Source organism: Lentzea sp. HUAS TT2 (assembly GCF_051853195.1).
In the GTDB taxonomy this organism is placed as follows: Bacteria; Actinomycetota; Actinomycetes; order Mycobacteriales; family Pseudonocardiaceae; genus Lentzea.
In genome coordinates this window covers 8,367,715-8,425,385 of the sequence record NZ_CP196667.1, presented here as the reverse complement: position 1 = coordinate 8,425,385, position 57,671 = coordinate 8,367,715, and the positions used below count along the sequence as shown (strand labels likewise).

Below are 57,671 nucleotides of genomic sequence, written 5' to 3'. Positions count from 1 at the left end.
CGGCGGCGGCTTCGGGTGAAGCCTGCGTCGTCAGGCAGCCCAGGACAGCGGAAGCCGCCAGTGCCGTGATGGCACCGTGGGTCTTCATCTTCGTCTTCATGGGGTGTTGCTTTCCATTCGCTCAAAGCCCGGCCTCGGTCCAGCGCCGGGAATCGTGTGCGTGCGCTTGTCGTGTCGGGACAAGGCTCGGGCATGGCGCTGACAAAGCTCTGACACGGCGCTACAGCCCTGTCCGGCCTAGCGTGCCGCTCAGTCGGGACGCTTCCTCGCCGCTGAGCTCCCATCCGTCCGCGTAGGCTGCGGAGAACTCCTTCTCGCCCAGCACGTCCCGGCCCCGACGGGTGAGTTCGAGGATCTGCGGGTCTGTGCGGTCGTGCGTGCCCCGCAGCCGTGTAGCGGCACCGAGCAGTGCGGCGGCTTCGTGGTGTTGCCCGAGTGCCTGCGCACGCGCCGCAGCGGTGATCGTCACGAGTGAGACGATCGGTAGTTCGCGAGTGGACAGTGCTGCTTCGTGCGCCGCCGACAGCCACGCTTCCGCGCCGGGTACGTCGCCCGCCGCCAGACACCATGTGGCGCGTGCGTTGCTGACCAGCGTCCGGGTGTGGGGATTGGCGTTGTGCAGATCGCGTTCGGCGTCGACGAGCAACTCCTCCGCCTTGTCCAGCTCGCCGAGTCTCACCCGGAGTTCGGCCTCCCTCGCGTTGACGACGACCAGCATCTCCGCCGAGGCCGCCTTGGTCGCTCGCTGCCGGGCCGAGTCGATCAACTCCACCGCCAGGTCGATTTCACCTCGCCGGTGGTGCAGGTCGGTCCAGCGCAGATCGCGGTAGAGCCGGTCGGCCAGGCTCAGCGACCCGAACTCGTCGGCCAGCGTCTCGGCCTCGCGCAGGTCGGCGAGGGCACCGCCGAGGTCGTCGTAGCGGCGCAGCCGGGCGCGCTGGGAGAGCACGGCTGCCCGCCCCCAGCTGTCGCCTGCCCGCCCGAAGCTGCCCAGGGCCGCGTCCACGTGGCAGCGAGTCCGTTCGAGGTCGCCGGAGTTCTCGGCGATCTCGGCCTGGAACAGGTGGGCGAGCCCGGCCAGCCACACGTCGTCCCCGTCGGCCAGGCGCCGGAAGTGGTCGAGCGCGGCCTCCTGGTCGTGCAGGAAGAGCAGGACGGGACCGAACACCCGGTACTGGCCGGGCAGCTCCCGGTGCGAAAGGAGCCGGTGGGCGAGCCCCAGGGCGTCCTCGCTGCCGGCGACGTCGCTGGAGGCGATCCCTGACAGGGAGTCCGCCCGATTGATCAGGTGGACGGCCAGGGCGCAGTCCCGTTCCGGCGTGGACTCCGCACCCGGCAGTGCCAGCACCTCGCTGAGCCAGTCGGAGCCGTCGGCGTGCCGGCCGGACATCTCCCAGAACCAGACCAGGGACAGGGCGAGGGTGATCGCCCCCGCGGAGTCGTGAGTGACGCACAGGTGGCGCAGCGCGGCGAGTGCGTTGTGGTGTTCGGCGTTGATGTCCCGCAGGGCCGCCAGCTGGTCGGGGCCGCGCAGCCGGGCGTCGTGGTGGGCCATCACCGCGATGGAGTGCGCGGAGGCCGAATCGCGGGTCGTGTCCAGCTCTCCGCTCTCGGTGAGCCTGCTGACGCCGTACTCGCGGATGGTCTCGAGCATCCGATGGCGGCCGGCACCGGCGGCGAGCTGCAGCAGGGACCTGTCGACGAGAGCGGCGAGCAGGCCGGGGACCTCTGCCGCGGGCACGGCGGTGTCCGCGCACACCGCCGCTGCCGATGCGGTCGTGATGCCGCCGGGCAGCACGGAGATCCTTTCCGCGACCGTGCGCTCGTGCTCGCCGAGCAGGTTCCAGCTCCAGGCGACGACCGCGTGGAGTGTGCGGTGGCGGGGAACCGCTGTGCGGCTTCCCGTGGCGAGCAACCGGAACCGGTCGGACAGCCCGTCCGCCAGTTCTGTCAGCGACAACGTGCGCAGCCGGGCGGCAGCCAGTTCCAGGGCCAACGGCATCCCGTCCAGGCCGCGGACGATCCTCACGACGTCGGACAGCGTGGTCTCGTCCACCTCGAAGCCGGGCCGCACGGCACCGGCGCGGTCGGTGAACAGGCGCACGGAGGCCGCCGTCCTGGCTCGGTCGAGGCTGTCGTGCGGTTCCGGCAGCGCGAGGGGACCGAGTGGCACCAGGACCTCCCCGTCGACGGCGAGGGGTTCGCGGCTGGTCGCGAGCACGCGCAGACCGGGGCAGCGGGTCAGCAGCCTCACGACGAGATGCGCCACGACGTCGATGACGTGCTCGCAGTTGTCGACCAGCAGGAGGCATTCCCGCCCGCTGAGCTCGCCGATGAGCAGATCCAGTTCGTCACCCTCGCGGGGCCTGCGGGAGTCGAGCATCGTGCCGCCGCGCAGCCCTATCCCGGCGAGCACGGCCCCGGCGGTCTTCGCGGGATCGGCCACCGACGCGAGGTCGATCATCCACGTGCCGTCGCGGCGTTCGTGGCGGCGGGCGGCCTCCACGGCCAAGCGCGTCTTGCCCGCGCCGCCGGTGCCCAGCACGGTGACCAGCCGGCTGGAGGTGAGCAGTGCGGCGATCCGAGCCAGGTCCTCGTCACGCCCGATGAAGCTGGTCAGCGGCTCGGGAAGGGTGCTGTGGCCGGCAGGTGCGGTGGCGTGCGGGGCAGAACGCAGCAAACGCAGATGGCGTTCCTTCAACGCGCTTCCGGGGTCCGCACCGAGGAGGCCGGCGAGGTTCTCGCGCACCCGTTCGTACAGCGCCAGCGCTTCGGCCTGACGGCCCTGGAGGGTCAGCGCGTCCATCAGCAGAGCGGCCGCCCGCTCGTGGATCTGCTGTTCGTGCACCACGCCGGTGAGCCGCGCCTCGGCCGCTTCGGCCTGCCCCAGAGCGAGTTCCGCGTCGGCGAGGTCGATGGTCGCGTCGATCGACGCACGGGCCAATCGGACCGCGGTCGCCGGCGCCACCGCGGCGACGACAGCGGGTTCGGAGCCGGGGCGGTCACCCCACAACGCCAGGGCCTCGGCGAGCGTGGCACCCGCGGATGCCGGGTCTCCCGCGGACAGCCTCCGCCGGCCGGAGGCGACGAGCAGTTCGAAGCGCGGTACGTCGACCTCCGCGGCGTCCACGGCCAGCCGGTACCCGTCCGCTGCCCGGACGACCACCTCACCCGGACCGAGCGCGCGCCGCAGCCGGGAGACCAGCATCTGCAAGGCGGAGGAGGGGCTCGACGGTGGCTCGTCGCCCCAGACCGCGTCGACCAGGACAGCGGGCTCGACCGCGCGCCCGCCCGCCAGCGCCAGCCGCACGAGCAGGCTCCGCAGGCGGGTGCCGGGAACGTGCAGGGGCACGTCGCCGCGGGAGACCGCCAACTCGCCGAGCAGGGTGACGCGGAGCCGTGCGCGGCTGTCCATTGGGGGATCTTCGCGCGTCCGGCCGCGGTGACCCAAACCAGGACGTCCCGTGTCAGCGCGATGTTGGTCCCGTGTTAGCGGCCCGCCCCATCCTTCGCAGGTCGTATGACCATCGATCAGCAGGGGGAGAACCTTGGCCGACAACGTGCTCGGAACCGTTGCCCACCCAAAGCCTCAGTCACCTTCCGCGCCGCGGAACCGCAGGGCGGGAACGGTGCTCATAGCCAGCGCGGGCGTCTACTTCGCCGCCGAGTTCATCGCCGCGGCGGCGTGGACGGACCCGCCCTACAGCTACACCCACCACTTCATCAGCAACTTGGGGGTCCACGGCCCGACGGTCGCGTTCGGTCAGTTCATGTACTCACCGCTCGCATGGGTCATGAACACGGGGTTCGTCCTCTTCGGACTCATCGCGCTGACGGGTGTCGTGCTGCTGCGAGGCCTGCCCGGCAAGCGCCGCCGGCTGTCCGTCCTCCTGGCGGTCCTGCTGGCGGCGGGCGGTGTCACCCTGGGGTTCTTCCCGGGATCCGGTGAGACGGCCGGCAGCGGGACCGACTACCACGGCTTGGGTGCCTTCGCGGCGTTCTTCAGCGGCAACCTGCTCTCGATCCTCATCGGAGGGGCGTACCGGGCCCTGGGCTTCTCCCGACGGCTGGGGATCGGTCTGAAGGTGGCCGGCGTCTGCGGCCTGCTGTCGATCCCGGCCTACATGGCCGTACTCGCCTCGGAGGCCGGGATCCTCATCGGTCTCGTGGAACGGGGCATCGTCGACCCGTTCCTGGTCGGGTTCCTCGTCGTGGGAGCGGCACTGCGCAGAACCTGATCAGGAAGAGGTCGTGCAGGTCGCGCCGTTGAGGGTGAACGACGACGGCGCGGCCGCGTTACCGGTGTGGCCGGCCTGGAACCCGATGTCGACGGACCTGCCGGGCGGGATCGTGCCGTTGTACCCGGCGTTGCGCGCGGTGACCTGTCCGCTGGACGGCGAGTAGGTCGCGTTCCAGCCGGAGGTGATGCTCTGCCCGCTCGCCAAGGTGAAGACGAGCGACCACCCGTTGATCGCGGCGGTGCCGTTGTTGGTGATGGCGAGGCTCGCGGTCAGGCCGTTGTTCCAGGCGTTGACGGTCGTCTTCACGCCGCACGTGCCCGGCACCGGAGGGTCGGGGTCGGGATCGGGGGTGCCGGTGATGCCGAAGAACTCGAGCGCGGCGGCGGCCATCCCGGACGACGGCAGGCTGTGCCCGGCGCCCTGGATGCTGTAGGCCTCGACCTTGTCGCTGTAGCGGCTGCGGTTCCAGCCGGCTCGCGGGGTGTCGGTGGACGTCGGTGTCTGGCTCAGGCCGAACACGTTGGTCCACTGCTCGACTTCCTCCTGCAGCAACGAGTACGGGACGAGCGTGTCCGCGGTGCCGTGCCACAGCTGCATCCGCGGACGGGTGCCGGTGTAGCCGGGGTAGGCCTGCCGGACGAGGTCGCCCCACTGCTGCGGGGTGCGGTTCGCGCCGCCGTTGCCGGTGCACCTGCTGCTGCCCGGCGGGTAGTCGGCGGCGTTGGCGAAGCAGGAGAAGGGCACGCCCATGAACGCCGCACCCGCCTTGAAGACGTCCGGGTAGAGGGCGAGCATCTCGTTGGTCATCATGCCGCCGGAGGACGACCCGGTGGCGAAGACGCGGCCGGGGTCGCCGCCGTAGCGCTGCTGGACGTAGGTCACCATCGAGACGATCGACACCGGGTCGCTGCCGCCACCGCGCCGCTTGGCGGCGTCGGACCAGGTGTCGAAGCACTTGCCGAACCCGGCTTCCTGTTGCGCGCTCGGGTAGATGACGACGAACCCGTACCGGTCGGCGAGCGAGGCGAACTCGCTGCCGGAGTAGAAGCCGGGGCCGGAGCCGCCGCAGCCGTGCATGGCGACCACGATCGCGGGACTCGCGGGGCGGGTGTCCGGCACGTAGACGTGCATGCGCATCCCGCCGGGGTTGTCGCCGAAGCCGGTCACCTCCACCAGCGAGGCGGCGGAAGCCGTTGGTGTCACCAGGATTCCGGCGACGGTGAGCAGGGCGACGACGAGGGTCGCGAGAGTTGATCTGCGTGTGGTCAAGGCCGACCTCCGGTCAGGGATTCCGGAACCGGGGGCCGAAAGTATTCAGATCGGTGACGGTCGTCAACTTTTTGCCGAACGAAGTCGATGAGGCCTTCGACGAACGTGCCGTGTGAGATGGGCGAACGTCCACGGCCCGTGTCGAATCCGTTGTGCGCGATCTTGACCAGCGGTGACGTGCACGGCAATGTGCAGTGCGGACAGCGTTTTCCAGGGGGTGGGCGTGGCACAGCCGAAGGCACTGGTGGTCCGCGGTGGATGGGTGGGTCACCAGCCGGTGAAGGCCACCGAGTTGTTCATCCCGTTCCTGGAACAGGGCGGCTATGCCGTGCGGGTCGAGGAGTCGACCGAGGTGTACGCCGACGCCGCCGAGATGGCGCGCACCGACCTGATCGTGCAGTGCGTGACGATGTCGCAGATCACCGCCGGGCAACTGGCAGGGCTGCGCGCGGCGGTCGAGGCCGGTACCGGGTTCACCGGCTGGCACGGTGGCATCGCGGACTCGTTCCGCGCGTCGTCGGACTACCTGCACCTGGTGGGCGGCCAGTTCGTCACGCACCCCGGCAAGGAGCCGTGCGAGCGCCAGGGCGAGCAGGAGGACAACTTCCTGCCGCACGAGGTGAACATCACCGCCCTCGGCCGGGAGCATCCGATCACCGCCGGCATCGAGGACTTCGAACTGGTCACCGAGCAGTACTGGGTGCTGCACGACGACCTGGTCGACGTGCTGGCCACCACGACCCACCCGACCCGGCCGTGGCATCCGTGGCACCGGCCGGTCACCTGCCCGGCGATCTGGACCCGCCGGTGGGGTGCCGGGAGGATCGTGGTGACGACGCCGGGGCACAGCCTCGACGTGCTGGAGCACCCCAGCGTCCGAGCCGTCATCACGAGGGGGATGTCGTGGGCGACCCGCACCGCGTCGGAATCGTAGGTCTCGGCTTCATCTCCCAGGCGTACCTGGACACGCTGCGCAGCCACCCCGCGGTGCGCATCACCGCGGTCGCCGACCTCGACCCGACCCGCTCGGCAGCGGTCGCGGCCGAGCTCCCGGGCGCCGAGGCGGTCAGCGTCGAGCACCTGCTCGGTGGGGACGTCGACACGGTGCTCAACCTGACCATCCCCGCGGCGCACGCCGAGATCGCGCTCCGTGCGATCGACGCCGGCAAGAACGTCTTCGTGGAGAAACCACTGGCCGTCACGTTCCCGGACGGCAGAGAGATCATCGACCGGGCCGCCGCAGCCGGTGTCCAGGTCGGGTGCGCACCGGACACCGTTCTCGGCACTGGTACGCAGACCGCGCGGGCGGCGATCGACAGAGGGCTGATCGGACGCCCGCTCTCCGCCTCGGCCGTGATGGTCACGCCGGGGCACGAACTCTGGCACCCCAACCCCGACTTCTACTACACCGCAGGCGGCGGCCCGTTGCTGGACATGGGGCCGTACTACATCACCGCGCTGGTCCACCTGCTCGGCCCGGTGCGCGCGGTGGTCGGCGCGGCCAGTCGCCTGCGCACCGAGCGCGTCATCGGTTCCGGCGCGCGGACGGGCCAGCGCATCCCGGTCGAGGTCGACAGCCACGTCTCCGGCGTGCTCGAACACGTCAACGGCGCGCTCTCCACCATCACGACCAGTTTCGACGGCGTGGCCACCACCGCCGCGCCGATCGAGGTGCACGGCGAGCTCGGCACGCTCGCGGTCCCGGACCCGAACCACTTCGACGGCGAGTCCCGGTTCTTCCCGCTCGGCGGCACAGAATGGCGATCCCTTCCCTCCAACGCGGGCTACACGGGCGCAGGGCGGGGAATCGGCCTCCTCGACCTCGTCACGGCCGCTGGGCAGCGGGCACCGCGCGCCGGCGGTGAGCTCGCGCTGCACGTGCTCGAGACGATGACCGCGCTGCTCCGGGCGGCGGACGAGGGGCGGCGGATCGAGCTGACGACCACGGCGGAGCGGCCGTCGCCGGTGCCGCTCACCTCCGTGGCCGAACTGGGCGGGTGACTCAGAACGCGATCGTGCAGTTCACGACGCTGTACTTGCCCGGGACCACGTCGCGCCACTCGCGATTCCACGTGCCGCCCGCCTTGCCGCAGATCTGCGGAGCCTTCTCCCGCGCGTCGTCCTCGCCCGAGATAACGCCACCGGCGTCGATGTCCAGCACGCGTTTGGTGGTCGGCTCGAACACGAACGAGCAGGTCACCATGCTGTACTCGCCCTCGGTCTGGCCGGGGGTGAACCACGCGACGTTGAACTTGCCGCCCACCTGCTCGCAGATCGCCGGCCCCTTGGCCTGTGCCTCGTCGTTGCCGAACAGCGGGCCACCGGCGGGAATGGTCAGCAGACGCGTCGTGGTCTGGACGCTGGGCGACGGCGGGCTGGACGACGGCGGCCTGGACGACGGCGGGCTGGAGGACGGCGTGGAGACGGGCGTCGAGGAGGTGGACGGGGTGGAGGCGGAGGACGTCCAGGACCGGAACTGCGGGTACAGGGCGACTATCACCGCGGCCACGGCGAGCAGGGCGACCATCGCGATGCCCGCACCGCGCCACCCGCCGAGCCCGCGACGCGTGGCCGCCGGAGGCTGAGCGTGCTCCGGCAGCAACCGGGTGTGCTGCGGTGCTGGGACATGGGGACCCATCGGTCTCGCCATCGCGTTCGCGGCAGGCGGCGGGACGTGCTGTCGCGGGGTGGTCAAGGCCATGCGTGCTGCTGTCGCCAGTGCTCCGGCGCTGGGGTGGCGGTGCCGGGGGTCCTTGGCCAGCGCACGGGTGACGACGTCGTCGAGTCCGAGCGGCAGGCCGGGGCGGATGGCGCTGGGACGGGGCGGCGGTGTGTTGAGGTGGGCGAACATCATCGCCAGGTTGTTCTCGCACGGGAACGGTTGTTGCCCGGTGAGGAGTTCGTGCAGCACGCAGCCCAGGGCGTAGACGTCGACGGCCTTCTGGAAGGCGTCCGCGGCCAGGACCGGCTGCAACCGTTCGGGTGCCGTGTAGGCGGGGCTGCCGAGCGCGGCGTCGCCGGTGGCGGTGGTGTCGAGCGAGCTGTGGACGATGCCGAAGTCGATGAGATAGGCGAACTCGTCCGCGCCGACCCCGGCGACGATCACGTTGGAGGGCTTGACGTCGCGGTGGATCAGGTTCTCGGCGTGCGCGGCGTCGAGCGCCGCGCCGATCTGCGCGACGATGTGCACCGCGCGGGCCGGGGCCAGCGGACCTTCCCGGCGCAGGAGCGAGCCCAGGTCGAGGCCGTCGACCATGCGCATGTCGATGAACAGCTGGCCGTTGATCTCGCCGAAGTCGTGGATCGGGATGATGTGCGGCTCGCGCAGGCGGGCAGCGACCTGGGACTCACGCCGGAACCGGGCCTGGTAACCCGTGTCGGAGGCCAACGCGACCGGCAGGAGCTTCACGGCGACGGTGCGCTCTTTGACGGTGTCGTAGGCGCGATAGACCTCGCCCATGCCACCGCGGCCGAGCAACGACTCCAACCGGTACGGACCGAACATTCCCGTCGCCGAAGAAGAACTGCCGGGATCGATCACTGCGCAGAGCCTCCGGGGGAGTCACCATTCAGGCGAACGGATCCGGCCACAAGGTACCAGTCGAGTGAATGACCCGTGCTCGGAGCGTCACGTCCGCGGCAGCGTGAACACGACGGTGGTGCCCCCTCCCGGGGTGGTGCGCAGACGGATCTCTCCGCCGTGGCGTTCGACGATGCGGTGCACGATCGCCAGGCCCGCGCCGTGACCGCCTCCGTGCGCGTCCCGCTTGTGGAGCCTGCGGAACAGCCGCAGCACCTCGGTGCGGTGCTCGGGCGCGATGCCGATCCCGTTGTCGCGCACGTGCACCTCGTCCTCGGCGCCGAGCGAGATCTCCACCGTCCGCGGGTGTTCCTCGCGGGCGTACTTGCCGGCGTTCACCAGCAGGTTCACCAGCACCTCCGCCAACCGGTCGGCGTCGGCCCACACCCGCTGGCCGGCAGCCGGCAGCACGACCTCGACCTGCCGTTCCGCCAGCCTCGGGCCGGCGATCTCCAGTGCGGCCAGCACGGCGTCTCGCAGCTCGATCTCCTGGCGTCGCAACGAACCGTGGCCGAGCTGGGCGAAGTGCAGGAGCGAGTTGATCAGCTCGTCCATCCGCTGGGCCAGGCGCTGCACGGTGTCGAGCCGGCGAACCGTCGTCTCGTCGAGATCCTCCGCGTCCTCGCGGATGAACGCCGTCGAGTTGAAGATGCCGCGCAACGGTTCCTTGAGCTCGTGCGCGGCGACGTGGGCATAGGTGTCGAGGTCGCGGTTCGCGCGGCTGAGCTCGTCGTTCAACGACGCCAGGCGCGCGTGGTGCCGCAGCACCATCGTGGTGATCGCGCGGCCGAACTCGCTCGCGACCGCTTCGTCCGACGCCGTCCACGGCATGCAGTGACCGCGTGTCACGGCTTGGTAGACAGCGGACGAACCGCGGGGAGTGAGCCGTTCGCCGCGCTCACCGAGCCGGACCGGGGCGCTCGGGTCCGCCGCCCAGGTCCTGCTCGCCCTGCGTTCCGGCCGGACCCACGCGATGAGGTCCTCGGTGCCGCCGGAGAGGGCGAGCAGCAGCACGCCGCTGAGGTGCTCGGCGTGCGGTGCCATCGTGACGTCGTGCTCGGAGAGGTTGTCCGTGCTCCACACCTCTCCGGCGTTCAGGTCCGGCACGACCTCCCACAACGCGCTCAGGCCTGGCAGGAGGGCGTCTCCGGCGCTGCCGCTCACGATCGTCGTCTCGCCTTCGAGCCGCAGCACCACCGCCTCGGCGTCGATCAGCTCGTGCAGCAGGTCGACACTGGTCGAGACGGACTGCGTGATGTCGGTGCTCAGCTCCGTGACCAGCCGCGACAGCGCGGTGCGGGTGTCGTGGCGGGCCCGGGAGGTCTGCGCCTCCTCCAGCGCGGCGAGCTGGAGCGAGAGGGCGACCCCGAAGAACTCGCAGGCCGAACGCACCTCGGGGTCGAGACGCCTGGGCGTGATGCCGTGGCACGCGATGAGGCCCCACAACGAACCGGAGTGCAGCAGCGACACCGACATCGACGACGCGACCCCGATGTTGCGCAGGTACTCCAGGTGGAACGACGAGACCGTGCGCAACGCCGAGTCGGACAGGTCGAGCGGGGCGGCGGTGTCCGGCAGCACCTGGGGCAGCAGCGTGGCGGTCGCGTCGTCCACGTCGTGGATCACGCGGATCCAGTTGCGCTCGTAGAGCCGCCGCGCCTGGGGCGGGATGTCGGTCGCCGGGAACCACAGGCCCAGCCACGGCTCCAGGCCGTCGGCCACCGACTCGGCGATGACCTCGCCGGGACCGGCCTGCCCCTCGAACCGGTAGGCCACCACCCGGTCGTACCCGGTCAGCGCGCGGATCTCCGTCACCGCCGACGCGCACACGTCGACGACGGTGCGTTCGTGCTGGAGCTTGTTCAGCGACGCACGCAGGCGGGGGAAGAACTGGGAGAACCGGAACGAGTCCTGCTCCGGGCGGGGTTCGAACTCCAGCACCGTCCGGCCGTCCGCGTGGTAGACGGTGACGTCGAAGCCCTCGCCGGACGAGGGCAGGACGAGCGCGAACAGCCCGCGATCACCGGTGGGCGCGTCCAGCGTCGCGTGCACCGCCGCGACACCCTCGGCGCCGATCAGGGCCTCCACCGGGGTGCCGATCAGGGACTCCGGTGTGCTGCCGAGCACGGCGGCGGTGTTCTCGCTGGCGACCTCGACCACACCCGCGGCGTCGACCGCCAGCAACGCCCCGTAGGACTGGATGCCGCCCAGCAGGTGGATCGGCTCGGTCAGGCAGACCGTCATGTCGAACGACGTCGTGCCGGCCTCCGCCTCCGCCGCGGCGGCGCGGGCCCACTCGGGACCCAGCAGGTCCTGATCGAGACCGGGACGTTCCTGATCGTCGTGCATACTCGTTCCTGCTTCCGGCGAGCGCGTGGAGAGGGGTGCAGGACCAGATGATCGAACAAGAGTCGCCGTCCTGGCCCGACCTCCTGCACGCGTTGTGGCGTACCGCGTTCGCGGCGGGCAGCACCAAGGTCTTCGCCAAGGAACTCTACTTGGGGCTGCTGGAGCTGCCGCACGTTCGCGGCGTGCTCGGAGCCCGCATCAGCCCAGGAGGCGACGTTACCGTCGTGCGCTGGGCCGATCACGACCACGGCGTGGTGAGCGGTCCGGCGGGCCTCGCGGAGGACGTCCTCCCGTGGGTCGCGCATTCACCTGGTCTGGTGACACGCGAGTTCGGCCAGGCCAAGGTCGCGACCCTCGGCGTGGACGCGCTCTCGGCGTTCGCCCCGGAACTGGGCGCACGGGTGCGCGACGTCGGGGGGAGCGCGGTCGTCGCCGCGTCGTTCCGCGCCGCCGCGGGAGATCGGGCGCTGCTGCTCGTGTCCCTGGACCGGGAACCCGAGGAGGAGACGGTCGCGACGGCGCTCGGGCAGATCGCCGACGTCGTGATCGCGGCGGACGACCGGATCGCCGACCAGGCGCTGCTCGACAACCGGCTGGCCGCGGACGCCGTGCTGGCCGAGGTCTCGCTGCGGCTCGCCGGGTCGCTCGACGTCGAGGAGACGCTGCGGGCGATCGTGCGGATGGTGGTCCCCGGGCTCGCCGACGGCGCCGCCGTGCACGTCCGGCGCGACGACGCCCTGGTCCAGATCGCCGCCGCGCACGTCGACGTGCGCAGGGAACGCCTGCTCAACGATCACCTGCGCGACGGCAGATGGGCCGGCGTGGCGGCGCACGACGACGAGACCGACCCGATTCCCTCGCTGCTGCCGGGGGACGTGGGTCTCGACCTGATGACCAGCGCCGTCCTGCAGGCGCGGGGCCGTGTCCTCGGTGTGCTGACGTTCTTCCACCGGGACGGTTCGCGCCGGGTGCCCACCAGGGACTTCGTGCGCGACATCGCGGGACGCGCCGCGCTCGCCATCGACAACGCCACCCTCTACAGCCGGCGCCGCGCCGAGGTCGAGGAACTGCAGCGGCACCTGCTGCCCTCGGTGCTGCCTGACCCGGACGGCGTCGAGATCGCCACCGGCTACAACGTGGCAGGTCACCTGCTGGACGTCGGGGGCGACTTCTACGGGGTCGTCCAGCAGCCGGGAGACCGGTTCACCGCGCTCATCGGCGACGTGTGCGGCCGGGGTGCCGCCGCCGCTGCCCTGACGGGGCTGGCACGGCACACGGTCGAGACGATCCTGGAGGAAGGCGGCCGCCCGGAGGACGCGGTGCGCCTGCTCAACGCCAAGATGCTGCGCAACCAGGTCGGCAAGTTCCTCACGCTCGCGACGGTCACGTTCGGCACGCCGGGCGCCGGCGGCCTGCCGATTCGATCGCTGACGGCGGGCCATCCGCCACCGGTGATCATCCGCAGGGACGGAGGGGTCGAGGAGACCTCGTGCCGCGGCCAGCTGGTCGGCGTGCTCGACGAGCTGTCGTTCACCCCGGCCGACGACGTGCTCCGGCCGGGTGACTGCGTGATCCTCTTCACCGACGGTCTGGTCGAGGCGCGCGACGCGTCCGGGGCGTTCTTCGGGGACACCGACCTGGAGACGACGCTCGGGGCACTGCACGACCTGCCCCTGCCCGAGATGGCCGCCACTCTGGTCGCCGGCGACGGCCGCTACGCCGTGGACGACGACGCGGCCGTGCTGCTGATCCGCTACCGAGGCCGGCGGGTGCTCGACACGACGCTGCCGGCGGACGAGGCACGGGCGGCGGCCGTCACCGCGGTGCGGTCGCTGGGCGGTCAGGACCGGCCGGTCCGGCTCGCCGGGGCGCCGACCGGGGGAGAGGTGGCCGTCACCGTGGACGGGGACGCCGAGTGGGCGCGGATCGAGCTGCGCGGCGACGGGCAGACGTGGTGGGAGGTCCTGTGACCGCGGGCGGTGAACAGGTCGTGCTGGTGGTCGAGGACAGCGACGAGGACCGTGAGGCGATCCTGCGGGCCTTGTCGCGCTCGCACCCGGAGCTCGTGCTGGAGTTCCTCCCCGACGGCCACCTCGTCGCGGATCGGTTGCGGGACGCGACGTTGCCGCGTCCGGCACTGGTGCTGCTCGACCTGAACATGCCGGGGGTGGACGGGTACCGGGTGCTCTCCGACCTCCGCGCCGACGTGGACCCGCGACTGAACGACGTGATCGTCGTCGTGTTCACCTCGTCGACGACCTCGGCCGACATAGACCGGTGTTACGAAGCGGGAGCGGACAGCTACGTCTACAAGCCGGTGAACTTCACGTTGTTCCGCACAGTGCTGCAGGGCGCGGTCGACTACTGGAACACCAACGGTTTCGCGCGTCCTGACATGGCGTGAGAAGCGCTCCGTCCGCCGAACTAGGCTGCCGGCGTGACTCTCCTGGCCCGACTGCGCACCACCACCAGTGATGCTCACCGTGCTCTGGAGCGCGACCTGGGCTTCCTGCCGGGATCGATCTCGCTGTCGCGCTACGAGGCGGTGCTCTCCGCGTTCCTCGGGTTCCACGAGCCTTTGGAGAAAGCCCTGACGGCCTCCATCGCAGCGCACGCGGTGCCGTGGGACGTGTCGCCAGGCGCAGAACAACTGACAGCGGACCTGAGCGCGCTCGGCTGGGACTCGCCCCGCATCGCGGTGCTGCCGCGGTCTTCACCACCGGACGTCGAGGCGCTCCCGGCCCTCGTCGGCTCCCTCTACGTCGTCGAGGGGGCGAAGCTCGGCGGCCAGGTGATCAGCCGATGGGTCGGCGACGCACTCGGCTCGGCGCCGGTGTCGTTCTTCGGCGCGGACGGGAACGCCCGGCGCAGGTTCCGGCGGTTCGGAGCGATGGCGGAGGCCGTCTTACCCGCGGAGGACGTCGGATCGGCGTGCGAGGCGGCGAACCTCCACTTCTCGATGTTCCGGGACTGGCTGGCCGTGTCAGCGCTACAGCCACTTGTTGCGCTTGAGCAGCCAATACAGCACGAGGCACGCGACGAGCAGCACCCCTAGCACCAGCGGGCGCCCGTAGGTCCACCGCAGCTCGGGCATGTGGTCGAAGTTCATGCCGTACACGCCGACGCCCATGGTCGGCACCGCGACGATCGCCACCCAGGAGGAGATCTTCCGCATGTCGCTGTTGAGCTGGAGCGTCACCTTGGCGACGGTGGCGCTGAGCAGTGAGGTCAGCAGCTCGTCGAACCGGGCGATCCGTTCGGAGACCGTGGTGAGGTGGTCCTCGACGTCGCGGAGGTAGGACCGCACCTGGTCGGGCACCAACGGCGTCGAGCCCTCCACCAGCCGGTGCAACGGCGTCGAAAGAGGGGTCACCGCGCGGCGGAGTTCGAGGATCTCCCGTCGCATCAAGTACATCTGCTCGGCGCCCACGGAACTGCGAGGCGCGAACACGAGCGACTCCATCAGGTCGATGTCGGCCTCGCACGCGTCGGTGACGGCCAGGTACTCGTCCACGACGCGGTCGGCGATCGCGTGCAGCACGGCGGCGGGGCCGGTCTGCAGGCGTTCGGGTTCGGCTTCGAGTTCGGTGCGCAGGCCGTGCAGGCTGGAGTGCCGGCCGTGCCGGACGGTGAGGATGAAGTCCTTGCCGAGGAACGCCATGATCTCGCCCGTCAGCACGATCTCGTTCGCGGTCTCGGGCGACTCGTTCTCGACGTGGCAGACGGTCTTCATCGCCATGAACAGCGTGTCGTCGCGGTGGTCCAGCGTCGGGCGCCGGTGCCTGCGGACCGCGTCGTCGGCCGCTTGGTCGCGTAGGCCGCACGTCCGGGCCAGGCCGTGGAACTGGTGCTTCCGCGGCTCGAACAGGCCGATCCAGACGAACCCCTCGCCGCGGGCGCGGACCTCGGCGAGCGCGTCGGCGTGCGTCCACTCGCCGGGAAGCCGCTTGCCGGCGACGTAAACGCCGCAGTCCACGACGGTCGCCGGCTCGATCACGCCGCCAGCCTCACCCAGTGCGGGACAGCGGGGAAGGGGTCACTCGAATGCGCAGACGATTTTTACGCGATCTTGACGCCGGAGGCCTCTTCCCTTTACGTCGGCAGGACTTCACAGGAAGTTGACTCGCTCCCAAATGACTGCACACCACCACGGGGGCAAGGGCATGACCGACACGTCGCAGCAGCATGCGATACCTGAACGCGTGGACAGCCCGGTGCGCCCGGCTGCTCCCGCGACGGGGTTGGGGCGGTGGTTGCTGAAGCACCGGGTGCAGCCGGTCGTCGGGCCGGAGAGCGGTGAGGCGCACGCCGTGCCGCAGTCCTGGTGGAAGGTGATGTGCCTGACCGGCGTGGACTACTTCTCCACGCTGTCCTACCTGCCGGCCATCGCGGCGCTCGCGGCCGGCGCGGTGTCGCCGTTGGCGACGTTGCTGATCGTGGCGCTGACGTTGCTCGGGATGCTGCCGATGTACCGGCGCGTCGCGAAGGAGAGCCCGCACGGGCAGGGCTCGGTGGCGATGCTGGAGAACCTGCTGCCGTTCTGGCGCGGCAAGATCTTCGTGTTGGTGCTGCTGGGTTTCGTGGCCACGTCGTGGATCATCACGATCACGCTGTCCTCCGCGGACGCGACGGTGCACCTGCTGGAGAACCCGCTGGCGCCGGACTTCCTGCACGGGCACGCGGTCGTCGTGACCGTGGTGTTGTTGCTGGTGCTGGGCGGGGTGTTCCTGCTCGGGTTCAGCGAGGCCGTCGGCGTGGCGATTCCGCTGGTGGCGGTGTTCCTGGTGCTGAACGCCGTCGTCGTGGTCGCGGGCGTCGCGCAGGTGCTGTCCGAACCCGTCGTGCTCGACCGCTGGATGGACGCGCTGACCTCGGGCGGCGGCGGTCTCAGCGGCGTGGTCGGGCCGGCGGTCCTGGCGTTCCCCTTGCTGGTGCTCGGGCTGTCCGGCTTCGAGACCGGCGTGAGCATGATGCCGTTGGTGGCGTCGAAGGGGAAGACCGAGGAAGAGCGGCTGGAAGACCGCGTGCGCAACACCCGCAAGCTGCTCACGGTCGCCGCGCTGATCATGTCGGTGTACCTGATCGCCACCAGCTTCGTCACGACCGTGCTGATCCCGGCCGAGAAGTTCCAGGCGGGCGGCGAGGCCAACGGACGTGCGCTGGCCTACCTCGCGCACGAACTGCTCGGCGAGGGCGTCGGGACCGCCTACGACATCAGCAGCATCCTGATCCTGTGGTTCGCGGGCGCGTCGGCGATGGCGGGTCTGATCAACATCGTGCCGCGCTACCTGCCCTCGTACGGCATGGCGCCGGAGTGGTCGCGTGCGGTGCGGCCGGTGGTGATCGTCTACACGGTGATCTGCATCCTCGTCACGATCGTCTTCAACGCCGACGTCAACGCCCAGGCCGGTGCCTACGCGACGGGAATCCTGGCGATGATGGTCTCCGCGTCCGTCGCGGTCGCGATCTCCGCGATGCGCCGCCGCCGGCGGGTCGCCGCCGTCGCGTTCACCGTGCTCACGCTGATCCTGCTCTACGCGCTGGTCGAGAACGTGATCGAGAAGCCCGACGGCCTGACGATCTCGTTGTTCTTCATCCTCGGCATCATCGCGATCTCGCTGGTCTCCCGCGTCACCCGCACCACCGAGCTGCGGGTGGAGCACATCGAGTTCGACGAGGCCGCCCGCCGGTTCGTCGCCGACACGCTGGCCCACGACGGCGCCGTGACGATCATCGCCAACCGGCGGCAGGCGGGTGACGCCGCCGAGTACGCGGAGAAGGAGGCCGAGCAACGAGGGGTCAACCCCGTGCCGGGCACCGCGGACGTGATGTTCCTGGAGATCGACGTGGTGGACCCGTCGGACTTCAGCGAGGTGCTGCAGGTGCGCGGCGTGGAGATCGACGGGCACCGGATCCTGCGCGCGGACAGCCCCGCCGCGCCCAACGCCATCGCCGCGATCCTGCTGGCACTGCGCGACTGCACCGGTGTGCGGCCGCACTGCCACCTCGCCTGGAGCGAGGGCAATCCGCTCGGGCACCTCTTCCGCTACCTGCTCCTGGGCCGCGGCGACACGGCCCCGGTCGTGCGGGAGATCATCCGGGCCTGTGAACCGGATCCTGAGCGCCGGCCCGGCATCCACGTCGGAGGCTGAGCACGACGGCGTGCGCGAGCCAGGAGACAAGGTCGCATAAAGCACGTGTTCGAACTCCATGAGGGCCCTCGAAATACCAGGGTTGCGGGCGTGGACTGGGGACATGCGCACACCTGTTCCCGGGGGCCTCGCGTTCTTCCTGGGGTCGGCACTCGCGGCCGTCACGACGTCGCTGCTGGTCGCGGTCGGCGTCCGGAGCGAGCCGGTGCTGTCGGTCCTCGCGATGGTCGCCGTGGTCAACCTGGTCGCCGTGACCAGCAAGGCCTGGGCCGCACCGGCCACGGCGACGGTCTGCTGGTGCCTGCACTCGGGGTTCGTGCTCGGCAGGCTGGGCGAGCTGACGTTCACCGCCCGGTCCGGGCACGACGCGCTGGTGATCGCCGGCTGTGCGCTCGGCGCGGTCCTGCTGGTCTCGACTCTGCGGGCCGCGTCGGCGCCGTTGCACGAGCGCGAGCACGACGAGAACGTCCCGGTGATCCCGGAACAGCGGGCGCCACGCGCACTCACCCCGGCCGGCTGACACCGGTCGTTCCGCCGGTGTCAGGACGGTGACAGCCGGGTGTCCGGCCTGGTGGGGATGGTTCGAGCAACCAGCCACCAGCAAGGGAGCACGAGATGTCCGCGTTCACCACCCCGCAGCCGATCACCGCCACCCTGACCACCGCCGGCGCCCACGTGCGGATCACCGCGACCGAGCGGGCCGACACCGTGGTCCGCGTCGAACCCGTCGACAGCGCGAACGCCACGGACGTCCAGGTCGCGGAGAGGACGAAGGTCGACTTCTCCGACGGCGCGCTGGCCGTCAAGACGACCAAGTCCGGTGCCAGGAACGGCTCGGTGGCGATCTGGATCGAGCTGCCGGCCGGATCCGGGCTCGTCCTCAACACCGCGTGGACCGAGGTCCGGGCGGACGGGCCGCTCGGCGACTGCGAGGTCAACATCGGCTCGGGGCAGGTGCAGCTCGACCGCGTCACCGTGCTGAAGGGCAACCTCGGGTCCGGCGGGCTGACGGTCGGCCACGTCGCCGGGGACGTCGAGATCGAGGGCGGCTCGGCGGGCGTGCGGATCGGCGAGGCCGAGGGCTCCGTCAGGTACCAGGGCGTGTCGGGGAAGGTCTGGATCGGACACGCCCGCTCCGACGTCGACCTCGGCGGTGCGAGCGGCAGCTTCGACATCGGCCGCGCCGACAGCAGTGTCACCGCGAAGGCGGCCGACTGTCCGATCAGGATCGGGCAGGTCACGCGCGGCCAGGTGGAGCTGATGAACGCCTCCGGCGGCATCGAGGTCGGCGTCAGCGAGGGCACCGCCGTGCAGGTCGACGCGAAGAGCACGAAGGGACGGGTGCGCAGCTCCCTGCCGAGCCACGACAACGGCCAGGTCAAGGTCTACGCCCGCACCAGGCGCGACGACATCGTCATCCACCCGGCGGCCGCTTGAGCGTCAGCGATCTGCCGGCGACCCGTGGCAGGATCGGGCAGGTGCAGATCGGGATTCTGGGGCCTTTCGAAGTGCGCGCGGACGACGGCACGCTCGCGGACGTGCCGGGTGCACGGCTGCGAGGGCTGCTGGTCGCCCTCGCGCTCAGTCCCGGTCAGGTCGTCTCGAAGGCCGCGCTCGTCGACTGGATCTGGGGTGAGCACCCGCCCGCGGACGCGGCGAACGCGTTGCAGCGACTGGTGTCCCGGCTGCGCAAGGCCCTGCCGGGCATGGTCGTCGAGGCGCTGACCGACGGGTACCGCCTGGTGATCGCGCCCGACGCGGTGGACGCCGTGCGGTTCGAACGTGCCGGCGTCGACGCTCTGGGGTTGTGGCGCGGCCCGGCGATGCAGGACGTCGGCCTGCAGGACAGCGAGGCGTTCGAGGCGGCGGCGACGCGGCTGGAGGCGTTGCGGCTGACCGCGCTGGAGGACCGGTTCGAGGCCGGTGCGGGGCCGGAGCTGGCCGGCGAGCTGACCGACCTGGTGGCCGCGCATCCGTTGCGGGAGAAGCTGGTCGGCGCGCTGATGCGCTCCCTCGTCGCCGCCGGGCGCACCAGCGAGGCGCTCCAGGCGTACCAGCGGATGAGGGAGGCGCTCGCCGACGAACTGGGCGTCGATCCCTCTCCTGAACTCTCCGCGTTGCACGTCGCGTTGCTGCGGGGTGAGGTCGGGCGCAGGCAGGAGAACCGGAAGACCAACCTGCGGGCCGAGCTGACCAGCTACGTGGGCAAGGAGGTCGATGTCGCCGCGGTGCGCGACCTCGTCGCCGCTGGCCGGCTCACCACGCTGACCGGTCCTGGTGGCTCGGGAAAGACCAGGCTGGCGACGGAGACCGCGCGCACGCTCGTCGGCGACCTGCCGGACGGTGCGTGGATCGTCGAGCTCGCGGCCGTCGGCACCGGCGGCGACGTCGCCCAGGCCACGCTGTCCGGGCTCGGCCTGCGGGACGCGTTGCTCGGCGAGGCGCAGAACCTGGAGCCCGTGGAGCGGCTGGTCACCGCCATCCGCGACCGGGCGATGCTGCTGGTCCTGGACAACTGCGAGCACGTGATCGAGGCGGCGGCCGCACTCGCGCACCGCCTGCTGGGGGAGTGCCGCGAGTTGCGGATCCTCGCCACCAGCCGGGAACCGCTGGGCATCACCGGCGAGGCGCTGTGGCCGGTGGCGCCGCTGGAGAACGCCTCGGCCGTGCGGTTGCTGCGGGACCGAGCCGCGGCGGTGCGGGCGGACCTCGTGGTCGACGACCAGACGCTGGCGCGCGTCTGCCGGGTGCTGGACGGGATGCCGCTCGCGATCGAACTCGCCGCTGCCCGCCTGCGCACGATGTCCGTCGGCCAGCTCGCCGACCGGCTCGACGACAGGTTCCGGCTGCTGACCGGAGGCAGCCGCACCGCCCTGCCCCGGCACCGGACGTTGCGCGCGATGGTCGACTGGAGCTGGGAACTGCTCTCCGACGCCGAACGCGTGGTGCTGCGCCGGCTCTCGGTGTTCGCGGGCGGTGCCGGCCTCGACGCGGCGGAGAAGGTCTGCTCCGGCGATCTCGTCGACCCCTACGAGGTCCTCGACCTGCTCACCTCGCTGACCGAGAAGTCGTTGCTGGTCGCCTCCGGAGAGGGCGCGCCGCGGTACCGGATGCTCGGCACCATCAAGGAGTACGCCGCCCAGCGCCTCGGGGAAGCGGGGGAGACCGACCTCGCCCGCCAGGCGCATCTCTCCTGCTTCACCGAGCTCACCGAGACGGCGGAGCCCCACCTGCGCCGCGTCGAACAGCTGGACTGGCTCCGGATTCTCCGTGCGGACAACGACAACATCACTTCGGCGATGCGGGGTGCGCTCGCCGCCGGTGACGCGCACGGGGCGATGCGGCTCGCGGCGGCGTCCGGCTGGTACTGGTGGCTCATCGGGCACAAGGCCGAGGGCATGGAACTGATCACCGCGGCCATCGGCACTCCCGGCGAGGTTCCCGACGAGGTGCGGGCCTGGGTGTACGCGCTCACGTCGATGTTCATCACGTCCGGGCCGGGCGACGCGTCCGAGGCAGCCGAGTGGATCCACCGGGCCTACGAGTTCGGGCAGCGCGGCCGGCACCACCACCCGGCGTTGCGCCTCGTCGTCCCGCTGGAACGGATGCTGACCGAGCCGGACACCGCCCTGCCCGCGTGGGAGTCGTTGCTGCACGACGAGGATCCGTGGGTGCGGGCGTTGTCACGGCTGCACCTCGGCAAGATGGGGACCATGCTCGGCCGCGGTGGGGACGCGGAGGCGTACTTCGAGGAGTCCCTGGTCGAGTTCCGCGTGCTCGGCGAACGGTTCGGAACCTCGTTCGCGCAGACCGAGCTGGCGGACCGGATCGCGATGCGCGGCGAGTTCGCTGAAGCGTGCGAGCACTTCGAGCAGGCGATCGCCGCGGTCACCGAACTCGGCGCACTGGACGACGTCGTCCAGATGCGCGTGCGCCAGGCCCGCCTGCACTGGTTGATGGGCGACGAGGACGCCTGCGCGGCCGCGGTGGCGGAAGCGGGAAGCCGTGCCGAAGGGGTCACCTGGCCGGGCACGCTCGCCGCGCTGGCACTGGCGAAGTCCGAGCTGGCGCGGTGGAACGGCAACGCCGCCGAGGCGTGCGAACAACTCGGCATCGCGACGGACCTGCTGGGGGACGAGGCGTCGCAACCGCACATCCGTGCGGCCATCCACGACCTGCACGGCTACTTCGCCGAGGACCTGGCAGCGGCCCGCGAGCACCGCGCGGCGGAGTACGAGGCGGCCGCCGAGACCGGGCACGCACCGGTGATCGCGCGGTTGCTCGTCGGCGTCGCGGATCTCGCTGTGCGGCAAGGGGAACACGCGCAGGCGGCACGATTGCTCGGCGCGGCAGAGGCAGTGCTGGGCCTGGTCGACCGTTCCAACCCGGACACGACCCGGATCGAACGGGCCGTGCGAGCCCACCTCGGCTCCGGGTTCGACGCCACGGCGAGCGAAGGAGCTTCGGTCTCCTGGGAAGAACTGGTCGCCGTCACGCTGTGACAGTGCGGCGCCGGCCCGTGTCAGCGTCGTGTCAGCCCGGTGTCCGGCCTCTCGGCGAACGTGGTGGCATCACCCCACCACGAAGGGCAATCCGATGAGCCAGACGGTCTCCGTCCCGCAGGGCCTGCCTATGGAACGCGACGCGGGCCCGTTCGACCCGCCGAGCGAGATCACCCGCCTGCGGGAGGCGCGCCCGGTCAGCCCGATGGCGTTCCCGGACGGTCACGAGGGCTGGCTGGTCACCGGTTATGAGGCCGTGCGGCAGGTCATGGCCGACACGAGGTTCAGCTCGCGCCAGGACCTCGGCGTGATCCACGTGCCGTTCGAGACGCCGGGCATGCCAGGACCGGCCGAACCCTCCCCGCAGATGCCTGGTCTGTTCATCAGCATGGACCCGCCGGACCACACGCACCTGCGCCGCAAGCTCACCGGCGCGTTCACCGTGAAGCGGATGAAGCAGCTCGAAGAGGGCATCATCGCGATCACCGAGCAGCAGCTGGACGCGTTGGCCGCGTTGACGCCGCCGGTCGACCTGGTGCAGGAGTTCACGCTTCCGGTGCCGTCACTGGTGATCTGTGAACTGCTCGGCGTTCCGTACGCCGACCGCGAGACGTTCCAGTCGAACTCGTCGCGGTTCATGGAGCGCGACATCGCGCTGGAGGACAAGATCGCCGTGATCGGCGCGATGTTCGGCTACCTCGCCGAACTGGTCACCCGCAAGCGCGCCGAACCGGCCGACGACATCCTGTCCGACCTGGCCCGCGACGAGGACCTCACCATCGAGGACCTCACCGGCATGGCGTTCCTGCTGCTGCTCGCTGGTCACGAGACGACCGCGAACATGTTGGCGCTGGGCACTTTCGCCCTGCTGGAGCACCCCGAGCAGCTCGCCGAACTGCGGTCGAACCCGGCGCTGATGCCCGACGCGGTCGAGGAACTGATGCGCTACCTGTCCGTGGCCGACATCTTCTACCGCTACGCCACCGAGGAATTGGAACTGGACGGCGAGACGATCCCCGCCGGATCGACCGTCGTCGTCTCGTTGCTGGCCGCCAACCGCGACCCGCAGAAGTTCGAGCGGCCGGACTCGCTGGACGTGCACCGCAAGGTCCGCGGCCAGGTGGCGTTCGGGCACGGCATCCACCAGTGCCTCGGCCAGCAGCTCGCCCGCATCGAGATGCGCGCCGGTTTCGACGGACTGCTCCGCCGCCTCCCGGCGTTGCGGCTCGCCGTGCCGGCCGGTGAGGTGAGGCTCCGCACCAACATGAACATCTACGGCGTCCACGAGCTCCCGGTCACCTGGGCCTGAACATCGTCCACTCAGGAGAGAAGTCATGACTGCCTGGACCGGCATGCTCCCCGTCGACGACACCGAGCTGTACGTGCGCGACACCGGCGGCTCCGGCCGTCCCGTCGTGTACTTGAACGGCGCCTACGCCGACCAGTCCCACTGGAAGCGCGTCATCGCCGAACTCGGCACCGGGTACCGCCACATCACCTTCGACGAGCGGGCGCGTGGCAAGTCCCAGCGCTCCAGGGACTACACGTTCGTGGCGTGCCTGCGCGACCTCGACGCCGTCCTCGCCGCCCGGGGTGTGGAGAAGCCCCTGCTGGTCGGCTGGTCCTACGGCGGCGTCCTCGGCTGGCACTGGGCCGACCAGAACCCGGGCCGCGTCGCCGGCCTGGTCACCGTGGACGCCTTCCCCGTCGGCCTGACCGGTGAGGCGGGCCGCGAGCGGATCCGCAGGACGTTCCGCCAGTACCGGCTGCTGCTGCCGATCGGCGCGCTGTTCGGCATGGGCGCGCGGATGAGCGCCGGCGAGCACGCCGACGTCAACATCGAGCTCAACCAGATCGCGGCCGACAGCGTGCCCGTGCTGGAACGTCTCGCCTGCCCGGTCCGGTTCGTCGTGGCCACCGGTGACAGCCTCGGCAGTGAGGCGGGGGAGATGGAGGAGGGCAGGAAGGTCCTCGACCGCGTGCTCGCCGCCAACCCCCGGCTCAAGGTGAGCGCGAAGGTCCCCAGCAACCACAGCAAGATCCTGCGCAACGACTCCCCGGCCGTCGCTCAGGCCCTTCGCGAACTCGACGAGGTGCGTCATGGATGAGCGAGAAGACCTGCGTCGTCGTGCCGACGGCGGCGAGCAGGACGCGATCGACCAGTTGGTCGAGCTCGCGGGAGAGGCCGGTGACGTGGACGAGCTGCGGCGGCTGGCCGGCGCTGGCAGTTCCGACGCGGTGGACGTGCTGATCGAGCTCGCAGCGGAACGCGAGGACTTCGCGGAGTTGCGCAGGCTCGCCGACCTGGGCAACACCGATGCCGCGGACGTGCTCGCCGAACTGCAGTCCTAGCTTTCCCGCCAGTCGAAGTCCTGCCGCGGCTCGCCTGTCATCTCGGCGAGCTCGTCGGGGCTCGGCCACGGCGTGCTCATCTGCCCGCGCCTTGAACCGCGGGCTGGTGGTCCCAGTCGTCCGGGTGCGCAGGCTTGCCGAACAGGTAACCCTGGGCGTAGTCGCATCCCTCGCGGCGCAGCCACTCGGCCTGGTCCTGGGTCTCGACGCCCTCGGCGACCGTGCGGGCGCCGAGCACATCGGCCAGGTCGAGGACGCACCGCACGACACTCGCTGTGCGGCCCGTCTCGTCGAGCGCGCCGACGAACGACCTGTCTATCTTCACCACGTCGAACGGATAGCGCTGCAGGTAGCTCAGCGACGAGTAGCCCGTGCCGAAGTCGTCGAGGGCCACCTGGACCCCGGTGTCGCGCACGGCCATGAGTCCCTGCATCGCGGCCTCGTCCGCCCACACGGACTCCGTCACCTCCAGCGTCAGCTTCTCCGCCGGCAGGCTGGTCGACCGCAGCACACCGCGCAGCGATGTCACGAAGGCCGAGGACGAGAGCTGCCTCGTGGAGACGTTCACCGTGACGCCGAGCGCCCTGCCTTCGCGCGACCACCGCGTCCCCTGGGCACAGGCCGCTTCGAGCACCCGGTCACCGAGCGGAACGATCAGGCCCGTCTCCTCGGCGAGTCCGATGAACTCGTCCGGCCTCAGCAGGCCTCGATCGGGTCGTTGCCAGCGAACCAGGGCTTCGGCGCCGGTGACGCGGGAGGTCGCCAGCTCGATGATCGGCTGGTAGTGCACCACCATCTGGTCACCGTGCACGGCGGTGCGCAGGTCCGCCTTGTCGCGCTGCCGGGCCTGCACGCGCGCGCCGATCTCGTCCTGGAACACCTTCGCCCGTGCACCGCCCTCCTTCTTGGCGATGTACATCGCGGCATCGGCGTCGCGGAGCAACTCCGCCGCGGTGGTGCCGGGCGCGGAGACCGCGACGCCGATGCTCGCGCGGATCTCCCGTTCCGGTCCTGTCGTGAGTGCCGCCAGCATCCGGGTGGCCAGCCGAGCCGACTCGACCGTCCCGGATCGCGTTGCCAGCACGGCGAACTCGTCCCCGCCGAGCCTCGCCGCGGTCACCCCGTGCGGGATCACCTGGGCTGTCCGCCGGGCGAACTCCCGCAGGTACTCGTCCCCGGCGTCGTGCCCGTCGGCGTCGTTGACCTCCTTGAACTGGTCGAGGTCGACCACGAGCAGGCCGACCGGCTCCCCGGTGCCCAGCGCGGTTTCCATCAGGTGCAGGAAATGCGCGCGGCTGGCCAGCCCGGTCAGGTCGTCGTGCTCGGCGCGAAACCGCAGAGCGTCCTCCTGGCGGCGGCGCTCGCTGACGTCCACGGCGACCACCAGCGTCAGTTCCGGTCTCGACTCCTGCGGCACCGGCGCGGTGTGGATCTCGAAGACGTCGCCGTCGACGTTCAGTTCGACAGGGCCTGCGGCTCGGCCGCACTCCTCGCACCGCACCAAGTTCATCTGGTGGCGGCACTGCACCTCACGGGTGCCGTTGTGCTGCGTGAACATCGCCTGTGCCCTGGCGTTGCGCAGTATCGACGTGCCGGTGTCGTCCACGAGGAAGATGCCGACCGGGCTGGCGTCGATGACCGCGTGGACGGCCTGACGCGCGTCGCGCTCGTGCCGGGCCGCGCTCACGGTGGCGTGCAGGGCGGCAGAGCCGATGACCAGGCCGAGGAGTGGCAGGAGGCTCGCCATCAGGTTGTCGAGATCGACGTTCTCCGTGCGGACCGCAGTCAGGATCGACGTGAACTGGCCGGCGACGTAGCCGACCGGGGCGGGGATGGCCTTGACGAGAGCCCTGCTGCTCCCGCCGCTGAGCACTCTCCTGGTCACGACGCCGAACAGGAACGCGACGGCAGGCTGGGGCACGGGCAGAACGAGCACCGACCCGGCGAGCACCGCAGCCTCCGCGGCGGCGACGAACCACCGGTCGCCGCCGGCCCACTTCCAGGAGCACAACACGACGAGGAGCAGCAGGATCAGCGCGATCCTCGTGGCCGGGGCGGTCTCCGCGAGCACCAGCTGCGTGGCGAGGCCGATGCCGCCCAGCCAGGCGAAAACGTTGGTCAGCACCTTGACGTTCCGCAGAACACGGCCATGGGGAGGTTCAGCCACGTGCCCGCCGACCTGTTCGCGGGAGTCCCAGATCAACTCGCCCCAATCGCGTCCCGTCCTGAAACCGGAGGCGTGCTGCCGCCGGTCACGCCGATCAGAACATCCTGGTACGCGCGGGAGAGAACTCAACCGCCGTTCGGGGCGTCCTCGGACAGTCCCCGCCGATGATTCGATCGTCTGATCACCTACGGCAATCAGGGAATCACGTTCAGTCGGCCCGGGCGTGCGGTTTCACCTGTCTCGCGTGGCGGAAAGCGTTGCGCCACAACCATTTCAGCCGATCCGATTGGCCACGAATGGTCAACGTCGGTGATCACGGCGCTGAACGAGTTCTTTGGTGGACTTGGCATTACGCCGGAATTCTTCCTCGCTATCATCTGCGGTTGTGCCGATGTCCAGCTCCGATATGACCGGTGTGCTGCTTGAGCGGCGCTATCGGTTGGACGCGGTGTTCCTGCGTCGCGCCACCTCCACTGTGTACCGGGGCATGGACGTTCGTCTTGACAGAGCGATCGCCGTGGAGGTCCTGGACCCCTCGCTGCTGTCGGACCCGGCGGTCGTCGCCGGGTTCGAGCGTGAGGCGCGTGCCGCGGCACGGCTGCGCCACCCGGCCGTGGTGGCCGTGCACGACCAGTGCGTCGACGGTGACCAGGTCTTCGTGGTCATGGACCTGGTCGACGGCGGCACTCTCCGCGCTCTGCTGGCAGACCGCGGGAAGCTGGCACCCGCGGTCGCGTTGAGCGTGGTCGGCCCTGTGCTCTCCGCGCTGGGCGCCGCCCATCACGCCGGCCTGGTGCACGGCGACGTCAAGCCGGAGAACGTCGTCATCGGCAGCGGCGGCAAGGTGCAGGTCGCCGGCTTCGGCATGGTGCGCTCCAGGGCAGCCGGGGACTCCGCGATCTACTCCTCCCCGGAGAGGACGAACGGCGGCGTGCGTGATGCGCGCGGCGACGTCTACTCGGTGGGAATCCTGCTCTACGAAATGCTCGCGGGAGCGGCCCCTCGCCTCGGCGCCGGCGCCGCTGCCGTGCCGTCCATCGCGGGCGTGCCGCTCGCACTGGACAACCTGGTGCGCAGGGCGACCCGGCTGGACCCCGCGTTGCGCCCGGCGGACGCCGCGGTGTTCCTGGCGGAGCTGGAACGCGTCGGGGTCGAGGCGGGCCTGCAGCCCCAGCCGGTCCCCGTGCCCGGCACGCCGCCCGAGCAGGACCGCACGATCGTGATGCGCCCGGTGGCCGTGCCCACCGCAGAGACCCCGTCGTCGGCCGAGCGAACCCGGCCGGTGCGCAGGCGGGTGCAGGCACCGAGGCCGAAGAAGGACCTCGCCGAGGAGAAGAGGCGGCGCCGGCAACGTCGCATCGTGCTCTGGGCGAGCGCCGCGGTGGTGGCGGCGCTGGTCGCCGGCGGGTCGTGGTGGTGGCTGAGCGCGGGGACCCGCACGGTGGTGCCGCTGGTCAGCGGTCAGAGCGAGACGAACGCGATGGCACAGCTGCGGGACGCGTCGCTGAGCGCCCAGGTCGTCCGCGTGCCCAGCGACGCCGTGCCCAACGGCAACGTGCTGCGCACCGAGCCCGGCAACGGAACCGAGCTGGCGAAGGGGTCCTCGATCACGGTCTACGTGTCACGAGGCCGCCCGGTGGTGCCGTTCGTCAACGCCGGCCTCGACGTCGAGGCGGTGATCAAGGAGATCGACGGCGCCGGTCTCAAGGCGGTCAGGGACGAGGCCAAGAACAGCTACAGCGAGACCGTGGCGGCCGGCAAGGTGATCGGACTCGACCCGCGGCCGGGAACACCGCTGCCGATCGGCACTCCGGTGACGCTGGTGGTGAGCAAGGGACCGGCCCCGAAGAAGCCGCTGCCGAACGTGGCGGGCATGACCAAGGACGAGGCGATCGCCGAACTGCAGCGCAACGGGCTCCAGGGCGTCGAGGGACCGGCCGAGTTCTCCGCGACGGTCGACAAGGGCCGTGTCATCAGGACGGATCCGGCGGCGGGCGCCATGCTGGGTCCGGACCAGACCTCCGTGTCGCTCGTGCTGTCGAACGCGGTCACCATGCCCGAGGTGCGCGGTAAGGCCGTCAAGGACGCCCGAGCGGAGCTGCAGGCACTCGGTCTCCAGGTCACGGTTGCCTCGCCGAACGGTGAGGACGTGCCCTGTGCCGCCCAGTCGGTCGAGCCGGGTCAGCGCATCCCGGCGGGAACAGCGGTCACCGTCACCGGCGCCTGATCCCGTCGTCGACCTTCGCTGCCGGGAGCGCATCCAACCGCCGCACCGCGGTCGTACCTCGTGTGACATCCGTCCTCGACGAGGGGAACGACCTTGAGCACTCGGCTGATCCGCATCGCCTCCGTTGCCGTGGTCCTGGCAGCGGCCGCAGTCGGCGGGACCTCTCCCGCCATCGCCCAGCAGGCCTCGCAGGTTTCCGTGGTGCACGGAATCCCCGGCCAGCCCGTCGACGTGTACGTCAACGGCAAGAAGACGGTGGAGAACTTCCAGCCCGCCGCGGTCGCGGGCCCGCTCGAGCTCGCCGCCGGCACCTACGACGTGGCGCTGACCAAACCGGGCGAGCCCGTCGGCAGCGCCATCCTGCAGAACAAGACACTCGCCGTGCCCGCTGGTAAGAACCTCTCCGTCGCGGCGCACCTCGACGCGGCCGGGAAACCGGTGCTCAGCGCGTTCGCCAACGACACCGCGATGATCGCGGCCGGTCAGGCACGCCTGGTGGTGCGCCACATCGCGGCGGCCCCCGCGGTGGACGTGCGCGCGGGCGGCAAACCGGTCTTCACCGCTCTGACCAACCCCAACGAGGTGAAGGCCGATCTTCCGGCCGGCACGGTCAACGCCGATGTCGTGCTGGCGGGGACGACGACCGTGGCGATCGGTCCCAAGGACGTCGATCTGAAGGCCGGTACGTCGACCATCGTCTACGCCATCGGATCTGCTGAAGGCAAGACGCTCGGACTGGCCGCGCAAACCCTGTCCGGCCTGGGCGGGGCACCGACGGGGATGCCCGCCGGTCGCGGTCCGGTGGAGGACAACGCCGGCCTCGTGCCGTTGCTCCTTCTCGCGGGTCTCGCGTTGGCCGGTCTCGTCTTCGCCACCCGTCGCGCCGTGACGTACGGCGCGCGGTGAAGCGGTGGGCCGGGCTCGCGGCCGCAGCCCTCGTCGTCGTCGCCGCGCTGATCTTCTGGACCGCGGGCTCGGGTGCGGAGAACTTCGGCGAGAACGTCGTCCGCGATCTCGCGACCACGAGTCCGGCCCCGCCGTCCCCAACTGTTCCATCTGTTGCGGTGCAACAAGGACTGCCCGCCGTGCGCGTCCCGGTGAGACCGGTGCGGCTCTCCGTTCCCGCGATCGGGCTCCGCGCCTCCGTCGTCCCCACCGGGGTGGACGACAAGGGCGAGTTCTTCGTGCCTCCCAGCGTCGACGAGGTCGGGTGGTACCGCTTCGGCCCGGGTCTCGGTGAGACAGCCGGGTCAGTGGTGATCGGGGGACACGTCGACGACGCCGAATCCGGTCCGGGTGCCTTCTACCGGCTGCGGGATCTGACCGGTGGTGACCCGATCTCCGTCACCGGGGAGGACGGCTCGACCCGTGACTTCCGCGTGGTGGCCAAGGAACAGGTGCCGAAGAAGGGCCTCGACCTGACACCGTACTTCTCCACCGGGGGATCGGTGCGCCTCACGCTGTTCACGTGCGGCGGGCAGTTCGACGGCGCCGCGCGGTCCTATGTGGACAACATCATCGTGACCGCGGTGCCGGCCTGAGAGGCCCGGCTCGGCTGTCGTGCAGGGTGCCGCCTGCTCCGCCACGATGAAAACGAGTGAGCGAGAGGGGAATCCACGTGCTGTCGACAGCTCGGTCAGATACGAGGTCCGCCGTGGTGTGGCGGGTGGTTCTGGTGCTGCTCGCACTGGGGCAGGTCGTGAGCCCACTGGTCGTGTCGGCCTTGGGAGGCGGGGAGTTCCGGACCTCGGACCGTGCGGGTGAGCCTCCCATCGTTCCCGCCGGGTACGCCTTCTCCATCTGGGGCCTCGTGGAAGCGCTGTGCCTCGCCTACGCGGTCTGGGCGCTGTTCACCCGGACTCCAGGACGAGATGTGCGCGATCGGCTGGCCAAGCCGCTGTCCGTGGTGTTCGCCGGGTTCACGGTGTGGCTCGTCGCAGCTGAAGTCGAACCCGTGTGGTCGACGGTGGCCGTGTTCGTCGTGATGGTGATCGGGTTGCTCGCGGCGTTGCGGATCGCACTGGGCCATCGCGCGGAGATCGCGCGATGGCAACGAGCACCGCGCGTTCTGCTGTGGTCGACTCTGGGCGTCTACACCGGCTGGAGCAGTGTGGCGATCTGGGTCAACCTCACCACCGCCCTCACGGAGAGCGGCGCGCCGATCGACGGCACCGCCGGTGTGGCCGGCCAGGTCGCGATCCTGGCCGGTGCGACGGCGACCGCGGTGGTGTTGCTGTGGCGGACGGCCGGTCTCGTGTCGTACGGGATGGCCGTGGCGTGGGCACTGGTCGCTGTCGTGATCGCCACCGCCCAGGCACAGCAGCCCGTGCTGGCCGTCATCGCGGCTGTGGCGCTGGTGTGCGTCGGGGCGGCGACCGCGTTCTTCCGCCTGCGCCGTCCGGTTCTCGCGTGAGCGACAGGCCACAGTGGAACCAGCGAGCTGCTGACTCCACTGTGGCCTGTCGGATCAGTCCTTGGTGTCCGACGGCTTGCCCGCGAGCTCGCCGGCCTTGTCCTGGGCACTGGTGCCCTCGGACACGTGGTTCTTCGCGCGTGCGTTCTCCAGGGCCACGGTCTCCTCGACCGGGTCCGGCGACCACGTGCTGCCGGCGACCGGGTGCCCGGCCGAGCCGAGCTTGTTCATCTTCTTCGGCACCGACGCGCCCTGGTAGGCCAGCGGGATCGGGTGACCGTGCTCGTCCACCGGGCCCAGCGGCTGGTGGATCTCGATGAACTCGCCGTGCGGCAGACGCTTGATGATGCCGGTCTCGACACCGTGCTCGAGCACCTCACGGTCACCACGCTGCAGACCGATGCAGATCCGGTACGCCACGAAGTACGCGATCGGCGGCAGGACCAGCATGCCGATCCGGCCCATCCACGTCGTCAGGTTCAACGAGATGTCGAACTTGTAGGCGAAGATGTCGTTACCGCCCATGAGCAGCAGCACCATGAAGTACGTGATCGCCATCCACCCCAGCGCGGTGCGGACCGGGACGTCACGCGGGCGCTGCAGCAGGTTGTGATGCGCGTAGTCCTTGGTCATCTTCTTCTCGATCCACGGATACACCGCCGCGATCCCGGTCAGCAGCGGCAGACCCAGGATGAACGGCAGGAACGCACCGGGGATCGTGTAGTTGCCCAGGTAGAACTCCCACGCCGGCCAGATCCGCACCAGGCCGTCGGTCCAGCCCATGTACCAGTCCGGCTGCGAGCCCGCCGAGATCTGCGCGGGGTTGTACGGGCCGAAGTTCCAGATCGGGTTGATCTGGAACACCCCGCCCATGATCGCGATGACACCCACGACGATGGCGAAGAAGCCACCGCCCTTCGCCGCGAACACCGGCATGATCCGGACGCCGACGACGTTGGTCTCCTTGCGGCCCACACCCGGGAACTGCGTGTGCTTCTGGTACCACACCAGCGCCAGGTGCGCCGCGATCAGACCCAGGATGATCGCCGGGATGATCAGGATGTGCGCGGTGTAGAGCATCGGGATGATGTTCGTGCCCGGGAACTCCCCGCCGAACATCAACCAGTTGATCCACGTGCCCACCACCGGGAACGAGATCAACAGAGCCGCCATCACCCGCAGGCCCGTGCCGGAGAGCAGGTCGTCGGGCAGCGAGTAGCCGAGGAAGCCCTCGATCGCGCCCAGCATGAACAGCACGATGCCGATGACCCAGTTGATCTCACGCGGCTTGCGGAACGCACCGGTGAAGAAGATCCGGAACATGTGCACCACGATCGCCGCCATGAACAGCAACGCCGCCCAGTGGTGCACCTGACGCACGAACAGGCCACCCCGCGTCTCGAACGAGATGTCCAGCGTGGACGCGAACGCCCGCGACATCTCGATCCCGCGCAGGTTCTCGAACGACCCGTTGTAGGTGACCTCCGTCATCGACGGATCGAAGAACAACGCCAGATACGTACCCGACAGCAACAACACGATGAAGCTGTACAGCGCGATCTCACCGAGCAGGAACGACCAATGCGTCGGGAAGACCTTGTTCAGCTGTTTGCGCAGGCCAGAGGCCGCGTGAAACCGCTCGTCGGCAGCGTTGGCCGCCGCCCCTGCGACGCGCGCGGCCGCGTTGGCCGGCTTCGTCGGCGTGGTGATGGCACTCATGACTTCCGCTCCCAGAACGCCGGACCCACAGCCTCGATGAAGTCACTGCGGGCAACCAAGACTTCGTTCCGCCTATGACGGTAAGCGAGCACCAGGTCGATCGCTGGACAATGGACCGAACCGGTGCCGCCGGCTGAGAGACATCACGGTGCGGCCATGATGCCTCTCAGCCCAGGTTTCCTCGCAGCATGCTCGTTCCGTGCTCCTGCTGCCCCAGCCGTTGCGCCGAGACGTCGACCACGCGGTAGGTCGCCAGGTCCACACCGGGTGGTACCGGCAAGTCGACCTGCCCGCTTGTGAGCACACCGAGCGGGATCATGGTGGTCACCCCGTCGAAGAGCCACACCTGGTAAAGCCCTTCCGGTGCGGGCATTCCGTCGACGGAGACCCGCAGCACCGTGTGGCCGGCCGTGCGCACCACGCGCGCCGTGCCGTTCGCCGTGGCGGGAGCGGACGGGAGTCTGGCCAGGTCCGCCTGCACCAGCACCTGGTCCGCGACCGCGGAGCCGGACGTGGTGACGCGGTCGACGAGGATCGTTCCGGCCGAGCCGGCGATCGCGGCCACGGCGGCGACGGCCAGCAGCGGGCGCCATCCACGTGCGCGCCTCGAAGGCAGGACAGCGACTGGAGCGCTCTTCTGCCCTGTCTCCTCGGCGATGCGGAGCCAGACGTCCTCGGACGGCACGGGCAGGTCCCGTTCCGAGCGGGTCTCCCTCCCGACGCCCGCGATCTCGCGCAGCGAGACGAGTTCGGTGCGGCACACCGCGCAGGACCGCACGTGTTCCACAGTGGACTCGTCCGTGACCGGTTCGCCCAGGGCCATCAACGTGAGCAGCTCCGGGTCAGCGTGCGCCACCGTCCACCTCCCATCGCTGCCTCAGCCTGGCCATACCGCGGCGCAGGTGGCTCTTCACCGTGCCCAGGGGTATCCCCGTCGTCGTGGCGATCTGCTCGTGCGTGAGGTCATCGTAGAAGGCGAGCAGGAGAACCCGTTGTTGCTGGGGTGGCAGTTCACCGATCGCCTCCAGCATCACCAGTCTGTCGACCACGCGGTCCGGCCTCACCGGCTCGCCCGGCGCCGTGCCGCCGGTGCTGTGCAGGACCTTCACGACCTGCTCGTCACGTGTGCGCGAGCGCAGCACGTCGATCGCGCGTCGCCGAGCGATCGTGAGCAGCCAGACGAGCAGGCTGCCCTTGGCGGGATCGAAGCTCTCCCTGCCGTGCCAGGCCTTGATGAACGTCGCCTGCACGACGTCCTCGGCGTCCGCGCGCGACGGCAGGCTTGCCGCCGCCACGCGCAGAACAGCCGCGGCGTAGCGCTCGTAGACGGCACGAAGCGCACCTTCCTCGCCGGCGACGAAGGACTTGGTCGTCTCGTCGACGGTGTTGCTGGCGCCGGTCATCACGGTGACCACCGAAGGCAAGATCGCACCACCTGACCGAATCTAGGGCTCGCGGGCGGGGTTCGCTCAACGGGCGGGTGATGCCTCAGCGCAGCACCGGGTTGCCGTACCCGATGACGAGCCCCGGGGTGAACGCGGTGACACCGAACGTGCTGTTCAGCACCGATGCGGCACCGGCCGTGAGAGCGAGGGTGACACCTTGCGGTGTGGCGGCGCCGATGGTGAACAGGTCGGCGCGCTGCCGGAAGTTCACCAGGCCGGACAGCACTCCTCGGTTGAGGTCGATCGTGTAGTTGGTCAGGTACAGACGCGTGTGGCCTGCCTGCAGCACGAGCCCGCCGACGTGCTCGATCGTGCCGTCGGCCGGGTCGCCGACGATCGCGAAGCTGATCGCCGATCCCGTCCTGCCCGCGAAGACGGGCTTCACCTTGACCCCCAACGAGGTGAGCGCCGCCGCGGCGGCCGGGTCGAGGGTCAGGTCGGTGCGGCCCTTGAAGAAGTTGCCCCACGCCTTGCCGGTCGAGGCCGTCGCGGACATCGGGGCCGCGGTGGCCGGTGCGGCCATCACCGCGCCACCACCGAGGGTGATGCCGAAGGCGATCGCGGCGGCGATCATGCGGTTGCGCATGGAAGCACTCCTCATCCGTCGTGTGGAACTGGTCGAGGTGGGTACGACCGGCACCACCTCCGCGGATGCACCTGCCCGCAGATTTCGGAGTGATCGAGCAGACACGAACCCGATCGGCGTTCGCAGCGAATGAACTCGGAGAACGGAGGTCTCGTTGTGAACTCGCACCGAAACGAAAACCCCGTGCTGATCACCTCTGCCGCCCCGTCCTACCAGGACCAGCTCGCGGCACGGCGACGCCGGTACGCCCTGATGATGAGCCTGCGCATCCCGTGCGTCGTGCTGGCCGTGCTGTTCGCGCACATCTGGTGGCTCGCGCTCATCCTGATCCTGCTGTCGGTTCCGCTGCCGTGGATGGCGGTCCTCATCGCGAACGACCGGCCGCCGCGCAAGGCGGAGACACCGCAGCGCCTGCGTCGGACACGGCGCGCGCTGTCGGCGGGCGACGACGAGGAGGCGCGGTGATCGGCCTGACCGTGGTGGTGGGGTACGGAGATGCGGCTCTGGACGTGTTGCGGCACCTTCCGCTGCGCTTCGAAAGCCCCGACGTCGTGGTGGTGGACCAGGACGCGATAGCACTGACCGGCGCGTTGGCCAACGGTGCCAGGGTCGTGCGCGCTGACGGACGGGACATCTGCGCGTTGCGGCACGCGGGAACGGAGTTCGCGGCGCGGGTGGTCGTCGCGCTTCCGGACGACCTGGACGGACTGCAGGTCACGATGGCCGCGCGCAGTCTCAACCGGGCGGCGACCATCGTGGCGGCGGTCCGCGGCCCGCACAACCAGAGCCTGTTCACCAGGCTGGGCGCGGACGAGGTGTTCGTGCGGTCCAGATCAGCTTGACAGCCTGCGGTACAGCGCCGCGAACGGTTCCGCGACGGCGTCGATGGTGAACCGTTCGCGCACGGTCCGCTGCCCGGCCGCCGCGATCGGTGCGGTGGACGCACCGAGCCCCACGACCCGCGCCAGCCCTTCGCCCAGTGACGGCGCGGCCGACGTGTCGACGAGAAAACCGTTCTGCCCGTGGTCGACGTAACAGCTCAGACCACCGCGAAGCGGACCGACCGCGAGCAATCCGGCCTCCATCGCTTCGAGCACGGCGATGCCGAACTCCTCCTTCGCGCTGGCGCAGGCGTAGACGTGCGGTGCGCCCGAGGACGGTGTGGAGGCCGCCAGTTCGTGCTGGAGCAGCCGCACGTCGTGGTTCGACCAGGCCGGGAGGACGGCGAGCCGTCCCCGTGCGGAGGGTTCGGAGCGGGCCAGGCCGAGCACCTCGTCGAGCACCTTCTGCTCGTCCGGTGTCCGGTCGGTGGAGGAGCCGCCGATGATCACCAGCGACGTCGAGTGGTGCAGACCCGCCTCCAGCCAGGCGCGCACCAGCAACGGCTGCTGCTTCATCGGGTGCAACCGGCCCACGTTGAGCAGGACGGGCAGGCCCTCGGCGGAGCCGTCGAGACGGGGCAGCAGCGAGGGCCTGAACAACTCCCGCACCAGTGAACGACCGGTGGGCGGGGGCGACGGTGCGATGCCTTCCTCGAGCGCCTCCAGGGCCGCCGGGGTCAGCTGCGGGAAGTGGGTCAGCACCTCGTCCTGCTTGCCGCCGATGGTGATCACCTGGTCGGCGCGCTCGACGAGGTGGTCGGCGGTGCGCACGCGGTGCAGGTCGAACCGCAGGGACGTGAGGTCCTCGGTGTCCTCGGCGTAGCGCTCTGCCAGGTGGCGGTGGGGATCGGGTGTGACGGTGAACACGAGCTTCGCGCCGAGCAGACGTGCCGCGTCGGCCACGGCCAGAGAGCCGTCGTCGGAGTAGCGGACGTGCACGACGTCCGGCGACAGCCCGCACCGGGGCAGAAGTTTGGTGAGCCACCACGTGATCTCCGCTCGGTGACGCGCCATGTCCGGCTGGGCGAGCGCGACCGGCGAGTCGACCGGCACGCGCACCGTCCAGTGGTCGAGCGGACCGTTCCTCTTCACGGTGACCGTGGTCGGTTCCGGTGCGAGCACCACGGTGACCACGCGGCCGATGTCCGGTCGCGCGACCAGTGCCTCGGCCAGGGAGGAGAGGAAGACGGTGAGACCGCCGCTCGCGCCCTCGCCCGGTCTCGCGGTTCCGCCGATGAGCATCGACTGGGCGATGGTGGGTCCTGTCGCAGGTGGTGCGACCGGGAGCGAGATGTCGTCATGCAGAAGGTCGAGCATTAGTTTCTCATAAGGGGAGCGAGGATCCGCGTCGACGGGCACGCCCAACGCGTCCAGGTAGCGCCACAGGGCCGGCCCGGCGACGAGTTCGCGCGCCTCCTCGGGGTCGAGTGGCCTGAGGCGGTGCAGCCAGGCCGCGTCCACCAGCCACGCGCGCATCACCTCGTCCTCTGTGGACAGGATCGCACGGCGCAACTCGACTGCGGTGGCGTTCCCGCCGTGCACGCGCACGGTCGCCGGAACCTGTTCGCAGACCAGGGAGAAGGTGGTCGGACGCGGATCGCGCATCAGTGCGTCGACCAGGACGTGAGGGCTCTGCGCCACGGGGGCGTTCTCGGCCTGCCGGGATTCCAGTGCTCGCTGTACCTCTGGATGTGTCCGCACCTCTGGTGTTCGAACCGAGGTGGGTGTTCGGATCGAACAACTTCCAGTCATGTCAACAAGGAGGAGCCCGGTGCCGCGTTTCGTCGTTGTCAGCCCACCGTTCCTGTCACACGCCCGGCCCATGTCCGTGTTCGCGACGGCGTTGAGCACAGCGGGTGCCCAGGCGGTGACGTTCGCCTGCGGTGCCGAGTTCGCCGACCTCGCTCACGGTATCCCTTTCGCGGCAATGAGGACCACGCGTGACTCGAACAGCGGCGTTGCGGAAAGGACAGCGCAGGACGCGCGTTCGGCGCGCAACCTGAACGACTTCCTCGAAGCCACCAGGGGAGGTGCGGCTGCTGCACTGCTCGCGCAGACGCGGCGACGCAGAACAGAACTGCTCTCCGCGCCGGAGCAGGTGATGCGCGATGTCAGCGCGTTGCACGATCGCCTGCGGCCTGACTGGTACGTCGTCGACCAGATCGACTACGCCACCACTCTGGCCCTGCACGCGCTCGATCTTCCTTTTGTGTCATACGTGACAGGACATCCCACCTACCTCGTGTCGCGTTACGACCAGTTCTTCGGGCTGCCGCAGGTGTGGCCGTCCGCCGTGCGTCCGTCGCCGGAGGATCTCGCGGAACTGGCCGTGGAGGTGCGCCTGACCGACCGCGCTCTCACCGGCGCGTTTTCCGGTTTCCTGAAGGAGTTCGCGCCGGAGCGGCCGGTGCCGTCCCGTGCGTTCGCGCTGACCTCCTCCCGCGCCGCCGTGGTGAACTACCCGGAACTTCCTTGGCTGCCACCGTTGCCGGCGCACCAGCAGCAGATCTTCCTCGGCCACTGCACGACGCCCGAACAGCTCGACGACGTCTGGCTCGAGCGCGTGCGAGGCAGGCGGGTTCTCCTCGTCGCGCTCGGCACGTTCCTGTCCGCGCGCGACGACGTGCTGCGCACCGTCGTCCGCGGCGCCTTGAAGATCCCCGACCTGACGGTCGTGGTCGCTGCGGGAGGCCGTGTCGCCGAACTCGCTGACCTGGCAGGTGATCCACGCGTCGTCGTGGAGTCCGTCGTGCCTCAGCGCGCGTTGCTGCCGCACGTCGCCGCGATGGTTCACCACGGCGGCAACAACTCCTTCACCGAGTGTCTGCAGGCGGGGGTTCCCGCGCTGGTGCTGCCGTTCTCGAGCGACCAGTTCTGCATCGCTCACGACGCCGAGAGGACGCGCGCGGGCGTGTGTCTCGATCCCAACTCGGCCACACCCGAGGACGTGGCGGCGGCGTTGGGATCGTTGCTGGAGAAGACCGAACCGTTCGCAGGCCTGCGCGACGCGGTGCGCGCCGCGGGTCCGGACGTGGGCGCCGCACGACTGCTGGAGGTGCTGACGGACCGCCGGTGAGAGCGAGCCGGCTGCTCATTTCGGCACACGACCCAGGACATGGCGCAGTGCCTGCTCCAGATCCGGATGCCGGAACGTGTGCCCGGCCTTGGTCAGCACGGCGGGCCGGACCAGCTGGCTCGCCTCGGCCAGTTCCGCGGCACCCTGCTCCCCGAGCAGGAGCCGTGGGCCGAAGGAGGGGACCGGCAGCAGCGCGGGCCGGTGGAGCACCTTCGCGAGTGTGGTGGTGTAGGTGCTGTTGCGCACGGCTTCCGGGGCAACGGCGTTGACCGGTCCACTCAGCGACGTGTCGTAGAGCGCGCGGTGGTAGACGTCGACCAGGTCGTCCATGCCGATCCAGGACTGCCACATCCGCCCGTCGCCGAGCTTCCCGCCCAGACCGGCGGCGAACAACGGGTGGAAGATCCGCAGCGTGCCGCCGTCCGGGGACTGCACGAGTCCCGTGCGCACGGTCACGACCCGAACCCCGGCCGCCGCGGCGGGGGCGCTCGCGGCCTCCCAGTCCGCGACGAGGTCGGCGAGGAAACCCTCGCCGCGCTCGCTGTCCTCGGTGAGCTCCTCGTCACCGCGGTCGGCGCCGTAGAAGCCGATCGCGGACGCGCTGACGAACACCGGCACGCCGGTGGCCGCGGCGAGGTCGGCGAGCGCGCGGGTGGGTCCGATCCTGGAGGAGCGCATCGCGCGCCGGTGCGCGTCGGTGAACCTGCCCGCGATCGAGGCACCCGCGAGGTGGATCACAGCGTCCACACCGGCCAGGAGATCAGCGGCCGGGCGGTCCGGGTCCCAGCGCCGCTCGTCCTCGTGCGCGGGGGAGCGCCGCACCAGCTTGACCACCCGGTGGCCCGCAGTGCTCAGGAACGACCACAGCGCGTTGCCGACGAAGCCGCCGGCACCGGTGATCGCCACGGTCATCGGCCGGTCACCTGCCTCCCGCGCGGCAGCCTGCGCGGCGAGGTCGGCGGCGAGCTGGCGGTGCCGGTAGGCGAACATCGACCGCAGCAGCGCACCGGGCACCGGGGTGTCCACCCGGTCGGTCATCCGCGTCCGCTCGCCCTCGGCCTCGAACTCGTGGGTGTGCCGCCACCGCAGCGCCCAGCTCAGCGGCGCGGAGTCGAGCTCGTCGACGAACCGGTGCGGCGGCCGGTACTCGGTGTGCCGGGCGCCCCAGCGCAGCCCCAGCGGCAACCCCAGCACCGCGCGGCCTCCGTCGAGGGTGTCGGCCTCGCGCACCACTCCCACCGGCTGCCAGGGCGGCGAGAGCCGGTGGATCGCTCCCGGCCGCTCGTGCCAGGCGAACACCTCGTCCAGTGGCGCGTCGACGATGCTGGAGCAGATCAGGGACATGACTCAACGCTAAGTGCGCCGCATGGCGTTCGCTTGATGAGTGGTGCCGGTGTCAGGAGAACTGCTGGACACCGATGACGTCCAGCAGACGCAGCTGCTCGACGGCCGCGGTCCCCGGCGTGGCGACGAAGAACTGCAGCCGTTGGTGGCCGTCCTCGCTGAACAGGTTCTGGCACTGGATGTCGACGACGCCGAGCTCGGAGTGCGCGATCCGCTTGTGCTCGCCCCGGCGGACGGCGACGTCGCCGGTGTCCCACAACGCCGCGAACTCGTCGCTGGCCTGCCGGAGCCGCGTGACCATCGCGGCCGCAGCGCCGGCGGGGGCGTGCCGGGCCACGGCGGCGCGGAGATCGGACACGAGCACCTTCGAGTGGTGCGGGTGGTCGTCCTCGGGGTAGACCGCGCGGACGGCGGGGTCGGTGAACCACTGGGACAGGAAGCTCTCCCTGGTCGCCGGGCCGAGCAGGGCGGTGGCGAGCCGGTTCTGCACCAGGGTCTCGTGCAGGTCGGTGATGATGCGCGCCGGGGTGCCGTCGAGGCGGTCGAGCAAGGCGAGCATCGCCGGCGCCACGTGCGCCGAGACGCCGTGCGCCGGAGGCACGGGCCTGCCCGCGAGCACGAACAGGTGCTCGCGTTCGTCCGAGTCCAGGCGCAGTGCCCTGGCCAGGGCGGCGAGCATCTGCACGGACGGCTGGGCGCCGCGGCCGCGTTCGAGCTCGATGTAGTAGTCCACCGACGCGCCGGCGATCTGGGCGACCTCGTCACGACGCAGGCCGGGCACCCGGCGGCGCGGGCCGGTCGGCAGGCCCACGTCGCCGGGCGTGATGCGAGCGCGCCGCGACTGCAGGAACAGGCCGAGCTCAGCGAGGTTCACATCTGTGAGTATCGCTGGACGCCGCCTTCGCAGACAGGGGACGCCGTCCCCCGGGTCAGCGGCAACTGGTTGGCGCCTCGACCGCGGTGAATGCTTCTGGTGTCAACGAAAAGGAGCACGTCATGCCGTTCGCCAACCTGAAGGTTCCCGCGGGCACGCTGTCCGCCGAGCAGAAGCAGACCCTCGTGGAGAAGGTCACCGACCTCTACGCCGACACGTTCGGTGACGCGGTCCGCGACAACACGATGGTCCTCGTCGACGAGGTCGCCGACGGCGGCTGGGGGATCCGGGGTGAGGTCCTCACCCTCGCCAAGATCCAGCAGGGGTGACCGCGGCGGCGACCAGCCCGTCGGCCGAGGTCCGTCGCTAGTACCTGAACCCGGCGGGGCCGCGCACGGCGGCCTCGGCCAGTTCGGTGACCTGAGCGGCGGACACCGGGACTCCAGGTGCGTTCTGCACCCAGGCGACCAGCTCGGGAACGGCGAGACCGGCGGGCGGTTCGCCGACGTACGGGAACGCGTAGAGCGGGGTGTTGGGTTCGCTGCGCCAGCTCCCGGCGAGCGGACCCAGGTCGACGGCGTCGAAGCCGAGGACGTCGAACAGTTCGCTCACCACCGCCTTGGCGGCCGGGTCGTCGGCGTGCACGGGCAACGCGGTGCGGTCGGCGGCGCCGGCGGGGCGGTGCAGGTCGAGCAGCTGCCTGGGGCCGACGTTGTGCAGCGCCTTCACCACGTGGGCGTCGGCGAGGTGTCGCTGGACCAGTTCGCTGGACGTCAGCTCGTTGCTGTCCAGCTCGGGCGAGCGCCAGTGCGACGTCGGCACGTAGTTCGTCGGATCGATGACGGTCTTGCCGGCGAGCTCGGCACGGGGCAGCAGCTCGTGTGCGCTCAGGGGGACGGCGGCGAGCACCACGTCGGCCGCGCGTGCGGTCTCGGCCGGTGTGGCGGCGCGGGCGCGTCCGCCGAGGGCCGAGACCAGGCCGGTCAGGGTGTCCGGGCCGCGTGAGTTGCTGAGCACGACGTCGAGTCCGGCGTCGGTGGCGCGGCGGGCGACGCCCGCGCCGACCATGCCGGTGCCGATGATGCCGAGAACGGGTGTTGCCACTGGAGTCTCCGTTTCCTGGGATGCACGGCCATCTCATCCCGGGCGGGTGCCGGCCATCAACGACCGGCTTCGACGTGCAGCGATCACATGTCGTGATAGATCTGTGGGGTGGAACTGAGGGCGTTGCGGTACTTCGTCGTGGTCGCGGAGGAGCTGCACTTCGGGCGGGCCGCCGAACGACTGCGGATCGTGCAGCCGGCGGTGAGCCAGCAGGTCGCCCGGCTCGAACGTGAGCTGGGCGTGCGGCTGCTGGCACGCACGTCGCGGTCGGTGCGGCTGACCGCGGCGGGGGAGCGGGTGCTGGCCGCCGCGAGGGAGACCCTGGCCGCCGCGGCACGGGTCAGGGTGGTGGCCGGTGAGGACGCCGCCGAGCTGCGGATCGGGGTGGCGTCCTGCGTGACGCCCCGCCTGGACCGTGCGCTGAGCCGCCTGCGCGAGGCCGAGCGGGCTGCGCACCCGAGGCTGGTGAGCCTGCCGGCGGCCGCGCGCCTGGACGCCGTCCGCGCCGGGGAGCTGGACCTGGCCGTCGTCGTCGGCGCCGTCGCGGACGAGACGCTGACCGTCGAGCGCGCCTGGACGGAGCCGCTGCACGCGGTGTTGTCAGCCGGCCACGCCGCCGCGGGCAAACCCGTGCTCAGCCTGCTCGACCTCGACCCGCGCGGCTTGCGGCTGCCGACCCGCGAGATCGACCCGCCGCTGCACGACGCGATCCTGGCCGCGCTGCCCGTCGCCCCTGCCGTACCGCCCGCGGGGGACACGCTGAACCTGCTGTTCGACGTCGGGCGTGACCTGAACGCGTGGACGCTGATGCCCGCAGAGCCGTTGGCGGGACCCCGCTCTGACCGGCACGTGTCGATACCGCTCGACCCGCCGCTCTCCGTCGACGGGCACGTCGTCACCGCCCGCGCTACACCAGCTGCGTGCCTGCGGTCCTATGTGGACGCCTTCACTGACTGAGCGTGGGCTGCAGCAGGACCTTCTGCGCGCCGTACAGCTTCTTCTGGAACATCTCGTACGCGCGAGGTGCTTCTTCGAGCGGCAGGCGGTGCGTGGCGAAGTCGTCCACGCCGAGCGGATCGTCCGAGCCGACGAGCAACGGGAGGATGTCGTCGACCCAGCGGCGCACGTTCGCCTGTCCCATGTGGAGCCGGATCTGCTTGTCGAACAGTTCCATCATGGGCATCGGGTCGATCATGCCGCCGTACACGCCGGACAGGGAGATCGTGCCCCCGCGCCGCACGGAGTCGATGGCGGCGTACAGCACGCTGAGCCGGTCGACGCCCGCCTTCTCGGTGAGCAGCGCGCCCGCCTGGCGGGGCAGCACGGACACGAGGTTGTGCGCGAGCCGGACCGCGTTGGCGCCGTGGGCCTCCATGCCGACCGCGTCGATGACGGCGTCCGCGCCGCGGCCTGAGGTCAGTGCGCGCACGGCGTCGCCGATGTTCTTGTGGTCGCGGGTGTCGAGCACGGTCGCGCCCCGTGCCTCTGCGCGGGCGAGGCGGTCGGAGACGAGGTCGATCCCGATGACCTGGCCGGCGCCCTGGTGCTGGGCGACGCGGGCGCACATCTGCCCGATCGGCCCGAGGCCGAAGACGACGACGGAGCCGCCCTTCGGGATCTCGGCGTACTGCACGGCCTGCCACGCGGTCGGCAGCACGTCGGAGAGGTAGACGAACCTGTCGTCCGGCGGGCCGTCCGGGACCTTGATCGGCCCGTAGTGCGCCTGCGGCACCCGCAGGTACTCCGCCTGCCCGCCGGGGACCTGCCCGTACAGCCTGGTGTAGCCGAGCAGCGCCGCACCCTTGCCCTGGTCGGTGACCTGCGTGGTCTCGCACTGCGACTGCAGGCCGCGCTCGCACATGAAGCAGTGGCCGCAGGAGATGTTGAACGGCACCACCACCCGGTCTCCGGGCTTGAGCGAGGTGACCTCCGCGCCGACCTCCTCGACGACGCCCATCGGTTCGTGTCCGAGGATGTCGCCCTCGGTCATGAACGGGCCGAGCACCTCGTACAGGTGCAGGTCCGACCCGCAGATACCGGTGGAGGTGACCCGGATGACCGCGTCCGTGGGTGTGAGGATCCGGGGGTCGGGCACCGTCTCCACCCGGACGTCGCGCTTGCCGTGCCAGGTGACCGCTTTCATGACCTCTCCTCTTCGACAGGACCGCGGCTAGCGGGCTTCCTTGCGGGGCAGCGGCCGGGTCGCCGGTCCCTCCAGCACCTCGCCGTCGACGTCGAACCGCGATCCGTGGCACGGGCAGTCCCAGCTGCGCTCGGCGGCGTTGAACCGGACGAGGCAACCGAGGTGCGTGCAGCGCATCGACACCCCGTGCAGCTCGCCCTCGTGGTCGCGGTAGACGCCGGTCTTGCCCAGGCCGTCGCGGATGACGTGGGCCTGGCCGGGTGGCAGCTTCTCGCTGGAGGTGGCGTCGGCGGGGACGATCCGGTCGCCGACCAGCTCCACCGCGACCTCGGCGTTCTTCTTCAGAAGCGCCGGCAACGACTTCAGCGACAGCCGGTGCGGGCTGAACCGGTCGGCCAGCTCGTTCGGCTTGCCCAGCACCAGGTCCGCGAGCAGGGACGCGGCGAACGTGCCGCTGGTCAGGCCCCACTTCATGTACCCGGTGGCGGTGAACACCGTGGAGTTGCCCGGCGTGTAGCCGCCGATCATCGGCAGGTGGTCGTAGGCCGTCGGGTCCTGCGCCGACCAGCGGTGGGTGACCTCCTCGACCTGCCAGTGCCTGCGGGCGAAGTCCTCGAGGCGGCGGAACGGTTCCACGACGGTCTTGCCGGTCGGGTGGCTCTGGCCCGCCAGGACCAGCTTGTCCTCGTGCGCCGAGATGGACCACGACGGGCTGCCGGTGCTGATGGCGAGTGCCTGCGGCGGTGTGCTGACGCGGGCCGCGATGCAGTAGGCGCGGGTGAGTTCGAGGCGGGGGAAGAACAGGCCCCGGTCCAGCGTCGGGTAGTGCGTCGCCATCACGATCTTCCCGGCGTCGACGTGACCGTCCGCCGTGGACACACGGGTGCCGCTGACGTCGAGCACCCGGCTGTGTTCGCACACCCGGCTGCCGTCACCGTCGACCAGGTCGGCCAGGCCGCGCAGGTACTTCACCGGGTGCAGTGCGATCTGGTCGTCGAGCTGGATCGCGGCGTGCACCTCGAACGGCAGGTCCACGTCGGTGGTGGCCTTCACCGGGAGTCCGGCCTGGCGGGCCACGATCAGCTCGTGGTCGACGTCGCGCACCTCCTGCTCGGTGTAGGCGTAGGTGACGGCGGGGGAGCGGCGCAGGTCGCAGTCGATCCCGCGCGCGAGGTCGGCCACCTGGGCGACGGCGGCGAGGGACGCGGTGGCGTAGTCGGTGGCGGCGCCCAGGCCGTGGGCGCCGCGGATCTGCGAGTACACGGTGGACTGGAGGGCGGTGACCTTGGCGGTGTTGTTGCCGGACACGCCAGAGGCCACACGATCGGCCTCCAGCACCACGACCCGCAGGCCGCGGCGTTTGAGCAGCAACGCGGTGGTCAGGCCGGTGATGCCGCCGCCGACCACGGCCACGTCGAACGCGTGCCCGCCGGTGAGGGGCCGGCGGGACTGCGACGGGAGGGCGGCCAGCCAAAGTGACTGGTCAGCGGTGGTGGTCATGCACCCGGATACCCGCCGTCGGCTCCGGTATTCGGATGCACGGGACTGGTCGTGCCCGGATACCTGTCGCTCACAGCGGGTATGCGATCTACATGGAAAAGCACCGGGTAGTCGTCGTCGGAGGCGGGTTCGGCGGCTTGGGCGTCGTACGCGGCCTCAAGCGCGCGGACGTCGAGGTCACGCTGATCGACCGCACCAACCACCACCTGTTCCAGCCGTTGCTCTACCAGGTGGCGACGGCGTTGCTGCCCACGGGAGACATCGCGCCCACCTTCCGGGCGATCCTGCGCAGGCAACGCAACGCGCACGTCCTGCTGGGCGAGGTGACCGGGTTCGACACGAAGCGGAAGCTGGTGCACGCCGATCTGCCGGACGGCCGCTCGCACACCGTCGAGTACGACACGCTGGTCGTGGCCGCGGGATCGCGCGACAGCTACTTCGGCCACGACGAGTGGGCCGAGTCAGCGCCGCCGATGAAGACCCTCGAACAGGCCGTCGACCTGAGGTCCAAGCTGCTGCGGGCGTTCGAGACGGCGGTCGTGGCCGATGACGCGAAGCAGTGGCTGTCGTTCGCCGTCGTGGGGGCGGGGCCGACCGGCGTCGAGCTCGTGGGGCAGATCGCCGACCTGGCACGCAGGGCGTTGAAGGGCCAGTTCCGGGAGATCGACCCGCGCGACGTCCGGATCACGCTGCTGGACGCCGTGCCGCACGTGCTGCCGCCGTTCTCCCCGCCGCTGCGCGACTACACGCGGGCGAAACTGGAACGGCTCGGCGTCACGGTGATGACCAGCGCGATGGTCGAGTCCATCGACGCCGAGGGCCTGACCACGAAGGACGGCGACAGGGTCGAGGCGCGGACGATCATCTGGGCGGCCGGTGTGCAGGCGTCCCCGCTGGCGCACAAGCTCGCCGAGGCGACCGCGACCGAGCTGGACCGCAAGGGCCGGATCCTGGTGAACCCCGTGGACTGCTCCGTCACCGACGACGTCTTCGCGATCGGCGACATGGCGAACCTGAACGACCTGCCGGGCATCGCCGAGCCCGCCCTCCAGGAGGGCCACCACGTCGCCCGCGTGATCAAGGCGCGCCTCAAGGGGCAGCGCGCCAAGCCGTTCCGGTACCTCGACCTCGGCACGATGGCGACGATCTCGCCTGGTGACGCCGTCGCGGACATCAAGAAGCTGCGGCTCAAGGGGATCATCGGCAAGGCGGCCTGGGCGGTCGTGCACATCGCGTTCCTGGTCGGGTGGCGCAACCGCGCCGCGGTGCTCACCCAATGGGCCTGGAACCTGCTCACCGGCCGCCGGGCGCAGCCGATCATCCTGGAACCGATGCGCGCGATCGAGCGGTGACGGCCGTCCCACCCCGGCCGCGGCCGGGGTGCGTTCTGGTTTTGGCGGAACTTGGTGCGGCCGGTGCCGTGCAACGCCAAACCGGCGATGCCCCACAGCGCGGCGACGATCAGGGCGGCCCAGCCAAGCGGCAGGACGGCGCCGAGCGCGAAGACCACGGCGAGGCTGAGCAGCACCGCGGTCACGTACCCCGCGAAGCCGGCGCCGGCGAGCATGCCGGTGGCCTTGCCCGCCTTCTTCGCCTCCACAAGGATCTTGGCCTTGGCCAGTTCGAGCTCCTGGCGCATCACCTGGGAGAGGTCCTGTGCCAGTTCTCCGACGAGCTCGCCGAGCGACTCGCGTTCGGCGGGAGCAGGAGGCAGACCTGTGTCAGGGCTGGACATTCCGCGCACCCCCGGAAGGAACAGGGTCCAGCGGGTACGGGTCCCGAGGCTCCGGCTCGGTGCCGATCGCGCCCCGTTTCTCGACGGGAAGAGCAGCGGCCGGCGTGTCCAGCTCGTGAGCGTCGGTCCTGCTGGCGTACTGGAACGGGAACGGCCGGCTGATGTTCTGACGCGGCGCCTCCGCCGCGGTCGTCCCGCCGCGACTGCCCGTCGGGCACCGAGTACGCCTGTGCGGCGGCCAATCCAACTCAGCACCGACTCAGAGCCGCCGAGTACCACCTTCCCAGAGGGTGCCTGTCGATTTCGCTGACCTTCGTCAGGCGCGGACGGCTCGGGGGCGGACCTGGTCCGTCCCCGACTTGGGCAAGGGGGCGCAGGGGTGGACGTGTCGTGGCCGTTGGTGGGGCGGCGCAAGGAGATCGAACTGATCGACCAGGTGCTCGGCGGCACTCGCCACGGGCTGGTGTTCGCGGGTCCGCCAGGGGTGGGGAAGACCAGGTTGCTCCGGGCGGCGATGGATCTGGCTGCCGGCCGCGATCAGGTGGTCGAGCTCGTCGCGGCCACCAGGGCGGGTGCTTGCGTACCGCTGGGTGCCGTGTCCCACCTGCTGGCGCCCGGAGGGGACGACCAGGAGCCGGCGAGGCTGTTCCGCTACGCGGCGGACCGCTGGCGCGGCAGGCGGGTGGTGCTGGCGGTCGACGACGCGCACCTGCTCGACGACGGCTCCGCGGCACTGGTCCACGACCTGTGTCTGCGTGGCCGTGCCGTCGTGGTCGGCACGCTGCGCGACGCCGAGGGGGTGCCGGACGCGATCACCGCGCTGTGGAAGGACGGGCTGGTGCGCCGGGTCGAGGTGCCGCTGTTGCCGGACTCTGCGGTCGCCGCGCTGCTCGACAGGTCGGTCGACGGGCGGGTACCGGAGTCCGTGAGCACTGTGCTGTGTCGCCTGGCTGCGGGAAATCCTCTGCATCTCAAGGCTTTGGTGCTGGACGGCGTCGATTCGGGGGCGCTGCGGCAGGTCGACGGTGTGTGGCGGTGGCACGGCGCACCGCGCGGGGCGTGGCGGTTGCGGGAGCTCGTGGAAGCCAGGCTGGACGACTGTGACGCCGCGGTGCGGTTCGTGGTGGAGCTGGTGGCCTGCGGGGAGCCGTTGCCGCTGGGGCTCGTCGAGCGCGACGCCGGGCTCGACGCCGCGGAGGAGGCCGGACTGCTGTGCGTGGAGCAGGTCGGGCGAAGAACCGTCGTCCGTCTCGAGCATCCGATCTACGGGGAGGTGCTGCGCGCGAACATGCGGCCGATCAGGGCGCGGGAGATCCACCGCGTGCTGGCCGAGCGGCTGGCGGCCACCGGGCTGCGGCGGCGGGACGACGTGCTGCGTTTCGCGACTTGGCAGCTGGTCGCCGGGACGCGGCCGGACGCGCAGACGGCGCTGCGGGCGGCCAAGCACGCGATGGCCCGCTACGACCTCGCGCTGGCCGAACGGCTGTCGCGCGCGGCGGTCGACGCCGGTGCCGGCGACGCCTCCGCGGTCCTCGCCACCGTCCTGCGCTGGCGCGGGCGGCACGAGGACGGCATCGCGCTCGTGTCCGACGGGCCACCTGCAGGCGTGAGTCCTGAGGCGCGCTCCCACTGGATGTCGACCAGGGCCGGTCTCCTCTACTGGGGGCTGGCGCATCACGAGGAGGCCACGGCGATCCTGGACGGCTCCGAGTGCGCCACGCACGCGATGGTGTTGTTGTCCGAGGGGCAGTGCGCGAAGGCGCTCGACATCGGGCTGCGGATCGCCGAGAACGAGTCCGCGCCCCTGGACGGTCGCCTGTGGGCGTACACCGTCGTGGTCTGTGCGAGCGCGATGCTCGGCAGGACCGGGGTGGCGCTGGAGCTGGCCGACGACGGCGAACGGCTCGCGGACCTTCATCGGGAGGGCAGCCACGTCGGCGGTCCGTTCCTGAGAATGGCCAGGGGGTACGCGTTGCTGCTGGCCGGCAGGCTGGACGAGGCCCGGGCGGTGGCCGGCCGCGGGTACCGGGACGCGGCCGGTGCCGAGGTGGTGGTCGCGGCCTGGGCCGTGCTGGGTGCGATGGTCGCCCAGGTTCAGGGTGATCTGCGCAGTGCCGTGGACCTGTTGCGCGAGGCGGTCGCCATCGAGGAGCGGCAGGACCCGCACGGCGGCCTGCGGACGCACCTGACGATCCTGGCGGGCGCGCTGGCCATGACGGGGGCCGGAACGGAGGCGCGCCAGGTGCTGGACCGCGCCGACGCACTCGCGACGCCGGTGCAGCGGGTGTACCGCGCGCAGACCGAGGCGAGCAGGGCCTGGGTGCTGGCAGCCGGCGGCGAGCACACCAGAGCCGCCGAGCTCGCGCTGACCGCCGCCGCCGCGGCGAGGGAGTCCGGGCTGCCGTGCGTGGAGGCGATCATCCTGTACGACGCGGCACGGCACGGGGCAGCCGGGCGCGTGCGCGGCCGCCTCGCCGATCTCGCGGAGACCGCGGACAGCGCCCTGGTCCTCACCTGTGCGAGATCCGCGACCGCCCTGGACGAGCAGGACGGCCACGGCCTGCAGGAGGTCGCCCGCACCTTCGCCGAACTACCCGCGCCGTTGCTCGCGGCCGAGGCGCTGGTCGCCGCGAGCAGGGCCTACCGCGACGCCCGCCGGACGAGCGACGCGGTGGCGGTCCTGGCACACGCCAGGCAGCACACCGCCCGATGTCCGGCGGCCAGCACGCCGGGGCTGGTGGTGCAGGACCTCGCGGAGGTGCTCACACCACGGGAGCAGGAGATCGCGGTGCTGGCGGTCGGGTCCAGCAGTCCGGACATCGCCCGCAGGTTGCGGTTGTCGGTGCGCACCGTGGACAACCACCTTTCCCGTGTGTACGGAAAGCTGGGTGTCTCAGGTCGAATCGAGCTCGCGACATTGTTCGTCGGGTCTGAGTAACCGGCCGTTCGGCCTGAGTAGTTCTTTTTGTGGATCCGCGATCAATTGAGTAGATGCCCTGCTCATGACTTCTCGTTCATTCCGGCTCTAGATTGTTCTCGCTGGCCAAATGGAAGAACACGGGAGGAGGTTCGAGATGCCGGAACGACTGAACGCGGACGACCTGCTGCGGATGGGATACGTCGACGACCAGCTGCTGCTGGAGGACGTGTCTCTCTGCTCGTTGTGCTCGCACACGTGCGGCGGCACCGCGCACACACCGATTCAGCCGGGCGAAAGCTGATCGGTGCACGTCGTTGCCCTGGGCTCACCGGCCCAGGGCAACACCGGAGGAAAGAGGGGGTGGTCGTCGTGGTGCAGGATTTCTCGGAAGACCCGATCAGGGAATGTGTGCGTGGCCTCGCGGCGTCGTGGGGATCGTCCTACCTGCTCGGCGGTGACCGCTCGTGGTGGTATTTCGACCCCGCCACTGATCGTCCTTTTCCCGCACAGGGGTGGAAACTTCACGTCAGTGCGGTTCCGGTGTCGGCCCTGCGCACACTGCGCGGCGTCGCCGAGATCCTGATGCCTCGCGGTGCCCGGTGGAAGGTGGCGCGATCCGTCGACCACCTGATGCGGCTCTGCACACCGCCGGCGCCGATCTCGCAGGTCGGCAAGTTCATCACGGTCTACACCGAGGACGACGCCGCCGGTCTCGCCGCGGAACTGCACGAGGCGACGAGACTGGACGTGGGGCCGGTCGTGCCCAGTGATCGCAGACTCCGCCGCGGCAGCAACGTCTACTTCAGGTACGGCTCGTTCGCGCCGCGCGGCAGCTACGAGGGCCCGTCGCAGACGCGTGAGTGGATCATCATCGATCCCGCGGGCCGCCGGGTCGAGGACCGGCGCGCACCGGGTCGGCACGCGCCGCCGTGGGCAGCGGCGCCACCGTTACCGGACGTGCCGGAGCGACGAGACCAGGGGAGTGGCCTGTTCGGGCGCGGCATCGCCATCCGCGAGGTGCTGCACCAGTCCGCGAAAGGCGGCGTCTACCTGGCTGACCTGGACGGCTCGCAGGTGGTGGTGAAGGAGGCGCGGATCGGCACCGCCGCGGACCTGACGGGGCGTGACGCGAGGTCCCGGCTGCTGAACGAGTGGAAGGTCCTCCAGGTGCTCAAGGGCAGTGGCCTGGCACCGGAGCCGGTGGAGTTCTTCTTCGAGGAGGACAACGCCTACCTGGTCGAGGAGCACCTCCCGGGGACCACGTTGCGGCAGTGGGTGGAGACGATGAACTACCGCGGGCAACCCGAGGTGGACACCTCGGCGCTCGTGCGGAAGATCCGTGAGTTGGTCGCACGGGTGACGGCCCACGGCGTCGAACCACGTGACCTGACGCCGAACAACATCATGGTCGACGGCGACCGCGTCGCGGTCATCGACCTCGAACTCTTCCGCGCGTCCCGGTCCACCGAGCCACCGTTCGCCGGGGCGACGCCGGGCTACGTGCCCTACCGCGACACCGGGAACTCCTTCGACGTGGAGTACGCGCTCACCGCGATCGCACACTTCGTCCTGACCGGTGCCGACCCGTATCTGGACGGCGCGACGGACTTCGCGCCGCACGTTCCGGCTGTGCTGGCGGCGTTCGGACCCAGCGCCGCCGTTGCGGCGACAGCGGAGTCGGAGCTCGGCCGGGAGGAGGTTCTCGCCGAGGCCGTGGCGGCGGGCGAGGAACTGGTCCGCCGGGTGGAGTGGGACAGCGGACCGTGGCCGTGGCCGGGCGCGTGGGCACCGGGGTCGGTCCACCCGGCGTCGTTCATGTCCGGGACCACGGGAATCGTCCGGTACTACCTCGACCTGGGGCGCGCCACCGGTGATCCGCGGTGGGCCGGCCACGCCGACGAGTTGCTGGAGTGGAGTTTCGCCGCGCATCCCTTCATCCCCAGGCAGAGCCCGGCGGGGCTGTACTTCGGGCTGGGGGCGATGCCGTGGCTGATGGTGGAGCTCGCGGCCGCGACGGGCGGTCGCCGCGCCACGCGCTGGTCACGGCGCGCACGCGACCTGGCCGCCGAGCTGGCCGCGGCCGGCACCGAGGGCCCGGACATCACGCACGGCTGGGCGGGAGTCGGTCTCACCCTGCTGGCCGTGTGGCGGAGCACCGGTGACGAGGCCTGCCGTGCCGCGCTCGCGCAGATCGCGGACCGCTTGCTGCGGGACGTCCAGGACGACGCGGGACTCCCGGCGTGGCCGCAGGGTGGCCGTAGCTACCACGGCTTCGGGCACGGCAGCGCCGGCGTGGGGTACTTCCTGCTGGCCGCGGGCACGGCGCTGGGTGACGAACGGGCCGTGGACCTCGCCGTGACGACCGGTCTCGCGCTCGTGGAGGCCGGGGTCCCGGTCGCGGACGGCAGGGGCCTCAGCTGGACGCACCACCCGAGTTACACCGGGACGCCGTGGACGCACTGGTGCAACGGAGCGTCCGGGGTCGGCACGTTCCTGCTCGCGCTGGAGTCCGCCACTGGTGCCGCCGAGTTCGGCGACGCGGCGGTCAGGGCCGGGCGGGCGATCAGCCTCGGACGACCGTTCGGGAGCTGCTGCCGCTGTCACGGTCTGGCCGGGGACGGCGACTACCTGCTCCAGCTCGCCGACCGCCGTGGCGAGGAGTTCTCGGCGGCGGCCGCGCACATCGGGCGCAAGCTCGACGCACTGAAGATCCATCGCGGTTTCGCCGTGAAATGGGCACACGAGGGTGACGGACAGCCGCGGCCGGGCTACATGCGCGGCTACACGGGCATTCACGCGTTCCGCCTGCGGCTGGCGGGCCTGGTCACCGGCACCCCGTTGACGGCACCTCCGCCGAGTGACGAGGGGACACGATGAGGGTCAGGGACGACGTGGGGCTGGACGACTTCACGGTCGACCTCACGGATCAGTGGCATGGCGGCCGGCGGGTGCACGCCCGGCGGGAGGGCCGAACGGTGTTCACCTGTTCGGTCATGCCGCAGGAACATGCCTGGTTCGTCACGGACTGCCTGCCGCAGCGCCGGGATCCGGAGCCGGCCGCGCTGCTGCGGGCCGTGTGCGCGCATCTGGCGGCCGAGCACGGCATGACCGAGATCGTCGCGCTCCATCCGGAGTTCTGGGACGACGACATGTCGGAGGGCGGCGCGGTGCTGTTGCAGCGGATCGTGCCCATGTGGCTGCCGCTCGACGACGACCTGCTCGTCCTGCACAGCAGAGACCTGCCGGGCACCCATCACTTCACGCCGCTGGACCCGAGGTTCCACGAACCCGCGTTGCTGGCCGGACTTTCGACCGAGGCGGACCGCGCAGGTGACCGGCGGGTGTGGCAGGACGCGCTGTCCGGAGTGCTCGGCCCGATCATCCGCGAAGCGAGTCTGGTGGTGGTGCGGGGCTCGGTACCGCGCGCCGCGATCGCCGTCAGCGAGTTCCAGGGGGCGCCGCTGGTCGCGCACCTCGTGATCGCGGAATCCGAACGGGGCAACGGACTCGGGCGGGCGCTGCTGGTGGAGAGCCTCAGAGGACTGGCGAGGTCGGGCTACACCGACTGCCATCTGAACGTGCTGCACGAGAACTGGGTCGCACATCGGCTGTACCGCTCGGTCGGGTTCATCCAGAACCGGCCCACCCTGCGCGCCAGCCACCTCAGTCTGGAGCCTGCCCGCGATGAGAGATGACACTGTCCTGGCGGACCACGAGTCGTCCGCGCTGAGCATCGTGACGGCCTCCTCGGACGAGGTTCGGGCCCGTGTCCGCGAGCTGCTGGTGCGTCCTGATGTCACGTACCTCCTGTCGGCGGGGACGGGGAGGTTCAGGCGTCCACTGTGGACCGGCCGCCCGGTGTCCCCGCCACGGCCGGAGAACCCGGCCGCACTGCGGATCCTCGGGTGCGCCGAGGAACGCCAGGCGGCGATCGAGCGGGAGATCGCCCACCTCACCGCACGGCCGGGCGCCGACGCCGCCTCGCCGAGGATGCTCGTGACGGAGGTGATCGGCCGGCCCGCCGAGGACGACGTCCGCTTCTGGCAGGCCTGCCGGACCCGGTTGACGGCAGGGCGGGCGGACCGCCCGTGGCTCGTCGTGCTGCGGCACGAGCCGCAGGCGGCGACACGCCCCGGCCTGCCCCGCGGCCGTCAGTCGGACGAGATACTGCTGACCCTCCTGCTGGCCGGTGGACACGCCCGGCGGCAGGACCTCGAACACTGGGCCGCACTGCGGGGATGGGACTGGGACCGGGTCGAGGAGGTCACCTCCGCCCGCGCCGGCGAGCCGGGCGCGGTGCACACCTATGCCGGTTCCCGCGAGTGGTCACTGGCGGGCGCCACCTACGCCGCGGCGAACCGGGGCCTGGTCTCCGAACTGGCCGGGATGGTCGTGGCGGACCAGCCGAGCCCACTGGTCGCGACAGCGGCCCACGCCCCCGTCGTTCCCGGCGCGTGGAAGCGGCTCGGATTCGCCGAGACCGCGCACTCGCCGGGCACCATCACGTGGTTCGGCCGCAGCGTCTTCCTCGCGGCGCGGAAGAGCCGCTGGACCACCGCCGCGCGCGACGACGCGGCGGCGATCTACCTGGCCGCGCTGACCGTCGGGCCGCGGCGGGTGTCCGCGGCCGCCGCCAGGGCGATGCTCGACCTCGCGGAGCGGTACGGGGTCGAGGCGGAGGTCCAGTCGCGGCTCGGCTACCACCTCGGCCAACTGCTGGCCAGGGACAAGACTCCGGGGTCGGCCGAGGCGAGCATGCACTGCTTCGGCCGGACCCGGCACCACCTGTCGGTGAGCGCGGCCGCTGATCCCGAGGCACGCGGCAGCCAGGCGGCGGCCGCCCGCAACGGGATCGCGCTCGCCCTCTACCGCAGCGGAGACCACGGCGGGGCGGTGGCGGCGGAACTGGCGGCGCTGCGGGAGCTGTCGGCGCCGGGAGTGCAGGAGAAGGGACACCTGTTCGACCAGCAGGTGCTGCTGCTGACCAACCTGGCGACCGTGTCACTCCGAAGTGGACAGTCCCCCGACGACGCGCTGTTCCGCTACCGGCGGGCATGGCGGATCGCGGCGGGCTCCGACTCCCTGCCCGCGCTGGCCTACGTCGGGCCCGCGCTGGCGCGGGCACTGATCGACAGCGGTGACCTCACCGAGGCCGAGGAGGTCGCGGTCCTGCTGTCGCGCCGCTATGACGCCGAGGCCGCGCCGTCGAGGACCGTCGAACGAGCCGTCGTCTCCTGCTGCCTGGCCCTCGCGGACGCCAAGCTCGCCGGGGAGGCCGTCGGTGAGGCGGCCTGGTGGTACGCCGGTGCCGTGGCGCGGATGCAGCGCGCGGCACCTGCCGTCATCACCGGCATCATGCGAAACCTGGACAGACGGTCCGAGCAGCCGCCCGCCGCGATCATGACGGTCCTGGCGGACGAGCTGGCGGCGCACACGGCGATGGCGGCCGACCTCAGGGCGCTGCTGGCCCTCCTGGAAGGGCACGGCCACGATGACTGAGCTCGCGCCGACCGACTGGAGTCTCAGCCCGGACCGGACGCTGATCGCGTTCGAGTTCGCTGGTGAGCGCGCCCGGATCGAGTGCCGGCGTCTCGAACAGGACGGCGGGGCCACCTCGCCGCAGTGGCTCGTTCTCGACGATCCTCGCGACGAGTGGCACGTCCTGGACTGGGCCGCGCCGGCCCTGCTCGTGCTGTGGCGACGCCACAGCGGCCGGTGCGAGCTCCGGGTCGTGGACGTGGCGACCGGGGGAGCCGAAGCGGTGGGCCACGAGGTGATCGGGCGGCCGGTCGCGTGCCGGGTGAACCGGTCCGGCCTGCTCGAGGTCCTGCTGGTGCTCTCGGACGGTGAGGAGAGCGTGCTGTGCTCGTACTGCCCGGAGTCGAACTCCTACGTCGTGCTCGCCGGCAGCAGAGGGGTGAGCGGCGTCGGCGCATGGGACGCCGAGGCGGAACTCGTCGTCGCGAACATCGGCCCAGGGGACGACTCACCGGGCGAGGTGCGCGTGTACCGGTGGTCTGAAGGTGGCTACGCCCGCGTCGACATCGGGCGCACGGGTGACGTGGTTCCGGTCGCGGCGGCCGGGCACGGTGGCGGCGTGGTGGGCCTGACGGGTTATGACCGTGCGGGACAGCCTGTTCCTGGCGTGCTGGAGCTGTCGGCCCTGCGCGTCCGGTGGTTCCCCCAGCACGCCGGACATTCGTGCGGCGACGTCGGGCCGTCGGGTACGCGCGTCCTCGTGGCGGACTGGGACGGAGCGGAGTTCGGCTATCGCGTGCTGGACGTGGACGGTGACCAGGTCGGTTCACTGCGCTCGGACCACAGCATCGCCACCGACCTGCGGTTCTCGCGGGACGAGCGGCACGTGATCGGCTGGCACCAGTCACCGGCGGCGCCCCCGGCGGTCCTCCGGTGGCGGTGGGAGGACGGCGAGACGTGGCCGTTGAGCCCCCGCGGCCGCGCGGCCGCGGGGGACATGCGGTGGGACCTGCGCTGGGTGTCCGATGTGGAGGGTCGGAGGATCCCGGAGTGGGTGTTCGCGCCGCGCGTCTCCGGCCACGCGGGCACGGTGCTCTTCCTGCACGGTGGCCCGCGAGGGCGGCTGAACCAGACCTACGACCCGGTGATCGCGGCGCTCGTCGGTGCCGGCTGGACCGTGGTCGGCATGAACTATCCCGGGAGCTCCGGGTACGGCCCCGAGTACGAAGGGGTGAGCAGAGGGGACTGGGGCGGCGCGGACGCGCGTTCGATCGAGTGGCGCCTGTGCCGGTTGGCGCACGAGGCCGGCGATCGTCCACTGTGCCTGTACGGGCACAGCTACGGCGGCTACCTCGCCCTCCTGGCGGGAGCGGCGATGCCACGAACGGTGGACCGCGTCGCGGTCTGGGCGCCGGTCGTGGACCTGATCGGCCTGCGCGCGACGGCCGCCGGCGTGCGCAGGCAGTGGCTCGACACCGAACTGGGCGACCTCCAGCACGACGAACGCCTGCTGTGGGAACGCAGCCCGGTCAGCAGGATCCCCTCCTTGGCGCAGTTGCGCCTGCTGGTCGGGCACGGCCGGCGGGACGAACGGTGCCCGGTGTGGCAGTCGAG

46 protein-coding genes and 1 pseudogene (2 of these 47 only partly in view) are annotated in these 57,671 nt (G+C 70.8%); 29 read left to right on the top strand and 18 right to left on the bottom strand.

The features are described from left to right. Both ACSHWB_RS39940 and ACSHWB_RS39935 read right to left on the bottom strand, forming a co-directional pair. Window positions 1-100, bottom strand: partial view of a peptidoglycan-binding domain-containing protein gene (locus ACSHWB_RS39940; protein WP_439658507.1) — the 5' portion only. The gene continues 746 nt to the left of window position 1, outside the view; 100 of the gene's 846 nt are visible here — the first part of the coding sequence; the start codon lies at window positions 98-100; the stop codon falls past the left edge of the window. A gap of 120 nt (window positions 101-220) precedes the next feature. Further along, on the bottom strand, window positions 221-3,415 hold the full coding sequence (locus ACSHWB_RS39935; RefSeq protein ID WP_439658506.1) for a BTAD domain-containing putative transcriptional regulator: 3,195 nt from the start codon (window positions 3,413-3,415) through the stop codon (window positions 221-223). Window positions 3,416-3,629: 214 nt separating this feature from the next. Here ACSHWB_RS39935 and ACSHWB_RS39930 point away from each other — a divergent pair, with 214 nt between their 5' ends. Further along, a complete protein-coding gene (locus ACSHWB_RS39930; RefSeq protein ID WP_439658505.1) occupies window positions 3,630-4,238 on the top strand; it encodes a DUF998 domain-containing protein in 609 nt (202 codons plus the stop codon). Here the strand turns inward: ACSHWB_RS39930 and ACSHWB_RS39925 are convergent, their stop codons facing one another. Continuing rightward, the gene (locus ACSHWB_RS39925; protein ID WP_439658504.1) at window positions 4,239-5,510 is read right to left on the bottom strand and encodes an extracellular catalytic domain type 1 short-chain-length polyhydroxyalkanoate depolymerase; all 1,272 of its coding nucleotides are present in this window, start codon (window positions 5,508-5,510) and stop codon (window positions 4,239-4,241) included. Between the two features lie 223 nt (window positions 5,511-5,733). Between ACSHWB_RS39925 and ACSHWB_RS39920 the strand changes: the two genes are divergently transcribed. Both ACSHWB_RS39920 and ACSHWB_RS39915 read left to right on the top strand, forming a co-directional pair. Continuing rightward, window positions 5,734-6,444: a ThuA domain-containing protein gene (locus ACSHWB_RS39920; protein ID WP_439658503.1), complete on the top strand. Its 711-nt coding sequence runs from the start codon at window positions 5,734-5,736 to the stop codon at window positions 6,442-6,444. Continuing rightward, window positions 6,414-7,511: a Gfo/Idh/MocA family protein gene (locus tag ACSHWB_RS39915; protein ID WP_439658502.1), complete on the top strand. Its 1,098-nt coding sequence runs from the start codon at window positions 6,414-6,416 to the stop codon at window positions 7,509-7,511. Before ACSHWB_RS39920 ends, ACSHWB_RS39915 begins: the two co-directional genes overlap by 31 nt. Before the next feature lies 1 nt (window position 7,512). Here ACSHWB_RS39915 and ACSHWB_RS39910 read toward each other — a convergent pair whose 3' ends face one another. Beyond that, complete coding sequence (locus ACSHWB_RS39910; RefSeq protein WP_439658501.1) at window positions 7,513-9,051, bottom strand: serine/threonine-protein kinase; 1,539 nt, start codon at window positions 9,049-9,051, stop codon at window positions 7,513-7,515. Between the two features lie 87 nt (window positions 9,052-9,138). After that, entirely contained in the window at window positions 9,139-11,439 is a 2,301-nt protein-coding gene (locus ACSHWB_RS39905) for an ATP-binding protein (protein ID WP_439658500.1), read from the bottom strand. A gap of 47 nt (window positions 11,440-11,486) precedes the next feature. Here ACSHWB_RS39905 and ACSHWB_RS39900 point away from each other — a divergent pair, with 47 nt between their 5' ends. Genes ACSHWB_RS39900 through ACSHWB_RS39890 form a run of 3 tightly spaced genes read left to right on the top strand, consistent with a single transcriptional unit; the run spans window position 11,487 to window position 14,494 of the window. Further along, window positions 11,487-13,409 (top strand): PP2C family protein-serine/threonine phosphatase, encoded by a 1,923-nt coding sequence (locus ACSHWB_RS39900; protein WP_439658499.1) that lies wholly within the window; start codon window positions 11,487-11,489, stop codon window positions 13,407-13,409. Further along, the gene (locus tag ACSHWB_RS39895; protein WP_439658498.1) at window positions 13,406-13,843 is read left to right on the top strand and encodes a response regulator; all 438 of its coding nucleotides are present in this window, start codon (window positions 13,406-13,408) and stop codon (window positions 13,841-13,843) included. Before ACSHWB_RS39900 ends, ACSHWB_RS39895 begins: the two co-directional genes overlap by 4 nt. Window positions 13,844-13,876: 33 nt before the next feature. After that, on the top strand, window positions 13,877-14,494 hold the full coding sequence (locus tag ACSHWB_RS39890; RefSeq protein WP_439658497.1) for a biliverdin-producing heme oxygenase: 618 nt from the start codon (window positions 13,877-13,879) through the stop codon (window positions 14,492-14,494). Here the strand turns inward: ACSHWB_RS39890 and ACSHWB_RS39885 are convergent. Beyond that, a complete protein-coding gene (locus tag ACSHWB_RS39885; protein ID WP_439658496.1) occupies window positions 14,429-15,436 on the bottom strand; it encodes a magnesium and cobalt transport protein CorA in 1,008 nt (335 codons plus the stop codon). The two genes, ACSHWB_RS39890 and ACSHWB_RS39885, sit on opposite strands and share 66 nt — an antisense overlap. A gap of 166 nt (window positions 15,437-15,602) precedes the next feature. On the opposite strand from ACSHWB_RS39885, the gene ACSHWB_RS39880 reads away from it, so the two are divergent. From ACSHWB_RS39880 to ACSHWB_RS39850, 7 genes are all read left to right on the top strand, one after another. Then, window positions 15,603-17,591, top strand: coding sequence for an amino acid transporter (locus tag ACSHWB_RS39880; protein ID WP_439658495.1), 1,989 nt, complete (start codon window positions 15,603-15,605; stop codon window positions 17,589-17,591). Window positions 17,592-17,694: 103 nt separating this feature from the next. Beyond that, on the top strand, window positions 17,695-18,111 hold the full coding sequence (locus tag ACSHWB_RS39875; protein WP_439658494.1) for a hypothetical protein: 417 nt from the start codon (window positions 17,695-17,697) through the stop codon (window positions 18,109-18,111). Window positions 18,112-18,206: 95 nt separating this feature from the next. Then, on the top strand, window positions 18,207-19,028 hold the full coding sequence (locus ACSHWB_RS39870; RefSeq protein WP_439658493.1) for a DUF4097 family beta strand repeat-containing protein: 822 nt from the start codon (window positions 18,207-18,209) through the stop codon (window positions 19,026-19,028). 41 nt (window positions 19,029-19,069) lie between these two features. After that, window positions 19,070-22,093, top strand: a complete 3,024-nt coding sequence (locus ACSHWB_RS39865; protein WP_439658492.1) for a BTAD domain-containing putative transcriptional regulator — start codon at window positions 19,070-19,072, stop codon at window positions 22,091-22,093. A gap of 94 nt (window positions 22,094-22,187) precedes the next feature. After that, window positions 22,188-23,402 carry a cytochrome P450 gene (locus ACSHWB_RS39860; RefSeq protein WP_439658491.1) on the top strand — a complete coding sequence of 405 codons (1,215 nt, stop codon included), beginning with the start codon at window positions 22,188-22,190 and terminating at the stop codon, window positions 23,400-23,402. 25 nt (window positions 23,403-23,427) lie between these two features. After that, entirely contained in the window at window positions 23,428-24,201 is a 774-nt protein-coding gene (locus tag ACSHWB_RS39855) for an alpha/beta fold hydrolase (protein ID WP_439658490.1), read from the top strand. After that, the gene (locus ACSHWB_RS39850) at window positions 24,194-24,445 is read left to right on the top strand and encodes a hypothetical protein (RefSeq protein WP_439658489.1); all 252 of its coding nucleotides are present in this window, start codon (window positions 24,194-24,196) and stop codon (window positions 24,443-24,445) included. The genes ACSHWB_RS39855 and ACSHWB_RS39850 overlap by 8 nt, the downstream gene beginning before the upstream one ends. Window positions 24,446-24,521: 76 nt before the next feature. Here the strand turns inward: ACSHWB_RS39850 and ACSHWB_RS39845 are convergent, their stop codons facing one another. After that, a complete protein-coding gene (locus ACSHWB_RS39845; protein ID WP_439658488.1) occupies window positions 24,522-26,570 on the bottom strand; it encodes a putative bifunctional diguanylate cyclase/phosphodiesterase in 2,049 nt (682 codons plus the stop codon). Between the two features lie 433 nt (window positions 26,571-27,003). On the opposite strand from ACSHWB_RS39845, the gene ACSHWB_RS39840 reads away from it, so the two are divergent. From ACSHWB_RS39840 to ACSHWB_RS39825, 4 genes are all read left to right on the top strand, one after another. Next, window positions 27,004-28,839 carry a PASTA domain-containing protein gene (locus tag ACSHWB_RS39840; protein ID WP_439658487.1) on the top strand — a complete coding sequence of 612 codons (1,836 nt, stop codon included), beginning with the start codon at window positions 27,004-27,006 and terminating at the stop codon, window positions 28,837-28,839. Window positions 28,840-28,932: 93 nt separating this feature from the next. Beyond that, window positions 28,933-29,745, top strand: a complete 813-nt coding sequence (locus ACSHWB_RS39835) for a DUF4397 domain-containing protein (RefSeq protein ID WP_439658486.1) — start codon at window positions 28,933-28,935, stop codon at window positions 29,743-29,745. Beyond that, complete coding sequence (locus ACSHWB_RS39830; protein WP_439658485.1) at window positions 29,742-30,380, top strand: class F sortase; 639 nt, start codon at window positions 29,742-29,744, stop codon at window positions 30,378-30,380. Before ACSHWB_RS39835 ends, ACSHWB_RS39830 begins: the two co-directional genes overlap by 4 nt. Window positions 30,381-30,436: 56 nt before the next feature. Beyond that, a complete protein-coding gene (locus ACSHWB_RS39825) occupies window positions 30,437-31,252 on the top strand; it encodes a hypothetical protein (protein WP_439658484.1) in 816 nt (271 codons plus the stop codon). Between the two features lie 54 nt (window positions 31,253-31,306). On the opposite strand, the gene qcrB is transcribed toward ACSHWB_RS39825, so the two are convergent. From qcrB to ACSHWB_RS39805, 4 genes are all read right to left on the bottom strand, one after another. Continuing rightward, a complete protein-coding gene (gene qcrB, locus ACSHWB_RS39820) occupies window positions 31,307-32,971 on the bottom strand; it encodes a cytochrome bc1 complex cytochrome b subunit (RefSeq protein WP_439658483.1) in 1,665 nt (554 codons plus the stop codon). A 166-nt stretch (window positions 32,972-33,137) separates the two neighbouring features. After that, a complete protein-coding gene (locus ACSHWB_RS39815; protein ID WP_439658482.1) occupies window positions 33,138-33,827 on the bottom strand; it encodes an anti-sigma factor in 690 nt (229 codons plus the stop codon). After that, window positions 33,814-34,386, bottom strand: a complete 573-nt coding sequence (locus tag ACSHWB_RS39810) for an RNA polymerase sigma factor (RefSeq protein WP_439658481.1) — start codon at window positions 34,384-34,386, stop codon at window positions 33,814-33,816. Before ACSHWB_RS39810 ends, ACSHWB_RS39815 begins: the two co-directional genes overlap by 14 nt. Before the next feature lie 73 nt (window positions 34,387-34,459). Next, the gene (locus tag ACSHWB_RS39805) at window positions 34,460-35,002 is read right to left on the bottom strand and encodes a hypothetical protein (RefSeq protein ID WP_439658480.1); all 543 of its coding nucleotides are present in this window, start codon (window positions 35,000-35,002) and stop codon (window positions 34,460-34,462) included. Between the two features lie 129 nt (window positions 35,003-35,131). Here ACSHWB_RS39805 and ACSHWB_RS39800 point away from each other — a divergent pair, with 129 nt between their 5' ends. Continuing rightward, window positions 35,132-35,467: a DUF3099 domain-containing protein gene (locus ACSHWB_RS39800; RefSeq protein ID WP_439658479.1), complete on the top strand. Its 336-nt coding sequence runs from the start codon at window positions 35,132-35,134 to the stop codon at window positions 35,465-35,467. Beyond that, window positions 35,464-35,844 (top strand): NAD(P)-binding protein, encoded by a 381-nt coding sequence (locus ACSHWB_RS39795; RefSeq protein WP_439658478.1) that lies wholly within the window; start codon window positions 35,464-35,466, stop codon window positions 35,842-35,844. Before ACSHWB_RS39800 ends, ACSHWB_RS39795 begins: the two co-directional genes overlap by 4 nt. Here ACSHWB_RS39795 and ACSHWB_RS39790 read toward each other — a convergent pair. Further along, window positions 35,836-37,524 (bottom strand): glycosyltransferase family 4 protein, encoded by a 1,689-nt coding sequence (locus tag ACSHWB_RS39790; protein ID WP_439658477.1) that lies wholly within the window; start codon window positions 37,522-37,524, stop codon window positions 35,836-35,838. The two genes, ACSHWB_RS39795 and ACSHWB_RS39790, sit on opposite strands and share 9 nt — an antisense overlap. Before the next feature lie 130 nt (window positions 37,525-37,654). Between ACSHWB_RS39790 and ACSHWB_RS39785 the strand changes: the two genes are divergently transcribed. Continuing rightward, window positions 37,655-38,959, top strand: coding sequence for a glycosyltransferase (locus tag ACSHWB_RS39785; RefSeq protein ID WP_439658476.1), 1,305 nt, complete (start codon window positions 37,655-37,657; stop codon window positions 38,957-38,959). A gap of 15 nt (window positions 38,960-38,974) precedes the next feature. Here the strand turns inward: ACSHWB_RS39785 and ACSHWB_RS39780 are convergent, their stop codons facing one another. Together ACSHWB_RS39780 and ACSHWB_RS39775 are read right to left on the bottom strand one after the other, a co-directional pair. After that, window positions 38,975-40,303, bottom strand: coding sequence for a TIGR01777 family oxidoreductase (locus ACSHWB_RS39780; RefSeq protein ID WP_439658475.1), 1,329 nt, complete (start codon window positions 40,301-40,303; stop codon window positions 38,975-38,977). 52 nt (window positions 40,304-40,355) lie between these two features. Continuing rightward, window positions 40,356-41,177: an MmyB family transcriptional regulator gene (locus ACSHWB_RS39775; protein WP_439658474.1), complete on the bottom strand. Its 822-nt coding sequence runs from the start codon at window positions 41,175-41,177 to the stop codon at window positions 40,356-40,358. 122 nt (window positions 41,178-41,299) lie between these two features. On the opposite strand from ACSHWB_RS39775, the gene ACSHWB_RS39770 reads away from it, so the two are divergent. After that, window positions 41,300-41,506 carry a tautomerase family protein gene (locus ACSHWB_RS39770; protein WP_439658473.1) on the top strand — a complete coding sequence of 69 codons (207 nt, stop codon included), beginning with the start codon at window positions 41,300-41,302 and terminating at the stop codon, window positions 41,504-41,506. A 37-nt stretch (window positions 41,507-41,543) separates the two neighbouring features. Here ACSHWB_RS39770 and ACSHWB_RS39765 read toward each other — a convergent pair whose 3' ends face one another. After that, a complete protein-coding gene (locus ACSHWB_RS39765) occupies window positions 41,544-42,281 on the bottom strand; it encodes an NADPH-dependent F420 reductase (RefSeq protein WP_439658472.1) in 738 nt (245 codons plus the stop codon). A gap of 108 nt (window positions 42,282-42,389) precedes the next feature. Here ACSHWB_RS39765 and ACSHWB_RS39760 point away from each other — a divergent pair, with 108 nt between their 5' ends. Then, window positions 42,390-43,238: a LysR family transcriptional regulator gene (locus tag ACSHWB_RS39760; protein WP_439658471.1), complete on the top strand. Its 849-nt coding sequence runs from the start codon at window positions 42,390-42,392 to the stop codon at window positions 43,236-43,238. On the opposite strand, the gene ACSHWB_RS39755 is transcribed toward ACSHWB_RS39760, so the two are convergent. After that, complete coding sequence (locus ACSHWB_RS39755) at window positions 43,228-44,424, bottom strand: zinc-dependent alcohol dehydrogenase (protein ID WP_439658470.1); 1,197 nt, start codon at window positions 44,422-44,424, stop codon at window positions 43,228-43,230. The genes ACSHWB_RS39760 and ACSHWB_RS39755 overlap by 11 nt on opposite strands. 27 nt (window positions 44,425-44,451) lie before the next feature. Beyond that, window positions 44,452-45,924 carry an FAD-dependent oxidoreductase gene (locus ACSHWB_RS39750; protein ID WP_439658469.1) on the bottom strand — a complete coding sequence of 491 codons (1,473 nt, stop codon included), beginning with the start codon at window positions 45,922-45,924 and terminating at the stop codon, window positions 44,452-44,454. Between the two features lie 92 nt (window positions 45,925-46,016). Here ACSHWB_RS39750 and ACSHWB_RS39745 point away from each other — a divergent pair, with 92 nt between their 5' ends. Further along, a complete protein-coding gene (locus ACSHWB_RS39745; protein ID WP_439658468.1) occupies window positions 46,017-47,276 on the top strand; it encodes an NAD(P)/FAD-dependent oxidoreductase in 1,260 nt (419 codons plus the stop codon). A 38-nt stretch (window positions 47,277-47,314) separates the two neighbouring features. On the opposite strand, the pseudogene ACSHWB_RS39740 reads toward ACSHWB_RS39745, so the two are convergent. Next, window positions 47,315-47,659, bottom strand: a pseudogene (locus ACSHWB_RS39740) (phage holin family protein); the annotation flags it as partial. A gap of 379 nt (window positions 47,660-48,038) precedes the next feature. On the opposite strand from ACSHWB_RS39740, the gene ACSHWB_RS39735 reads away from it, so the two are divergent. From ACSHWB_RS39735 to ACSHWB_RS39710, 6 genes are all read left to right on the top strand, one after another. Next, entirely contained in the window at window positions 48,039-50,597 is a 2,559-nt protein-coding gene (locus ACSHWB_RS39735; protein WP_439658467.1) for a LuxR C-terminal-related transcriptional regulator, read from the top strand. Between the two features lie 136 nt (window positions 50,598-50,733). Further along, complete coding sequence (locus tag ACSHWB_RS39730) at window positions 50,734-50,880, top strand: hypothetical protein (RefSeq protein ID WP_439658466.1); 147 nt, start codon at window positions 50,734-50,736, stop codon at window positions 50,878-50,880. A 68-nt stretch (window positions 50,881-50,948) separates the two neighbouring features. Next, window positions 50,949-53,456 carry a lanthionine synthetase LanC family protein gene (locus ACSHWB_RS39725; protein ID WP_439658465.1) on the top strand — a complete coding sequence of 836 codons (2,508 nt, stop codon included), beginning with the start codon at window positions 50,949-50,951 and terminating at the stop codon, window positions 53,454-53,456. After that, on the top strand, window positions 53,453-54,274 hold the full coding sequence (locus tag ACSHWB_RS39720; protein ID WP_439658464.1) for a GNAT family N-acetyltransferase: 822 nt from the start codon (window positions 53,453-53,455) through the stop codon (window positions 54,272-54,274). Before ACSHWB_RS39725 ends, ACSHWB_RS39720 begins: the two co-directional genes overlap by 4 nt. Next, window positions 54,264-56,078, top strand: coding sequence for a hypothetical protein (locus ACSHWB_RS39715; protein ID WP_439658463.1), 1,815 nt, complete (start codon window positions 54,264-54,266; stop codon window positions 56,076-56,078). The genes ACSHWB_RS39720 and ACSHWB_RS39715 overlap by 11 nt, the downstream gene beginning before the upstream one ends. Further along, on the top strand, window positions 56,071-57,671 hold the 5' portion of the coding sequence (locus tag ACSHWB_RS39710) for an alpha/beta hydrolase family protein (protein ID WP_439658462.1). Its footprint extends 151 nt past the window's final position; 1,601 of the gene's 1,752 nt are visible here — the first part of the coding sequence; its start codon is at window positions 56,071-56,073; its stop codon lies off the right edge, out of view. Before ACSHWB_RS39715 ends, ACSHWB_RS39710 begins: the two co-directional genes overlap by 8 nt.

Bases quoted from the DNA above. Each gene is read 5' to 3' on its own strand.
- ACSHWB_RS39935 (WP_439658506.1), bottom strand. From the start codon at position 3,415: ATGGACAGCCGCGCACGGCTCCGCGTCACCCTGCTCGGCGAGTTGGCG.
- ACSHWB_RS39905 (WP_439658500.1), bottom strand. From the start codon at position 11,439: ATGCACGACGATCAGGAACGTCCCGGTCTCGATCAGGACCTGCTGGGT.
- ACSHWB_RS39900 (WP_439658499.1), top strand. From the start codon at position 11,487: ATGATCGAACAAGAGTCGCCGTCCTGGCCCGACCTCCTGCACGCGTTG.
- ACSHWB_RS39880 (WP_439658495.1), top strand. From the start codon at position 15,603: ATGACCGACACGTCGCAGCAGCATGCGATACCTGAACGCGTGGACAGC.
- ACSHWB_RS39875 (WP_439658494.1), top strand. From the start codon at position 17,695: ATGCGCACACCTGTTCCCGGGGGCCTCGCGTTCTTCCTGGGGTCGGCA.
- ACSHWB_RS39870 (WP_439658493.1), top strand. From the start codon at position 18,207: ATGTCCGCGTTCACCACCCCGCAGCCGATCACCGCCACCCTGACCACC.
- ACSHWB_RS39860 (WP_439658491.1), top strand. From the start codon at position 22,188: ATGAGCCAGACGGTCTCCGTCCCGCAGGGCCTGCCTATGGAACGCGAC.
- ACSHWB_RS39855 (WP_439658490.1), top strand. From the start codon at position 23,428: ATGACTGCCTGGACCGGCATGCTCCCCGTCGACGACACCGAGCTGTAC.
- ACSHWB_RS39850 (WP_439658489.1), top strand. From the start codon at position 24,194: ATGGATGAGCGAGAAGACCTGCGTCGTCGTGCCGACGGCGGCGAGCAG.
- ACSHWB_RS39840 (WP_439658487.1), top strand. From the start codon at position 27,004: ATGTCCAGCTCCGATATGACCGGTGTGCTGCTTGAGCGGCGCTATCGG.
- qcrB (WP_439658483.1), bottom strand. From the start codon at position 32,971: ATGAGTGCCATCACCACGCCGACGAAGCCGGCCAACGCGGCCGCGCGC.
- ACSHWB_RS39805 (WP_439658480.1), bottom strand. From the start codon at position 35,002: ATGCGCAACCGCATGATCGCCGCCGCGATCGCCTTCGGCATCACCCTC.
- ACSHWB_RS39800 (WP_439658479.1), top strand. From the start codon at position 35,132: ATGAACTCGGAGAACGGAGGTCTCGTTGTGAACTCGCACCGAAACGAA.
- ACSHWB_RS39780 (WP_439658475.1), bottom strand. From the start codon at position 40,303: ATGTCCCTGATCTGCTCCAGCATCGTCGACGCGCCACTGGACGAGGTG.
- ACSHWB_RS39770 (WP_439658473.1), top strand. From the start codon at position 41,300: ATGCCGTTCGCCAACCTGAAGGTTCCCGCGGGCACGCTGTCCGCCGAG.
- ACSHWB_RS39755 (WP_439658470.1), bottom strand. From the start codon at position 44,424: ATGAAAGCGGTCACCTGGCACGGCAAGCGCGACGTCCGGGTGGAGACG.
- ACSHWB_RS39750 (WP_439658469.1), bottom strand. From the start codon at position 45,924: ATGACCACCACCGCTGACCAGTCACTTTGGCTGGCCGCCCTCCCGTCG.
- ACSHWB_RS39745 (WP_439658468.1), top strand. From the start codon at position 46,017: ATGGAAAAGCACCGGGTAGTCGTCGTCGGAGGCGGGTTCGGCGGCTTG.
- ACSHWB_RS39730 (WP_439658466.1), top strand. From the start codon at position 50,734: ATGCCGGAACGACTGAACGCGGACGACCTGCTGCGGATGGGATACGTC.
- ACSHWB_RS39720 (WP_439658464.1), top strand. From the start codon at position 53,453: ATGAGGGTCAGGGACGACGTGGGGCTGGACGACTTCACGGTCGACCTC.
- ACSHWB_RS39715 (WP_439658463.1), top strand. From the start codon at position 54,264: ATGAGAGATGACACTGTCCTGGCGGACCACGAGTCGTCCGCGCTGAGC.